61 protein-coding genes and 1 tRNA gene (2 of these 62 running past the window's edge) are annotated in these 54,231 nt (G+C 64.5%); 24 read left to right on the forward strand and 38 right to left on the reverse strand.

All coding sequences use genetic code 11. The features are described 5' to 3' along the window. Positions 1-1,802: the 5' portion of an ATP-dependent DNA helicase gene (locus DWB23_RS16585; RefSeq protein ID WP_121744310.1), read on the reverse strand. It extends 349 nt beyond the left edge of the window; only the first 1,802 of its 2,151 coding nucleotides appear in the window; the start codon lies at positions 1,800-1,802; the stop codon falls past the left edge of the window. A gap of 330 nt (positions 1,803-2,132) precedes the next feature. On the opposite strand from DWB23_RS16585, the gene DWB23_RS16590 reads away from it, so the two are divergent. Then, on the forward strand, positions 2,133-2,549 hold the full coding sequence (locus DWB23_RS16590; protein ID WP_121743900.1) for a hypothetical protein: 417 nt from the start codon (positions 2,133-2,135) through the stop codon (positions 2,547-2,549). Positions 2,550-2,574: 25 nt separating this feature from the next. On the opposite strand, the gene DWB23_RS16595 is transcribed toward DWB23_RS16590, so the two are convergent. Beyond that, positions 2,575-3,519: a cation diffusion facilitator family transporter gene (locus DWB23_RS16595; RefSeq protein ID WP_121743901.1), complete on the reverse strand. Its 945-nt coding sequence runs from the start codon at positions 3,517-3,519 to the stop codon at positions 2,575-2,577. 150 nt (positions 3,520-3,669) lie between these two features. Here DWB23_RS16595 and DWB23_RS16600 point away from each other — a divergent pair, with 150 nt between their 5' ends. The 3 genes from DWB23_RS16600 (at position 3,670) to DWB23_RS23785 (ending at position 4,761) form a co-directional block, all read left to right on the forward strand. Beyond that, the gene (locus DWB23_RS16600) at positions 3,670-4,206 is read left to right on the forward strand and encodes a metallophosphoesterase (protein WP_121743902.1); all 537 of its coding nucleotides are present in this window, start codon (positions 3,670-3,672) and stop codon (positions 4,204-4,206) included. Then, positions 4,203-4,328 (forward strand): hypothetical protein, encoded by a 126-nt coding sequence (locus tag DWB23_RS23780; protein WP_275086320.1) that lies wholly within the window; start codon positions 4,203-4,205, stop codon positions 4,326-4,328. Before DWB23_RS16600 ends, DWB23_RS23780 begins: the two co-directional genes overlap by 4 nt. A 307-nt stretch (positions 4,329-4,635) precedes the next feature. Further along, a complete protein-coding gene (locus DWB23_RS23785) occupies positions 4,636-4,761 on the forward strand; it encodes a DUF7859 family protein (RefSeq protein ID WP_275086321.1) in 126 nt (41 codons plus the stop codon). Positions 4,762-4,821: 60 nt separating this feature from the next. Here DWB23_RS23785 and DWB23_RS16605 read toward each other — a convergent pair whose 3' ends face one another. Then, the gene (locus tag DWB23_RS16605; RefSeq protein WP_121743903.1) at positions 4,822-5,856 is read right to left on the reverse strand and encodes a threonine aldolase family protein; all 1,035 of its coding nucleotides are present in this window, start codon (positions 5,854-5,856) and stop codon (positions 4,822-4,824) included. 116 nt (positions 5,857-5,972) lie between these two features. Here DWB23_RS16605 and DWB23_RS16610 point away from each other — a divergent pair, with 116 nt between their 5' ends. The 4 genes from DWB23_RS16610 (at position 5,973) to DWB23_RS16625 (ending at position 9,166) form a co-directional block, all read left to right on the forward strand. Continuing rightward, a complete protein-coding gene (locus DWB23_RS16610) occupies positions 5,973-7,010 on the forward strand; it encodes a hypothetical protein (protein WP_121743904.1) in 1,038 nt (345 codons plus the stop codon). A gap of 1 nt (position 7,011) precedes the next feature. Continuing rightward, positions 7,012-7,215 (forward strand): hypothetical protein, encoded by a 204-nt coding sequence (locus DWB23_RS16615; RefSeq protein ID WP_121743905.1) that lies wholly within the window; start codon positions 7,012-7,014, stop codon positions 7,213-7,215. A 73-nt stretch (positions 7,216-7,288) separates the two neighbouring features. Beyond that, on the forward strand, positions 7,289-8,380 hold the full coding sequence (locus DWB23_RS16620; protein WP_121743906.1) for an aminopeptidase: 1,092 nt from the start codon (positions 7,289-7,291) through the stop codon (positions 8,378-8,380). Positions 8,381-8,749: 369 nt separating this feature from the next. After that, positions 8,750-9,166, forward strand: a complete 417-nt coding sequence (locus DWB23_RS16625; RefSeq protein ID WP_121743907.1) for a universal stress protein — start codon at positions 8,750-8,752, stop codon at positions 9,164-9,166. A gap of 5 nt (positions 9,167-9,171) precedes the next feature. Here DWB23_RS16625 and DWB23_RS23110 read toward each other — a convergent pair whose 3' ends face one another. The 5 genes from DWB23_RS23110 to DWB23_RS16645 form a co-directional block, all read right to left on the reverse strand. After that, a complete protein-coding gene (locus DWB23_RS23110; RefSeq protein ID WP_162989853.1) occupies positions 9,172-9,309 on the reverse strand; it encodes a hypothetical protein in 138 nt (45 codons plus the stop codon). Between the two features lie 13 nt (positions 9,310-9,322). Beyond that, positions 9,323-9,823, reverse strand: a complete 501-nt coding sequence (locus tag DWB23_RS16630) for a hypothetical protein (RefSeq protein WP_121743908.1) — start codon at positions 9,821-9,823, stop codon at positions 9,323-9,325. 209 nt (positions 9,824-10,032) lie between these two features. Further along, a complete protein-coding gene (locus DWB23_RS16635) occupies positions 10,033-10,686 on the reverse strand; it encodes an alpha/beta hydrolase (protein ID WP_121743909.1) in 654 nt (217 codons plus the stop codon). 22 nt (positions 10,687-10,708) lie between these two features. Beyond that, positions 10,709-11,332, reverse strand: a complete 624-nt coding sequence (locus DWB23_RS16640) for a VOC family protein (protein WP_121743910.1) — start codon at positions 11,330-11,332, stop codon at positions 10,709-10,711. Positions 11,333-11,340: 8 nt separating this feature from the next. Continuing rightward, entirely contained in the window at positions 11,341-11,961 is a 621-nt protein-coding gene (locus tag DWB23_RS16645; RefSeq protein ID WP_121743911.1) for an NAD(P)/FAD-dependent oxidoreductase, read from the reverse strand. Positions 11,962-12,335: 374 nt separating this feature from the next. On the opposite strand from DWB23_RS16645, the gene DWB23_RS16650 reads away from it, so the two are divergent. Beyond that, a complete protein-coding gene (locus DWB23_RS16650; protein ID WP_121743912.1) occupies positions 12,336-13,424 on the forward strand; it encodes a glutamate-cysteine ligase family protein in 1,089 nt (362 codons plus the stop codon). A gap of 211 nt (positions 13,425-13,635) precedes the next feature. Here the strand turns inward: DWB23_RS16650 and DWB23_RS16655 are convergent, their stop codons facing one another. The 4 genes from DWB23_RS16655 to DWB23_RS16675 form a co-directional block, all read right to left on the reverse strand. Beyond that, positions 13,636-14,865 carry a C45 family autoproteolytic acyltransferase/hydolase gene (locus tag DWB23_RS16655; RefSeq protein WP_121743913.1) on the reverse strand — a complete coding sequence of 410 codons (1,230 nt, stop codon included), beginning with the start codon at positions 14,863-14,865 and terminating at the stop codon, positions 13,636-13,638. A 728-nt stretch (positions 14,866-15,593) separates the two neighbouring features. Beyond that, positions 15,594-15,668 (reverse strand) — tRNA-Arg (locus DWB23_RS16665). A gap of 54 nt (positions 15,669-15,722) precedes the next feature. Further along, positions 15,723-16,100, reverse strand: a complete 378-nt coding sequence (locus DWB23_RS16670; RefSeq protein ID WP_121743915.1) for a YccF domain-containing protein — start codon at positions 16,098-16,100, stop codon at positions 15,723-15,725. A 155-nt stretch (positions 16,101-16,255) separates the two neighbouring features. Beyond that, positions 16,256-16,666 carry a hypothetical protein gene (locus DWB23_RS16675; protein ID WP_121743916.1) on the reverse strand — a complete coding sequence of 137 codons (411 nt, stop codon included), beginning with the start codon at positions 16,664-16,666 and terminating at the stop codon, positions 16,256-16,258. Between the two features lie 363 nt (positions 16,667-17,029). Here DWB23_RS16675 and DWB23_RS16680 point away from each other — a divergent pair, with 363 nt between their 5' ends. The 3 genes from DWB23_RS16680 (at position 17,030) to DWB23_RS16690 (ending at position 19,136) form a co-directional block, all read left to right on the forward strand. Further along, positions 17,030-17,635, forward strand: coding sequence for an AAA family ATPase (locus DWB23_RS16680; protein WP_121743917.1), 606 nt, complete (start codon positions 17,030-17,032; stop codon positions 17,633-17,635). Next, positions 17,632-18,045, forward strand: a complete 414-nt coding sequence (locus tag DWB23_RS16685) for an RNA-binding domain-containing protein (protein WP_121743918.1) — start codon at positions 17,632-17,634, stop codon at positions 18,043-18,045. Before DWB23_RS16680 ends, DWB23_RS16685 begins: the two co-directional genes overlap by 4 nt. A gap of 143 nt (positions 18,046-18,188) precedes the next feature. After that, on the forward strand, positions 18,189-19,136 hold the full coding sequence (locus tag DWB23_RS16690; RefSeq protein WP_121743919.1) for a CBS domain-containing protein: 948 nt from the start codon (positions 18,189-18,191) through the stop codon (positions 19,134-19,136). 43 nt (positions 19,137-19,179) lie between these two features. Here DWB23_RS16690 and DWB23_RS16695 read toward each other — a convergent pair whose 3' ends face one another. Together DWB23_RS16695 and DWB23_RS16700 are read right to left on the reverse strand one after the other, a co-directional pair. Continuing rightward, a complete protein-coding gene (locus DWB23_RS16695; RefSeq protein WP_121743920.1) occupies positions 19,180-20,142 on the reverse strand; it encodes a hypothetical protein in 963 nt (320 codons plus the stop codon). Between the two features lie 102 nt (positions 20,143-20,244). Beyond that, the gene (locus DWB23_RS16700) at positions 20,245-21,639 is read right to left on the reverse strand and encodes a signal recognition particle protein Srp54 (protein ID WP_121743921.1); all 1,395 of its coding nucleotides are present in this window, start codon (positions 21,637-21,639) and stop codon (positions 20,245-20,247) included. A gap of 368 nt (positions 21,640-22,007) precedes the next feature. Here DWB23_RS16700 and DWB23_RS16705 point away from each other — a divergent pair, with 368 nt between their 5' ends. Then, positions 22,008-22,229 carry a type II toxin-antitoxin system HicB family antitoxin gene (locus DWB23_RS16705; RefSeq protein ID WP_121743922.1) on the forward strand — a complete coding sequence of 74 codons (222 nt, stop codon included), beginning with the start codon at positions 22,008-22,010 and terminating at the stop codon, positions 22,227-22,229. Between the two features lie 36 nt (positions 22,230-22,265). Here the strand turns inward: DWB23_RS16705 and DWB23_RS16710 are convergent, their stop codons facing one another. Then, positions 22,266-23,585: a 4Fe-4S binding protein gene (locus DWB23_RS16710; RefSeq protein ID WP_121743923.1), complete on the reverse strand. Its 1,320-nt coding sequence runs from the start codon at positions 23,583-23,585 to the stop codon at positions 22,266-22,268. A gap of 203 nt (positions 23,586-23,788) precedes the next feature. Here DWB23_RS16710 and DWB23_RS16715 point away from each other — a divergent pair, with 203 nt between their 5' ends. Continuing rightward, on the forward strand, positions 23,789-25,228 hold the full coding sequence (locus DWB23_RS16715; RefSeq protein WP_121743924.1) for a dihydrolipoyl dehydrogenase: 1,440 nt from the start codon (positions 23,789-23,791) through the stop codon (positions 25,226-25,228). Positions 25,229-25,300: 72 nt separating this feature from the next. On the opposite strand, the gene asnB is transcribed toward DWB23_RS16715, so the two are convergent. Continuing rightward, positions 25,301-27,169 carry an asparagine synthase (glutamine-hydrolyzing) gene (gene asnB / locus DWB23_RS16720; RefSeq protein WP_121743925.1) on the reverse strand — a complete coding sequence of 623 codons (1,869 nt, stop codon included), beginning with the start codon at positions 27,167-27,169 and terminating at the stop codon, positions 25,301-25,303. 358 nt (positions 27,170-27,527) lie between these two features. On the opposite strand from asnB, the gene DWB23_RS16725 reads away from it, so the two are divergent. Together DWB23_RS16725 and DWB23_RS16730 are read left to right on the forward strand one after the other, a co-directional pair. Next, complete coding sequence (locus DWB23_RS16725) at positions 27,528-28,340, forward strand: helix-turn-helix transcriptional regulator (protein ID WP_121743926.1); 813 nt, start codon at positions 27,528-27,530, stop codon at positions 28,338-28,340. A 157-nt stretch (positions 28,341-28,497) separates the two neighbouring features. After that, entirely contained in the window at positions 28,498-29,742 is a 1,245-nt protein-coding gene (locus tag DWB23_RS16730; RefSeq protein ID WP_121743927.1) for a flavin-containing monooxygenase, read from the forward strand. A gap of 547 nt (positions 29,743-30,289) precedes the next feature. Here DWB23_RS16730 and DWB23_RS16740 read toward each other — a convergent pair. Further along, positions 30,290-31,087 (reverse strand): sulfurtransferase, encoded by a 798-nt coding sequence (locus DWB23_RS16740; protein ID WP_121743929.1) that lies wholly within the window; start codon positions 31,085-31,087, stop codon positions 30,290-30,292. A 282-nt stretch (positions 31,088-31,369) separates the two neighbouring features. On the opposite strand from DWB23_RS16740, the gene DWB23_RS16745 reads away from it, so the two are divergent. After that, positions 31,370-32,236, forward strand: a complete 867-nt coding sequence (locus DWB23_RS16745) for a sulfurtransferase (RefSeq protein WP_121744311.1) — start codon at positions 31,370-31,372, stop codon at positions 32,234-32,236. Positions 32,237-32,623: 387 nt separating this feature from the next. Here the strand turns inward: DWB23_RS16745 and DWB23_RS16750 are convergent, their stop codons facing one another. Then, complete coding sequence (locus DWB23_RS16750) at positions 32,624-33,028, reverse strand: carboxymuconolactone decarboxylase family protein (protein WP_121743930.1); 405 nt, start codon at positions 33,026-33,028, stop codon at positions 32,624-32,626. A 253-nt stretch (positions 33,029-33,281) separates the two neighbouring features. Then, positions 33,282-34,472: a polysaccharide deacetylase family protein gene (locus tag DWB23_RS16755; protein WP_121744312.1), complete on the reverse strand. Its 1,191-nt coding sequence runs from the start codon at positions 34,470-34,472 to the stop codon at positions 33,282-33,284. Positions 34,473-34,647: 175 nt separating this feature from the next. On the opposite strand from DWB23_RS16755, the gene DWB23_RS16760 reads away from it, so the two are divergent. After that, complete coding sequence (locus DWB23_RS16760) at positions 34,648-35,283, forward strand: rubrerythrin family protein (RefSeq protein WP_121743931.1); 636 nt, start codon at positions 34,648-34,650, stop codon at positions 35,281-35,283. Between the two features lie 49 nt (positions 35,284-35,332). Here the strand turns inward: DWB23_RS16760 and DWB23_RS16765 are convergent, their stop codons facing one another. The 3 genes from DWB23_RS16765 to thiE all read right to left on the reverse strand — a co-directional run bounded on the left by DWB23_RS16765 (position 35,333) and on the right by thiE (position 37,224). Beyond that, complete coding sequence (locus tag DWB23_RS16765; protein WP_121744313.1) at positions 35,333-35,605, reverse strand: DUF7553 family protein; 273 nt, start codon at positions 35,603-35,605, stop codon at positions 35,333-35,335. Positions 35,606-35,723: 118 nt separating this feature from the next. Further along, positions 35,724-36,563: a hydroxyethylthiazole kinase gene (gene thiM / locus DWB23_RS16770; protein ID WP_121743932.1), complete on the reverse strand. Its 840-nt coding sequence runs from the start codon at positions 36,561-36,563 to the stop codon at positions 35,724-35,726. Positions 36,564-36,567: 4 nt separating this feature from the next. Then, positions 36,568-37,224: a thiamine phosphate synthase gene (gene thiE / locus DWB23_RS16775; RefSeq protein ID WP_121743933.1), complete on the reverse strand. Its 657-nt coding sequence runs from the start codon at positions 37,222-37,224 to the stop codon at positions 36,568-36,570. Between the two features lie 96 nt (positions 37,225-37,320). Here thiE and DWB23_RS16780 point away from each other — a divergent pair, with 96 nt between their 5' ends. After that, positions 37,321-38,010, forward strand: a complete 690-nt coding sequence (locus tag DWB23_RS16780; protein WP_121743934.1) for a haloacid dehalogenase type II — start codon at positions 37,321-37,323, stop codon at positions 38,008-38,010. 9 nt (positions 38,011-38,019) lie between these two features. On the opposite strand, the gene DWB23_RS16785 is transcribed toward DWB23_RS16780, so the two are convergent. Further along, a complete protein-coding gene (locus DWB23_RS16785; RefSeq protein WP_121743935.1) occupies positions 38,020-38,619 on the reverse strand; it encodes a GNAT family N-acetyltransferase in 600 nt (199 codons plus the stop codon). Positions 38,620-38,680: 61 nt separating this feature from the next. Next, positions 38,681-39,733, reverse strand: a complete 1,053-nt coding sequence (locus DWB23_RS16790) for a phosphatase PAP2 family protein (RefSeq protein WP_121743936.1) — start codon at positions 39,731-39,733, stop codon at positions 38,681-38,683. A gap of 171 nt (positions 39,734-39,904) precedes the next feature. Between DWB23_RS16790 and DWB23_RS16795 the strand changes: the two genes are divergently transcribed. Both DWB23_RS16795 and DWB23_RS24055 read left to right on the forward strand, forming a co-directional pair. After that, positions 39,905-40,342, forward strand: a complete 438-nt coding sequence (locus DWB23_RS16795) for a hypothetical protein (RefSeq protein WP_121744314.1) — start codon at positions 39,905-39,907, stop codon at positions 40,340-40,342. Positions 40,343-40,561: 219 nt separating this feature from the next. Next, positions 40,562-40,927 carry a PGF-CTERM sorting domain-containing protein gene (locus tag DWB23_RS24055; protein WP_394341759.1) on the forward strand — a complete coding sequence of 122 codons (366 nt, stop codon included), beginning with the start codon at positions 40,562-40,564 and terminating at the stop codon, positions 40,925-40,927. 72 nt (positions 40,928-40,999) lie between these two features. On the opposite strand, the gene DWB23_RS16805 is transcribed toward DWB23_RS24055, so the two are convergent. From DWB23_RS16805 to rpl18a, 6 genes are all read right to left on the reverse strand, one after another. Further along, positions 41,000-42,691, reverse strand: coding sequence for a Coenzyme F420 hydrogenase/dehydrogenase, beta subunit C-terminal domain (locus DWB23_RS16805; protein WP_121743937.1), 1,692 nt, complete (start codon positions 42,689-42,691; stop codon positions 41,000-41,002). After that, the gene (locus DWB23_RS16810) at positions 42,681-44,366 is read right to left on the reverse strand and encodes a nitrite/sulfite reductase (RefSeq protein WP_121743938.1); all 1,686 of its coding nucleotides are present in this window, start codon (positions 44,364-44,366) and stop codon (positions 42,681-42,683) included. The genes DWB23_RS16805 and DWB23_RS16810 overlap by 11 nt, the downstream gene beginning before the upstream one ends. Positions 44,367-44,739: 373 nt before the next feature. Next, complete coding sequence (locus DWB23_RS16815; RefSeq protein ID WP_121743939.1) at positions 44,740-45,348, reverse strand: hypothetical protein; 609 nt, start codon at positions 45,346-45,348, stop codon at positions 44,740-44,742. Between the two features lie 96 nt (positions 45,349-45,444). Next, positions 45,445-46,881 (reverse strand): signal recognition particle-docking protein FtsY, encoded by a 1,437-nt coding sequence (gene ftsY, locus DWB23_RS16820; RefSeq protein ID WP_121743940.1) that lies wholly within the window; start codon positions 46,879-46,881, stop codon positions 45,445-45,447. A 21-nt stretch (positions 46,882-46,902) separates the two neighbouring features. Further along, the gene (pfdA, locus tag DWB23_RS16825) at positions 46,903-47,355 is read right to left on the reverse strand and encodes a prefoldin subunit alpha (RefSeq protein WP_121743941.1); all 453 of its coding nucleotides are present in this window, start codon (positions 47,353-47,355) and stop codon (positions 46,903-46,905) included. Beyond that, on the reverse strand, positions 47,352-47,528 hold the full coding sequence (gene rpl18a, locus DWB23_RS16830; protein ID WP_121743942.1) for a 50S ribosomal protein L18Ae: 177 nt from the start codon (positions 47,526-47,528) through the stop codon (positions 47,352-47,354). Before rpl18a ends, pfdA begins: the two co-directional genes overlap by 4 nt. Positions 47,529-47,741: 213 nt before the next feature. Here rpl18a and DWB23_RS16835 point away from each other — a divergent pair, with 213 nt between their 5' ends. Next, the gene (locus DWB23_RS16835; protein ID WP_121743943.1) at positions 47,742-48,053 is read left to right on the forward strand and encodes an ASCH domain-containing protein; all 312 of its coding nucleotides are present in this window, start codon (positions 47,742-47,744) and stop codon (positions 48,051-48,053) included. Between the two features lie 90 nt (positions 48,054-48,143). Here DWB23_RS16835 and DWB23_RS23115 read toward each other — a convergent pair whose 3' ends face one another. The 7 genes from DWB23_RS23115 to DWB23_RS16865 form a co-directional block, all read right to left on the reverse strand. Beyond that, complete coding sequence (locus DWB23_RS23115) at positions 48,144-48,284, reverse strand: hypothetical protein (protein ID WP_162989854.1); 141 nt, start codon at positions 48,282-48,284, stop codon at positions 48,144-48,146. 102 nt (positions 48,285-48,386) lie between these two features. Then, positions 48,387-49,052, reverse strand: coding sequence for a translation initiation factor IF-6 (locus tag DWB23_RS16840; protein WP_121743944.1), 666 nt, complete (start codon positions 49,050-49,052; stop codon positions 48,387-48,389). A 2-nt stretch (positions 49,053-49,054) separates the two neighbouring features. Beyond that, positions 49,055-49,333: a 50S ribosomal protein L31e gene (locus DWB23_RS16845; protein WP_121743945.1), complete on the reverse strand. Its 279-nt coding sequence runs from the start codon at positions 49,331-49,333 to the stop codon at positions 49,055-49,057. A gap of 2 nt (positions 49,334-49,335) precedes the next feature. Next, on the reverse strand, positions 49,336-49,488 hold the full coding sequence (locus DWB23_RS16850) for a 50S ribosomal protein L39e (RefSeq protein ID WP_006092547.1): 153 nt from the start codon (positions 49,486-49,488) through the stop codon (positions 49,336-49,338). 77 nt (positions 49,489-49,565) lie between these two features. Next, positions 49,566-50,531: a hypothetical protein gene (locus tag DWB23_RS16855; protein WP_238717491.1), complete on the reverse strand. Its 966-nt coding sequence runs from the start codon at positions 50,529-50,531 to the stop codon at positions 49,566-49,568. Between the two features lie 120 nt (positions 50,532-50,651). Continuing rightward, positions 50,652-51,251, reverse strand: a complete 600-nt coding sequence (gene thpR / locus DWB23_RS16860; RefSeq protein WP_121743946.1) for an RNA 2',3'-cyclic phosphodiesterase — start codon at positions 51,249-51,251, stop codon at positions 50,652-50,654. 130 nt (positions 51,252-51,381) lie between these two features. Then, positions 51,382-52,116 carry a twin-arginine translocation signal domain-containing protein gene (locus DWB23_RS16865; protein ID WP_121743947.1) on the reverse strand — a complete coding sequence of 245 codons (735 nt, stop codon included), beginning with the start codon at positions 52,114-52,116 and terminating at the stop codon, positions 51,382-51,384. A gap of 236 nt (positions 52,117-52,352) precedes the next feature. Here DWB23_RS16865 and DWB23_RS16870 point away from each other — a divergent pair, with 236 nt between their 5' ends. Together DWB23_RS16870 and DWB23_RS16875 are read left to right on the forward strand one after the other, a co-directional pair. Then, positions 52,353-53,222, forward strand: a complete 870-nt coding sequence (locus DWB23_RS16870) for a tetratricopeptide repeat protein (RefSeq protein WP_121743948.1) — start codon at positions 52,353-52,355, stop codon at positions 53,220-53,222. A gap of 6 nt (positions 53,223-53,228) precedes the next feature. Further along, entirely contained in the window at positions 53,229-53,522 is a 294-nt protein-coding gene (locus DWB23_RS16875; protein WP_121743949.1) for a DUF424 domain-containing protein, read from the forward strand. Positions 53,523-53,563: 41 nt separating this feature from the next. On the opposite strand, the gene DWB23_RS16880 is transcribed toward DWB23_RS16875, so the two are convergent. Continuing rightward, on the reverse strand, positions 53,564-54,231 hold the 3' portion of the coding sequence (locus DWB23_RS16880) for an ABC transporter permease (protein ID WP_121743950.1). It continues 208 nt past the right edge of the window; only the last 668 of its 876 coding nucleotides appear in the window; its start codon lies off the right edge, out of view; it ends in the stop codon at positions 53,564-53,566.

Genomic DNA, 54,231 nt, shown 5'->3' on the forward strand with positions numbered 1-54,231 from the left:
TAGGGAACGCCGACCACGAGCACGGTGTGTGCGTCGTCGCCGTCGAAACTCACGCCCTCCGCGAGGGTGCCCCACAGCGACGTACACAACACCGCGCCGTCGTCCGCGACGAATCGCTGGCGCAACTTCTCGACTGATTCGCCCGGTTCGTCCCGATACACGGTCTTCTCCGAGCGCGTCTCGAGTCGCTCGGCGTACCGTCCCGCCTCGTTGTAGTTGGGGAAAAAGGCGAGCGTGTTGCCGGGCGTCATCCGAACGGCGTCGTGGATCGTCTCCGTCACCTGCTCCTGAACCGCGGGATCGTCCCGGTCCGACGAGAACAGCGGCGGCGTCTCGACGGCGTACGTTCGCCGCCTGTCCTCGGGGAACTGCAGCCCGTAGGCCATCGTCACCGGCTCCTCGAGGCCCAACACGGCCTCGGTGACGTCGAACGGCTGGAGGGTCGCGCTCATCAAGACGGTCGCGTAGACCTCCTCGAACAGTCGGCCGGTCACCTGCCGCGGGAGACAGCTGTAGAGTTCCGCGCGACCGTAGACCTCGTCGGTGCCGGCGTCGCGAGTCACGGAAACGACCGGATACAACCCTTCCGTCGTCCCCTCGTTCATCCACGCGCTGACGAAGGCTGCGGCCTGAAGCGTCTGGCACTCCGTTCGCGTCGCCGTCTCGCCCTCGCGGTAGGCTTCCTCGTACTCCTCGTCGAGTCGCTGTCCCAACTCCATCGCGGCCTCGAGGTCGGCGTCGATCCCCTGCCCGGAGTACTGCTGGAGGAACGCGAGCGTGAGGTCGTCGCGCCGGTCATCATTGGCGATGGAGACGTCCTCCCAGTTCTCGCCGATCTGACCGCGCTGGCCGAAGCCGAAAGAGTCCTCGTAGGTCTCGACGAGCGCGCGGTGAAACGCCGAGAGCGCGTTGGCGGCGTCCGTCGAGCGCGGATCGTCGGTGTCGGCGAGTTCGTCGAGCGCGGAGTCGAAGGTCCGTTCGGAGCAGGTCCGCGTCGCGTGCTCGCGGGCGGCGTCCTCGACGTTGTGCGCCTCGTCGAAGACGGCGATAACGTCCTCCGGATCGCGGCCCAGCCACCGGAAGAACTGCTCTCGAATGGTCGAATCGAGCAGGTGGTGGTAGTTGCAGACGACCAGATCGACGCCCTCGATCCCCTCTTTGAGGAGCTCGTAGCCGCAAAACTGCTGGTTCTCGGCGTGTTCGTAAATCTCATCCGGCGTCCGCACGTCCTCGAAGAGCCAGCCGAAGAAGTCGTCCGTGTCCTCGGTCAGATTGTTCCGGTAGTACTCGCAGACGTTCTGGTCCTCGAGGTCCTCGAGTCGTTCCTCGAGGTTCTCGAGTTCGTCCATGACGGAGCTTCGGGCGTCGGCCGCGCCGCCGTCGCCCTCCTGGCTCTCCGCGAGGAGTTCGCGCTGGCGGCGCTCGAGTTGGTCGCGGTCGCGCTCGGTGTCGACGACGGCCCGGGTGTTGTCGCGCAGGGCCTGACACTCCTCGTAGCCGACGTCGATGTGACACATCGAAGATTTTCCCTTGAAGACGACCGCCCGGATATCCTCCTCGCGCGTGATCGCGCGGGCTTCGGCGATGAACTGGCGCATCTGCTGGTGGACGTTGGTCATGATGACGACCGTCTTGTCCCGCTCGCGGGCGACCTCGAGGGCCGGGACGAGCGACGAGAGCGTCTTCCCGGTTCCGCAGGCTCCCTCGAAGAGGACGTTCTGGCCCCGCAACAGCGAGTTGTGGATGCGATCCATCGCCTCGCGCTGGTTCTCGTACGGCTGCTCGTACGGGAAAAAGCGCATGTACCCGGCAGTCTCGGACACGGTCGTGAGTAGGTTCCCGCTTCGATAAAAGCGTTCGTCTCGATTCGTCGTCCGGTCGCGGGTGTCGACTCCCGACAATTGTCACCGAAACGACCATATCGGTTCCGCCGTGAACGGTTCGAACGCGAACTTATGGAACGTCTCCCGCACGCTCGAGGAGTACGGGACTCGCGAGGATCGATCCGGTCGGTTCAGGCCCATCGAGGACCGATTCGGGACGATAGTCCACCGATCCGACGGACCGTCGACCATCACCGGCCGGCTATCGCGCGGTACAGCGACAAACGTTTCGCGTCCCTCGCATCCGATATGGCCATCCCCGGGTACGATTCGAGCAACGTCGCGGAGTTCACACTCGAGCAGGCCGGTGCTCGCGTCGCCGTCGTCGCGGGCGTCGTCCCCGACGAGTTCGGACTCGAGAAGAGCGGGCGGGAGCCGCCCGTAGACGCCCTCTCGGATCCGGTCGATCTCGTGTCCTTCGACGGGCTGAAGGCGGTCGAAGCCGTCAAGATCTCGCTCGTCTACGACCCCTCCCAGCTCCCGCCGGGTGCGAGTCCGACCGACGTCGCGGTCGCCGTCGACGACGACGGCTGGGAGCCCCTCGAGTCGACCGTCGATCTGGAGGAGACGACGGTGACGAGCATCCTGAACGACCGGCCGCCGGGGTCGACGGTCGTCGCGGGGTACGACGATCGAGACGATGAGGGCGAACGAGCTGCGGAGTAACGCGACTGGAAACGGCAGCGGACGGTCAGGTTTCGGGTTCGATGTAGATTTTCTGGATCTGATCGTCGTGATCCATCAGGGCGAGTTCGAGTTCGGTGATGCGTTCGTTGATCGTCTCGGCGTCGAGACCGGGTTCGAACGCGACGTCGGCGGTGACGAGCAGTTCTTCGGCACCGAAGAAGACGGTTCGGAGGTCGACGAGTTCGGTGACGCCCTCCCAGTCGGCGACGATCCGGCGAAGTTCGTCCTCGTCGGATTTCGGGAGGCTCTCGCCGAGGATGAGCCGCTTGTTCTCCACGGCGAGTGCGACGGCGAAGCCCATGAGCATGATACCGATGAGGAGGGCGGCACCGGCGTCGTAGATCGGGTTTTCGGTGACTCGAGTGAGGTAGATCCCGAAGAGGGCGATCCCCGCGCCGGCGAGCGCGATGGAGTCTTCGGTGAGCGCGGTCAGGGTCGTCACGTCGCTCGTCTTGCTGAATGCCTCGCGGAGGCTCGTCCAACCGTACTCGTCCATCTGACGGCTGATTCCCTGGTAGGCTTTCCACAACGCGTAGGATTCGAACGCGATCGCGCCGAGCAACACGGCGTAGTTGACGTAGACCGGATCGAACGGCGTACCGAGCAGCGTGACGTCCTCGCTGGCGCGATGGACGCCACCCTCTTGCAGCGCGCTGTAGCCGTGGCTGGCGCTCTCCCAGCCGGCGATGCCGAAGAGCATGATGCTCACGAGCAGGCTGTAGAAGAACTGCGCCTTTCCGTGGCCGAAGGGGTGGCTCCGATTCGCCTCCTGCGCGCCGTATTTGATCCCGACCAGCAGGAAGATCTGGTTACCCGTATCCGAGATCGAGTGGTACGTCTCCGACAGCATCGCGGGGCTCCCGGTGAGCAGAAACCCGCCGAACTTCAGGATCGCGATCGCGCCGTTCGCGAACAGTGCAGCGAGGACGACGGAGGTACTACTGGCCATCGGCGGAGACTACGAAGGGGTATCCCAAAAGTGTAAGGCGGTCTAGAGCCGCCGATTCGGTACGGAGTCGACCGCATCTCCGGGCCACGGTGGTGCGGGGACGCCAGCCGCATCCGAAAAGAACCTCAGAGTGACCGCCGAAGGACGACTATGATCGCGATATTCTCGGATACGCACAGCGCGAGCGGACACGAACTCGAGGGGGAGGCCCTGGCCGCGGCCCGCGAAGCCGACATCGTGATTCACGCGGGCGATTTCAACACCGCGGCCGCGCTCGAGGCCTTCCAAGACGAGTGCGAAGTGCTCGTCGGCGTCCGCGGGAATACGGACAGCGCAGCCGTGCGCGACCGACTGCCGACGGTTCGCGTGGTCGAGGAAGGCGGCGTCCGTTTCGCGGTAACTCACCGCCGGGACGGCGGCGAGACGGGGCTGGCGATGTTCGGCCGCTCGCGAGACGCCGACGTCGTCATCTCGGGGCACAGCCACCGACCGACGGTGGTCGAAACCGAGGACGTCCTGCTGTTGAACCCGGGCAGTCACGCCCAGCCGCGCGGAAATCGGCCGGGGTTCGCCGTCCTCGAGCGGCCGGCCGGTGCCGAAGCGGGTACAGACGACGGCCGACTCGAGGGAGCGATTCGCGAGCCGGACGGAACGCTCGTGAAGTCGTTCGAACTCTCGAGAAGGTGACAAACGGCGTCGGAACGATCATCGAGGGACGTGTCAGCGGGGAACGGAGCGTCAGCGGGGACACGGGTCGTACCGGCCGGTTCGAAAACGAACTCGGAGACGCGACCGAAACGGAGCCGTAACGGGGACGGAGCGCACCGACCCCGTCGGCCGCCGCGCGGAGTTGAACTGGCGATCGGAACTCGTGAGGATCCGTATTCGGGAGAGCCAACGGGCGACTCGTCTCGATCACGACGGGTGGAGGGACGCCGGTCGAGACGCATTGCAAGCTACGGTATCTATGCCAATATAGTCAGCGTAAGGTGAAAATACGGTTTTAGTTACCGTCGAGTGGACGCTCGTCGGTTTCTCGGAGCCACGCAGTGCCGAACGCGCGATAGTTGAACGAGGGCGAAACGGTTTTGCTCGCTGACACGGTATCGCCACCGTATGCTCGAGTTCATCCCTGACGATCCCGTCATCATCGCGGTCGTGTTGATCCTCCTCTCACTGGTCTTCTTCTCGTACCTGCTCATCCGTCGGACGATCCTCGAGTTCCGCGACGGGATGCGGTAGCCAGTCGGATTCGACGGACACCCGATCGAACGGCCGTCGAGCGATCGGTGGGTGAACGTATCACCGGCTACGGGCGGCGGCACCGAACGCCGCATCCGCGGCCTCGAGCGCACCGTCGATGTCCTCCCGCGAGACGTCTCGGTGAGTGCAGAACCGAATTGTCGTCGGACCGAAGGGCGATGCTGCGACCCCTCGCTCGCGAAGCCGTTCGATAACGGACTCTGTCTCGAGGCCGGTTCCCGAGACCTCGACCAGCACGATGTTCGTCTCCGGTTCCTGTACGTCGAAGCCCTCGATATCGGCCAGCCCGTCGGCCAGCAGCCGCGCGCGTTCGTGGTCCGTTTCGAGGTCGGCGACGTTCTCGAGCGCCTGTAATCCGGGTGCGGCGATGATCCCGGCCTGTCGCATCCCGCCGCCGAACAGTTTGCGGGTGCGACGGGCCTCCTCGACGAACGCTTCGCTCCCCGCGAGCATCGAGCCGATCGGCGCGCCGAGGCCCTTCGAGAGGCAGAACATGACCGAGTCGACGGGATCGGTGAGTTCGGACGCGGCGACCTCGAGCGCCGTCGCGGCGTTGAACAGCCGCGCGCCGTCGAGATGCACCGGAACGTCGTGCTCGTGGGCGGCCTCGGCCGCAGCGGCGATGCTCTCGGGCGCGATCGCGAGTCCGCCGCGAGTGTTGTGCGTGTTCTCGAGGCACAGGAGTCCGGTTCCGGCGCGGTGGAGATCCGTTGGGGCGTACTCGCTCGTGATTTGCTCCGGCGTCGGAACCCCGCGGTCCGTCTCGAGCGCGCGGACCTGTAGAGCCGCGTGCTGGGCGAGGCCGCCGAGTTCGTACTTCACGACGTGGCTCTCGCGGTCCGCGAGGACGTCCTGCCCTCGCTCGGTGTGGACGCGCGCCGCGATCTGATTCCCCATCGTCCCCGAGGGCACGTACAGGGCGGCCTCCTTGCCGACCGCCTCGGCCGCTCTCGCCTCGAGTTCGTTCACCGTCGGATCCTCTCCGTAGACGTCGTCGCCCACGTCGGCCGTTCGCGCGGCCTCGCGCATCGTTTCGTCGGGTTTCGTTACGGTGTCCGAGCGCAGATCGATCATGACGGGAGATCGTCGGGAATCGCCCTAATGGTGTCGTTACGGGATCGACGACTCGTGAACCGAAACGCGACCGATCCACCGAAGCATTCAATCCATACCGGATTACTTACTGACGCATGGTTCCCGATAATTTTGGCCCCGACGATGGGACGCCACCGCCCGGTACGCCAACCGGCGGGCCAACGGACGGCGACGATTCGAACGACCCGCGGCCGCGTTCGTTCTGGTGGCACGTCTCGCGCGTCGTCGATCGATTTCCCGGGTTACTGCCGTTCGCACTGGTGCCGCTGCTGACTTCGCTGTCGCAGGTCGAGAACGTCCGTCGGGCGCTCGATCCCGCCGCCGGCGTCTCGATCAACTTCGAGTTCGCCCTCCCGACGCCGTTTCTCGATCTGTGGACGTTCGCCAATCCGCCCGATCCGCCCGTTCGAATCGATCGCCGTGCTGTCGGCGGCGGATCCTCGCCGGGCGGCGATCCGTTCGCCGACCCGACGCACCCGACCGGACCGGCGGGCACGACCGGCTCCGGCGACACCGAACTGACCGTCGAGACGCCGCTGCAGGGGGTCGGAATCGCGATCGAGAGCGGCGCCGCCGGCGTCTGGATCGCGATCGCGCTGTTCGCGTACGCCGCGATCGCGGCGATTATCGTGGCCGTTTACGTGGGCGGCCTCGACAGTCGACTGCGGGGCGAACGGGTTGCCCTCCTCGCGTGCGTCCGCGAGTACGCCCCGCGGCTCTTCCTGTACACGCTCCTCCTCGTCGGCGCCGTCCTACTGCTCGTGCCGTTCGCGCTGCTCACGCCTGCGGTGCTCCTCGTCGCGATCCCCGCGGCGGTGGTGCTCGGCTACCTCTTTTACGCCGCGCCGTTCCTGTTCGTCGTCGCGGACGCGTCCGTCGTCGAGGCGTTCCGCCGATCGTACGGGTTCGCGATCGACGGCGGACCCTACCTCAGCTTCGCGCTCCGGCACGTCACCGTCGCGGTCATCGGGTCCCTCGTCCTCTCGCTGTTCGTCAGCGCCGGCCCCGTCGGCTTCCTATTCGCACTGATCCTCGCGGCCCCGCTGTCGCTCGTGCTGACCGCCGCGTCGGTGTCGTTCGTTCGCGATCTGGTCGAGACGAAGACGGAAGGCTGTCGGCGACCTACGAAGTAGCGTGTCGAGTTCATCCCTCCGGCCGGTCCTTACCGGCCTCCGCCTCGGCGCGATCGTGCTCGTCGTGAGCGGGTTCGTCGGGTGGGTGGCCGGCGACGCGGTCCCCTTCTCGCTCGAGTCGCCGTTCACGATCGCGTTCCTCGCGGGCGTCGGCTGCGCGTTCGCGTCGATCTACCTCGGGGTTTTTCTGGCGAACAGGGAGTGAACCGGCGACGGGACCGACGCGACCGGATTTCGATTCGAAAACGGTATGCCGGCGCTCGAGAGACGTGTGTCACATGGACCCGCGCATCCGCGAACACGCCGAGATCATCGCGAATCACTCGGTCGATCTGCAGGAAGGGGATAACGTCGTCGTCGACGCGCACCCGGTCGCCGAGGATCTGGTCGTCGCACTCCACGAAGTGATCGGCGATCACGGCGCGAACCCGATAGCGGTCAGCCAGCGCACGGGCGAGCGCCAGCGGCGCGCCTACCTCCGCGCTTCGGACGACGACTTCGACACGCCCGAACACGAACTCGCGCTCATCCGGAACACCGACGTCTACATCGCCATCCGAGCGACGGACAACGTCACCCAGACCAGCGACGTCGATCCCGAAATCAGCGCGGCCTATCAGCAGGCCCACCGGCCGATTCTCGAGGAACGCCTCTCCAAACGCTGGTGTCTCACGCAGTACCCCGCGCCGGCGAACGCCCAACTCGCCGAGATGAGCACCGAGGGCTACGAGCGGTTCGTCTGGGATGCCGTCAACAAGGACTGGGACGAGCAGCGAAAACTCCAGGCGAACATGGTCGAGATCATGGACCCCGCCGAGGAGATCCGGATCGTGAGCGGCGAGACGACCGACGTGACGATGTCGATCGGCGGCAACCCGACGATCAACGACCACGGCGAGCACAACCTCCCCGGCGGCGAGGTCTTTACCGCCCCCCAACCCGACAGCGTCGAGGGCGAGGTGCTGTTCGACATGCCGCTGTACCACCAGGGCCGGGAGATCACCGACGTCTACCTCGAGTTCGAGGGCGGCGACGTCGTCTCCCACTCGGCGGCGAAAAACGAGGAGGTGCTGACGGAAGTCCTCAACACGGACGAGGGCGCGCGTCGACTCGGCGAACTCGGGATCGGGATGAACCGCGACATCGATCGCTTCACCTACAACATGCTGTTCGACGAGAAGATGGGCGATACGGTCCACATGGCCGTCGGACGAGCCTACGACGACACCGTCGGCGAGGGCAACGAGGCGAACGACTCCGCCGTGCACGTCGATATGATCGTCGACATGAGCGAGGACTCGTTCATCGAAGTGGACGGCGAGGTCGTACAGCGAGACGGCACCTTCCGGTTCGAGGAGAGCGAGAGCTGAGCGTCGCGAAGATCTCGGATCGAAACGGCGAGCGACGCGAGCCGTAGAGAGCGTTTCGAGGGGAAAGACGCGACGAACGGAGTGAGTCGTGTTTTTTCATCGAAGTTTTTGCGCGAGGGTTGCCTGTGGCAATCCGAGCGGAAAAAGTTCGGACTGGCACCTTCCGGTTCGAGGAGAGCGAGAGCTGAGCGTCGCGAAGCTCTCGGATCGAAATGGCGAGCGACGCGAGCCGTAGAGACGGTTTCGAGGCGGAAGTAGAGACGATTTTGAGGCGGAAGGGACGAGGGCGCTCGAGTCCCGGTCAGAGCGATGTTGCCTCCTCGTCGTAATATCGGCTGTGTTTATGGCCCTCCGATAGCTACTGGACGTATGGCTGTACTCGTCGCGTACGACGGCTCCGCGCCCGCACGGAAGGCAGCGAAACACGCGTTCGCTTCCCATTCCGACGAGGAAATCGTCCTGCTTCGCGTCGTCGAACTGGCCGATAGCTTCACCGAAGCGGGGATCAATATGCTCCAGGATACGATAAGGGACCGCGAGGAATCGGCCTCTCGGAAGCTACGCGAGGACGTGACGGATCTCGACGGGACCGACGACGTCGACTTTCGGACGGAAACTGCTATCGGAGACCCCGCTCGAGCGGTCGTCGAGTACGCGGAAGACCACGACATCGACCACATTATCGTCGGCAGTCACGGTCGGGCGGGCGTCTCCCGCATCCTGCTCGGGAGCGTCGCCGAGCAGATCGTCCGCCGCGCCCCCGTCTCGGTCACCGTCGTCAGATAATCCGATCACGGCGCGTCCTCTTCGGAGTAGCGTAACTCGACGCCGTCGTCCGCGAGGACGACCCAAAACACCCACCAGAACAGGAGATACAACAGCGAGGCGACCGCCGCGAACAACACCATCGGTTCGAACGGCGGCGTCATCGCTCCAGCCCGATCAGTTGTCCGTGACGATTTTGACGTCGCCTTTCTGTCGTTCTTGCTGGTACTCACACCGATACGTCTCCATCTCGGCCGTCGCCGTGAACGCGAGCGTTTCGAGTTCACCGAGCGTCTCGTTACCGTCGGTCGAGTAGTCCTCGACGACCTCCTCGTTCTCGTCCCAGAACGCGAAGTTGTGATGGACGCCGTCCTGATTCTCCCAGGTGATCCGGTACTCCCGTCCCTCGAAGAGCACGAGCGTCGGATTCTCGACGCGATCGATGGCAGCCGGTTCAGCGCCGACCCAACCGCCGACCCAGCCGTCGAACCGAATTTCCTGTACGTCCGCCCACGCGTCGGGATCGGTGTCGCCCTCGAGCGACTCGGCTTCGTCCACGACGGGTTCGGGCTCGGGGTCCTCGTCTTCGCTACCCAGACAGCCGGCGATGGACGCGGCCACAACCGTTCCGGCGATCCCCGACAGGAACGTCCGCCTGTCCGTGCTGTTTGGAGTCATTACTGGCCGTAAGTGGGTGAGCGGCATAAATAACAGTATATCAGAAGCGTGACCTCCGTTCGGGATGACTGTCCGGGAAACGGATACTTCGTCGGATGGTGTACGGTCGAGTCCGAGATCACGCTCGGAAACGTCACTCGGGGATATCACCCGGTAGCCGCAAATAATCGGCCGAGGCGGTTCACGCTGCGCCGTTCGCCGTCGCCGGGTTACTCGACGAGATCAGCGACCATCCCCGAGACGAACTCGAGTTCGTCCTCGTTGACGCCGTGGCCCATCCCTTCGTAGAGTCGTTCGGTGACGTCGGCGTTCATGGACTCGAGCACGTCGGCGGTGTCGTGGACCCGCTCCTGGGGAATGTGCGGATCGACGTCGCTGCAGCCGAGGAACACCGGCGTTCCCTCGAGATCGCCGGGATACTCCGCGTCGAGTTCCTCGCCGATGAGTCCGCCGCTCAGGACTGCGAGCCCGCCGTAGCGTCGCGGGTTGCGGGCGAGGAACTCGCTGGCGAGACAGGCACCCTGCGAGAAACCGACCAGCATGACGCGCTCGGTCGGAATACCGGCCTCGTCGGCCTCCTCGATCGCATCGCTGATGGCCCGGATCCCGGAGGTTCGGCCGGGCTCGTTTCGCTCGACGGGGGCGAGAAACGAGTTCGGGTACCAGGTGTTTCGCGCCGCCTGTGGCGCTAACAGGGCGACGCCGTCCCGATGGACTTCGGTACCCAGTTGCACGATACTCCGCGCGGTCGCGCCGCGCCCGTGGACGAGTACGAGCGCGGCGGACGCGTCCTCGAGGTCCGTTCCACCGGTGACGAGCGGTTGGCCCTGATGTGGGCCGTCCGCATCCGCGCTCGCGGTCATCCCTCACCACCGATGGTCGCGCTCATTCGACACCACCGACGCCCGTGCTCGCGTCCGGCAGGTCGTTTTCGACGACCTCGAGGCCGACCGCCTCGATCGCGCCGCGGAGGTGTTCGTCCTTGGCGTACTCGGCGCCGTCTTCCTCGCGAAGCGCCTGGGCTTTCGCCAGGACCTCGCCGCGGCGGTCGTTCGGAACCTCGTACTTGTCCGTCGAGAGTTCGATGACGAGGCCGTTGTTGTCCGTGGTGTAGATCGAGTGGAAGATGCCGCGGTCGAAGACGTTGTACTGGTGACCCGCAGCCTCGAGGGCGTCCATCGTGTCCTCGTACTCATCGGGAGCGACGCTGAAACAGAGGTGGTGGACGGCACCGACGCCGCCGCGCTGTCCCCGGCGGTTCGAGGGACGGTCGTCGCTCACGAAGAACGTGAGGATGCGCCCGTCGCCCGTATCGAAAAACAGGTGCGTCTGGGACGGATCGTCGAGGTTCGGCTGCCGCAAGACGAGGGGCATGCCGAGGAGGTCGCGATAGAACGCGATCGTGTCCGCCTCGTTGCTCCCCCAGATGGTGATGTGGTCGGTCCCCGTCGTGTGGACGGGGCTGTCGGGCGGTTCGGGCGTGACCGGGTTCCGGGATTCGTTGGACATGATGGAGTTTACTCCGCGACGAGTTCGCCGAAGACGCGCTCGGCGTCCGCGGGAACGTCGAAGTCGTGGAAGTGCTCTCCCTTTACGTTCGAGAGGATGTTGAGCGCCGCGGCGGCACCGTCGCCGACGGAGATAGCCGCCTGCCACTCCTCCGGACGAACCATCGCGCCCGTCGCGTAGACGTTCTCGACGCTCGTTTCCATGTCGACGCCGACGTCGACGACGTCCGAATCGGTGAACTCGCAGCCGAGTTCGTCGGCGAGGTCGCGGTTCGCACCCGTCGCGAGGACGACGTAGTCCGCGTCGTACGTTCCGTCCTCGCTCTCGACGGCGAACCCGTCTCCGGTCTCGCTTACGGCGGTCACCGGTTCGTCCTGGTGTCGATCGGTACCGAAGTCGTCGACCTGCTGGCGCGCCGTCGCCAGGAATTCGCTGCCGCCGACCGAACCGATGCCGAGGTAGTTGAACAGGTGGGCCTTGTGCATCCACGTCGCGTCGGCGTCGAACACCGTCGTCTCGAGGCCGTTTTTCGCCGTAAACAGCGCCGCGCTCAGTCCGGCGGGGCCGCCGCCGACGACGATTACCGATGCGTCAGTTCCGTTGTCGTCCGCAGTCGTCTCGTTGCTCACGTGTAGTTACACAGTGTTACTGCAGCAGTATGAACCTAGCACCGACCCACGAACAACCACGTAACACTCGGGTTAGTGGGACGGGACGAGGAGATCACCCCCTCGCGATCGCGGTTGAACGAACTGGGGATATCGCCGAATTCGGCGCCATTAGGGCGCTAAAACCCTGTTTACGAGAGTGTTGCCCTGCGTACGCAGGCTCAATGGATTCACGTAGTTGCTTCCTACCCTCAGATCCACACCACACGACCGGGCGACGGTATCGGCTTTGTCGACGGCGTGCGAGATTGGACGTGGCGTCTGCCCGGCACACTGGCCCGTGACGGCGTTCTCGAAAGCCATCGCAACAACCGCGTTCCAACGGAGACATCCATATGAAAACCAGCCTCGAGGTGGAGTACTGGGTCGTCGACGACGACGGCGACCTGGTTCCACCCGAAACACTGCTCGATCTCTCGGCACAGATCGATCCCGAGTTCGTTGAGCCGATGCTCGAGATCAAGACAACCCCGTGTACGTCGATGGTCGAACTCCGCGAGGAGTTCGTCAGCCGCGTCGGACACGTGGTAGACGCAGCACGCGAGCAGAACAAGCGACTCGTCCCGCTGGCGACGCCGTTACATGCCTCGCCGGCGGAGATCCCCTACCGTGAGAAAGCGGGAACGAACCTCCAGCGCCGGACCGTCGGCCGGTCGTTCGACGACGCCCGCGTCTGTGCCGGCACGCACATTCACTTCGAGCAGTCGAACGTCGTCGATCAGCTGAACGCGTTAACGGCGCTCGATCCGGCGTTTTCCCTCGTCAACAGTTCGTCGTACTACCGCGGCGAACGCATTCTCGAGTGCGCACGTCCCTTCCTCTACCGGCGCTCCTGTTACGAGGACTGCCCCGAACAGGGCCAGCTCTGGCCCTACGTCGATAGCGTCGCCGAGTGGGAGGACCGCCTCGAGACCGCCTACGACGGCTTTCGAGAGCGTGCACTCGAGCGCGGCGTCGACCCGGACGCGTTCGACGAGGAGTTCGATCCCTACGACGCGGTCTGGAACCCGGTGCGACTGCGGGAAGCGATGCCGACGGTCGAGTGGCGCTCGCCCGACACCGCCCTGCCGAGTCAGATACTCCAACTCGCCGAGGAGGTCCGGTCGATCGTCACGTACGCCGACGCCCGCGGCACCGCCGTCGGTGAGACCGGCGCGGCAGCCGGCAGCGCTGATGACGGCAGCGTCGTGTTACCCGCGTTCGAAACCGTCGAGGAGATCACCGACGCCGCGATCCACAACGGGCTTGAGGACTCGTCCGTCCGACGCTACCTTCGAGAACTCGGACTCGTGCCATCGGCATACGAGCCGCTCGCAGATCGACTGCCCGACTCGCGGATCACGAAGCGACGCGCGAAGAAACTTCGACTCGAGGCGGCACGGCAACTTGAGGCGGACCTCGATCGCCACCGCGTTCGTGCCTGATTCCGACGGTATCTGATTCCGACGATATTCCCGTTGGCAGGGGTGTCGCGATCACCACAGCGTAACAGGAGGCTAGAGCAGTCCAGTCACACGGCTCCACACTTCGACTCGATTTTCCGCCGCTATACTTCGGCCGATCACCCTGCTTCGCACGTCAACCCGCTCGAACCGCATGCGTGGCACGCTATCGATCCGGCCGAGCGACCGAAACTCAGTGGAGTCGATCGAGCCACCGCTTTCCGGTCCGGAGATCGGTCGGAATCTCGTCGCCGAACGCACACCGCGTGCGCTCGCTCTCGCAGGGGTTTCCCATCGCGACTTCGACAACCGGCGAGCCACCCTCGAAAACGGCTGCACTCGCGGTCGTCAACTGACCGAAGGCGTGCGGTTCGTCCGTCTCGGGTTCCGGATGGCGACAGATCGAATCGTCCCCCGGACCGTTCGCGTGATCCCGCGCGAACGTCCACAGGTCGTCCCGACCGAGTTGCTCGTTGCCGTCGAATAGCTCGAGCGTCCGCTTTCGCCGCTTCATCGAACTCTCGGTTTCGGTCGACCGCGAGTTCACGAAGTGGTTCGTTCTGGTCACGACGGGGTCATCGTCAACGGCGATCCGTTCGGCCACCGGATCGATCTCGAGCAAGGCGGTACCGTCCGCATCGGCCAGAAACAGCGTCTGACCGCACAGGTGACGCGTCGGGTGGGACTCGAGCGCCGCCCGCGCCTCCTCGACGGTCGCACATTCCTCGAGTAGCGTCCGGATGACGGTCCCGTTTCGCAACTGGTCTTCCGGATCGACATCGTCTCGCTTGCGGTCGATGTAGGTGTTCGCCGCGACCAGTCCCCGATCGTTGACGCCCTTGAAGATCGAAATCGTCCCGCAGGTGTCGACCGTCAGGAAGCCGTACAGATCGTCGATCGGCGGCTGCTCGACGATCGACTTCGGCCGCGCTCCGCGGCCCGCGATATCTCGATTCTTGAGGACGAGCGGACCGGACGCGTCGGCCTCAGTGTCGGCGGCCGTCTCGGCGCTGCCGGTGTCGATCCCGCCGTCCGACTCGACCTTCGGCGGAGCGATGAGCGCGTTCGTACACCCCTTCGGATTCTTCTCGGATCTGCCCGTTCCGTCGGCCAGTTCCTCACACAGATCCGAGTACGCGAAAACGTACACCTCGTAGACCGCCGGATCGACGTCGAACACCTCGGCCATCGCTTCGTACGCCCGTCGATGACGGTCGGGCAGGCTCTCTTTGCTCCGACGGGCGTACTCGAGCATCGGCTCGAGGTCGACCCCGCGGTCGGCGATCAGCGACTTGAGTTCGCCGACCGCCCACTCGACGACCTCGTGTTCGGTTTCGGCACGTCGGCGCGCCTGTTCGGTGATGCTATCGACACGAGCAACGGTCCCAGTGTGTGCGGTCCTTTCGACGCCCGTATCGTTCATATCGGGCAGACGGACTCCGCGTGGTTGTATCGCCGGCCTGAATTATCTGCGGTGACCCGGAACCGGTCGTGCGAATCGCCGACGGGTACGAAAGGGTGTACGCGTGTCGGCAGCGGGGATGGTGATCGTCGCAGTGCGATGATCGGTTTTCCCCCTATCCCCATGTGATGCCGTCGACCGGCGCTGCCGACGGCTTCAAATGAGGGTGTCAGCAAGCATCAGTGTATCGGCGACGGACTGGTCGGGAAACCGGTGGCTCGAGCGACGTTGATCGACCGCGGTTGATCCCTCTCCTCGAGATCGCGATCGTCGCCGGCGCTCATCGCGACTCACCCACGGTCACCGTACGTAACGAGCAGGCGAGCGACCAGCTGTGGAGTTCGACGCCATACTTAACCCCTCCACGGTCTTTCTTTATAGAGATGACAGATGGAGAAGGGAGCAACCGAATGATGGCAGTCTGTGCTAGTTGTGGTTCGGCGTACGCAGCACGTGAGCAGTCAGAGGGGGAGTTCGTTCCAATCGGTAATCGAAATGGGTGCGAGTGCGGGGGAACGGAATTTACGAAAGTGGAGACAGAAACCGACTTGGAATTTGACGAAGACGAGTGAGCGGTACCGCTGGGGGCGATGCCGCCGTCGGTTCGAGGAGACGCGATGGGGTTTGAACCACGCCGTCGGCTCGTTCAAATCCCCGATGCCGTTACTGCTCACGTTGTTCGCAGATAACGGGCACGATGGGATTTGAACCCACGACCGTCGGATTAGAAGTCCGACGCTCTTTCCGGACTGAGCTACGTGCCCTCGAGTACGAATCGATGACGGATTGGCATAAGCAGTGTGGATTTCCGCGCCTGCTCAGCCGTGGAATCGGTACAGCGACGTCACGAACGGCAGTCGGTTGACCATCCAGATGGCCACCGGTAATCCGACGATCGTCACCGCTAACAGGGCTGCGAGATTGGCCCAGAGAAAGCTCAGCCACCAGCCGATACCCACGAAGTACAGCGCGCGGACCGCCAGCGAGTGCTGTCCACGAGCCGCCGCCGGAGCGGTGAACGAGCGCGGTTCCTGAAGCGTGAGCACCGTCGGAACGAGATTGATCAGTTTGATTCCGATCGGGGCGAGGATGACGGTCACGTTCAGCGCCCACGCGATGTTGACCACGATCGGCGTTGCCCACCAGCCGATGGCGAGAAACCAGATCGCACGCACGAGCAGAGATCGCTGATTCATACCACCGATCGGCCGAGCGGAGACATAATATCAGCGATCGGCTCTCTCGAGGCGGCGATCGCCATCGGGCGAATCGACTACGCGGGTTTCCAACCGACGATATCGGTCCAAAAAAGGCGCGGAGCCAACGCGAAAGTCAGCTGGTGTGAGGGTGCCTAAAGACCGCTCTCGCTGTCATCTGTTCCGTTCTCATCGTTTCCGAGGCCGGTTTCATCGTCCTCGTTTTCGTCGCCCATTCCGCCTTCGTCGTCGCTCTCGTTGTCGCCGCCCATTCCGCCTTCGTCATCGCTCTCGTTGTCGCCGCCAAGTCCGCCCTCGTCATCGCTCTCGTTGTCGCCGCCAAGTCCGCTCTCGTTGTCGCTCTCGTTGTCGCCGCCAAGTCCGCCCTCGTCGCCGTTCTCGTCGTCGCCGCCTACGCCGCCATCGCTGTTTTCATCCCCTCCGACACCCTCGTCGCCGTCTTCGGGCTCTTGCGATTCCTCGTCCGAACAGCCAGCGATTGCCGCAACCATGCCGACGCCAGCGAGCTTCGTGAATCGACGCCTGTTGAGAGTTGATGCTTTCATAGCGTGCACCCGAGGCGATCAGCGAGTGATAAATAATGGGGAGAGTCCGTTTTGATCGATAGTCGCTAATTCAAGTGAATTATCGATTGTTAATACGAGGAGGGAAATCGTTTCGAATGCGGTCGTTGTTTCGATTGATACAATCGGACAGTGCGTGAAACGTACGGGTACGGGATCAAAACCGCGACCATGAAATACGACGATCACACCTCACAGGGACTCTGCAGGCATCTTTCGGCGGGAAAATAGTAATTAACGGAGTTTCGTCGGGCGCAACTTCCGGTATCCTCATAAGAGGGTGCGTTGACTCGCCGCGACCGACGAACACAGCCCTTATGCGAGCCTCGCCTGTATCTCCGCTCGATGCACGTCATCGGAACGGTGGGCCTCCCGGGCAGCGGGAAGGGCGAGGCCGCAACCGTCGCACGCGAGAACGGAATCCCTGTGGTGACGATGGGTGACGTCGTCCGCCAGGAGACGGCCGACCGCGGGCTCGACCCGACGAAAGACCACGGGAAAGTCGCCCAGGCGTTGCGCGACGAAAACGGGCCGGCGGCGATCGCCGAGCGCTCGCTGCCGATGATCGAAGACCGCCTCGAGGACCACGAGACGGTGCTGGTCGACGGCATCCGATCGGGGACCGAGGTCGACGCCTTCGAAACCCGGTTCGGCGAGGCGTTCACGCTCGTTAGTATCGAGGCCCCCTTCGAAACCCGGGCGGAGCGAGTCGACGCCCGCGGCCGAGACGTAAGCGAAGACGACGGTGGCGAAGGACTCGCCGCCCGCGACGAACGCGAGCGCGGCTTCGGGATGGATGACGCGATGGAGCGAGCCGACGTGGTTATCGAGAACACCGACTCCCTCGAGGCGTTTCACGAGCGGATCCGAACGATCGTCCGGGACGGATCCGAGACGGAATCGGAATCGACACCCGGATCCGAATCGAACACGGAGGTCCACCAATCATGACCGAGATCTACCGCGTCGACGTCGAGATCACGGCGCCGGTCTACGACACGGAAGTCACCAGCCGCGTCGCCGACGCCGTGGCGAACATCTTCCCCAACGCCGACCTCGAGGAGGAATTCGGCGAGATCAGGGCGGAAGCGCACGCGCTGGAACACTTCTCCGAACTGCTCCACCGCCAGGAAATCCTCGACACCGCCCGCGGCGAGTTCTTTTCGAACCGCGACGGTGACACCTTCTCGTTCGCACTCAAGAAACAGGCCGCGTTCGAGGATCGCGTGAACTTCTCGGTCGGCGAACCGGACGAACTCGGCGAGATCAGCGTCCGCGTCCGCGTCGAGGAACCGACGCTCGAGGAGTACGTCGATCACATCGCGCCGCCGACGGAAGACGGCCGACCGATCGAGGGCTGAGCGCGTCGTCGGCCGCCAGTTCGCCTGTCGTCTCGAGTTCGCACACGTTTCGCATGGACTGTCCGACCGTACCGAGAGGTGATTTGCAATCCCTGAAGGGGTAGGGCGGGGAGTGAAAGGGTACCGATACGTACGGTGACGGGATGCACGATTCGATCAGCGTCTCCGAGATCATGGTTACCGACGTCGTCACCGCCTCGCCCGACGCAACCGCGACGGAGGCTGCAACCCTGATGCGCGATGAACACGTCAGTTCGGTCCTCGTCGTTCGCGATGGCGCGCCCGTCGGAATCGTCACCGAAGGCGATTTCGTCACGCACCTCTGTGAGCGCACCGACCTCGGTAGCGTCGAACTGGCCGACGTGATGTCGTCCCCGCTCGAGACGATCACTCCCGAAACGTCCATCGTCGACGCCGTGGCCGTGCTGCGGGAGACGACACTCGAACATCTTCCAGTCGTCGAACGCGATGGGAGTAGTAGCGACGAATCCGAGACGGTCATCGGGATCCTCACGACGACGGAGCTCTCCTACTACGTTCCGCACCTGGCCCACCGAACGAACGGGTTCGAGAGCCACCCGCCGCGACGACGGATCCGGACCGACACCCAGTACGAACGCGACGACTGGGAGTTCGAGTACCGCGGCGAGGACGAGATGACCGTCTCCGTCGGCGACGTTGCCCGGTTCTCGAAGAAGATTTCCGACGACGACGTCGAGCGGTTCGCCGAGATCACCGGCGACACGAATCGCTTACACCTCGACGAGGACTACGCCGCCGAGACTCGATTCGGCGAGCGAATCGTCCACGGCGTCCTCGCCAACGGACTGATCAGCGCCGCACTCGCCCGACTTCCCGGATTGACCATCTATCTCTCACAGGAGAGCAGCTTTTTAGCGCCCCTCTCGATCGGCGAGCAGGTGACGGCCACCTGTGAAATCGTCGCCGATCTCGGCGGCGCGAAGTACCGGATCGAGACGGCCGTCACCGACGGCGACGGGACGACGGTGCTCGAGGGCGACGCGGTCGTCCTCATCGACGATCTGCCGCCGGAAGCGGCGCTCGAGGGCGACACGGCAACTGCCGACTGAGAGAACGCGACGCTCCGGTGGCAGCTGTGGGCATCTCGACCGACTACTGTCCACACTCGGTGGCGTTCTCGAGTTCCCGCTCGCCCTCGGCCCGTTTTCGGTTTGCGACGAGCGGATCGCCGTCGGCACCAGCCGCCGCCGAATCCGCAAAGGCCGCCGCTGCATCGGTCAGGTGGCCGCCCTGGCAGCGTGCCGTCTCGAAGTAGTCGGTCAGGCCGTCAGGCGTCGTCTCGTCTTCCTCGAGCGTCGTCGCCGCCTCGAAGGCCGATTCGGCGTCGGTAAACGTCCCCTCGGCCTGGTCGTACGCCCCGTTATCGACGTGCGTGTGCCCTCGTTCGAGGCATCCGTAGCCGTCGAGGATCGACTCGAAACCGCCCGCGAGCGTGTCGAACGAGCCCAACACGTCGCCGAGCGTCGAGATACCGCCCTCGAGATCCGCACGTTCGATCCGGGCGAGTTCCTCGAACCGGTCGTCGAGCGACCGAAACTCGCTGACCGCGTCGTCGTAGTGGATCTTCGCCTCGTCGATCTCCGCCCGTCGGTCGTCCATGGTCGCGGACGCGTCCTCGAGATCACTGTCGCCGCCGGTCGCGGCGGAGACGCTGTCGAAGTCGTCGCTCAGCGTGTCGTCGGTGACCGTGTCGGCCACCACGACCAGCGCCTCGAGAACGTCGGCGTACGTTCGAAGCGTTTCGATATCGTGCTCGCGGTCCGCTCCCAGTTCGGTCGCTGCCGTCTCGAGGTGGTCTCGTGCGGTCGCGATCGAATCGGCGGGTTCCGCGGGGTCGAATTCGATGCGTTCGGGATCCTCGATGGTGTCGGCCTCGACGTTCAGCGCGAGGGCGGCGTCGTTTAGATTCCCGGCCGCGCGGTCGAGTTCGCGTTCGCCGGTTCGATCGATCCCCTCACCGCTCGAGTCACCGCCGGGAAGATCGTCCAGACACCCGGCGAACGCGGCCAGTGGCACACCGGTGCCAGCGCGGGCGAGGTACTGCCGACGATTCATTGATACTCGAGAATACGCGGGGAGGCCTATGAACGTAGTGGCAGTCGAACCCGTCTCGATCCACTTCGGAAACCAATCGCGAGGAGAGCGTCGTCAGGCGCGTTATCCGAACGGCCCCATCCCGCCCATGCCGCCGCCACCGCCACCGCCGCCCTGTTGCATCTGTTGCATCATCCGCTGCATCTCCTGTTCGGAGCCCATGCCCTGGAACTGCTTGATCGTCTTCTCCATCATCTTGTACTGCTGGAGCAGTTCCCGAACGTTGTCCTCGTCGGTGCCCGACCCGCGTGCGATGCGTTCGATCTGGTTGGCGCCGATCGCTTTGGGATACTCCTTCTCGGCGTCGGTCATCGAGTCCATGATGACGCTGAACGTGTGCATCCGCTCCTGGGTGACGTCCATCGCGTCGTCGGGGAGTTGATCCTTGATCCCGCCGCCGAAGCCGGGGATCATGTCCATCACCTGATCGAGCGGCCCCATGTTGTTCATCGCCTCCATCTGCTTTTGCATGTCGTTCAGGGTGAACTGACCCTGCAGCATGTCCTCGGGGTCCCAGTCGTCCTCTTCGATATCGGTCTGCTCCATCGCGCGCTCGACGCGCTCGGCGAGCTGACCGAGGTCGCCCATACCGAGCAGCCGGGAGATGAAGCCGTCGGGTTCGAAGCGCTCGATGTCCTGGACCTCCTCGCCGGTCCCGAGGAAGGCGATCGAGGAGTCGGTCTGGTCGACGGCCGTCAGCGCGCCGCCACCCTTCGCCGTCCCGTCGAGTTTCGTGATGACGACGCCGTCGATGCCGATCGACTCGTCGAACTGGTGGGCCTGGTCCTTCGCACCCTGACCGATCGCGGCGTCCAGGACGAGCAGGGAGGTGTCGGGGTCGGCGACGCCCTCGATCTGCTCGATCTCGTCGATCAGGTCGTCCTCGAGCGCGTGGCGACCCGCAGTGTCCACGATGTGGACGTCGGCCTCGCTCGTCTCCTCGAGGCCCTTCCGGGCGATTTCGACGGGGTCGTCGTTGTCCGGGTTCCCGTAGAAGTCGACCTCGGCCCGCGCGGACATCTCCTTCGCCTGGTCGTAGGCACCGGGCCGGAAGGTGTCGGTCTGGATGATCGCCGGTCGCAGCCCCTTCGTCGAGAACCACCAGGCCATCTTCGCGGCGGAGGTCGTCTTCCCGGATCCCTGCAGCCCCGCGAGGAGGATCGTCTGCTCCTCGAGCGGCAGTTCGGTCGAGTCGCCGATGAGGTCGACCAGTTCCTCGTAGACGATTCGGAGGACGAAGTCCCGCGCCGGCGTGCCGGCCGGCGGCTCTTCCTCGAGCGCGCGCCCTTTGATGTTGTCCGACAGCTCCATCACGAGCGAGACGTCGACGTCGGCGGAGAGCAAGGAGCGCTGGATCTCCTTGACGATCTCCTCGATGTCCTCCTCGCTGAGCCGTGACTTCCCGCGGAGTTTATCCAGGGTTCCCCGCAGAGAACTGCCGAGATCGTCGAGTACCATTTGCCCTGACTACGGGGCGACGGTGTTAAAGGCTTTTTCTACAGTTCACCAGCGTCCGCGGAGCGTAATGGGCGGATTATGCGTTCGTCTCTGCGGCTGCGTGTCGGTAATTCTGTACACTGGCGCGCTCAGTCGTGGTGAGTACAAACGAACCGCGACTCGAAACCGTGAGGGATGAACGAGCGAGCGCAGTGAGCGAGTGAATCGGCTGGGGAGGGCGTGGAGATCCTCGTTGCCAGCGTAGCAGGATGCTTCCTGTTTCCGTCGCTGGGTTGTCGATACGCCTTCCCAATACTCATCCACCGTTCGACAACTGAAAGTCGAGCAGCGTCGATGCGTATTTCAGCCGACCCGAACAACGAACGCGTATGAGTTCGGATGCAGACGTAGACCCCACCGACTACGAGGCCCTCGAGGATGCGGACGTAGTCATGCGCCAGAACGACCACGGCCTCCACATCGCCGACGACGAGGTGACCGGGGTTTCGAGTCAGGGACAGACGCCCGAAGAAGCGCTCGAGAACCTCGCGGCAGCTGTCGAGTCGTACGCAGAAGCGACCGACGACGATCCGGGCGACGACTGGCTCTGACCCGCCGCCGGACGTATCGGGACCACGACGAGGGAATCAGTGGGCGAGAACGACGAGGAAGGTACAGGCCGACATGAAGGCGACGTGCGGGACGAACGCGCGCAGCGCCCGTCGTTTCGAGTCGGTCATGGTCGTGGCGACCTGCCAGGCGATCGAGCCGCTCCAGGCGACGGCGAGCCACAGCCAACCGGTGGCGAAAAACACTTCCCAGGACGAGACGATCGCGGGTGAGACGCCTGCGGGGAGCGCCAACGCGATACCGAGTCCGTTCGCGAACACGTTCAGGCTCTCGCCGCCGCTCTCCAACAGCCCGCCGATGACGTGTGCGCCGAGCGAGTACATGATGCCGAGCGGAGCGTAGGCGAGGCCGAACTTCGTGAACGATTCCGTCCACTCGAGGCCGCTCCAGTCGCTGGCGAGTCGGTGGACGGCGGTAAAGCCGATGATCGTCGCGGCGATGCTGACGAGATACGCCGTCGTCGGCGTCAGCAGTCCCGGGAGCCCCTGAACGAGTGCGGTGGACGCGACGGCGTCGCCGAGGACGTGATCGATCGGGAAGATGGCCCAGATAACGAGCGCGACGATCGCCTCGTCGACCAGCGGGATGCGCTCGGTGACGATCTTCGAGCCCGGCCAGCGAAACCGCAGTTCGACGTCCTCGTCCGGTCGCTCGGTCGTACACTTCATGCACGCGGTACACCGACGGTCGGTGCTCAGATACTCGCTTTCGTACTCGAGGGTCGCACACTGGACGCCGGTTTCGGACGTCTGGGCGACCTCGAGGGGCGACAGCTTCGCGGTGACGCTCATCACGCCGGTCGCCGGACAGACGTACCGGCAAAACGCCTGGCGCTGGTAGACGAGGCTGACCCCGACGGCGACGCCGAGAATCGGGAGCCAGTAGTAAGGAATGAGCGACGGCGTGTAGGCGACGCCGACCTTGTACATCGGCCACCGTGCCAGCGCGAACGTCACCGCGGTCAGCGAGAGGATCGAAATCGGGAGCCCGTATACGAACCACTTGGTGTGCGTGTACATCGGGAAGTGTCGCCGGAGTCCGAACCGCTGCGTGAACCTGACGATCGCGCCCAGGGGGCAGAAGAAACACCAGATTCGACCGAGAAAGAGGAGGCTTATGATCATCACCGGCGACCACCAGAGATCGAAGAAGGCGACGGCCCCGAAGTTCGTACTCGAGTCCGCCGGTCCGACCGCGGCCCGGTAGATCGCATAGAAGAAGATCCCGACGGTAAGGAGGTTGACCGTCGGCTGGACGTACTTGTTCGTGAACAGAAACCGGACGAACCGGTTTCGCGTGATCGTGATACTGCCGTTCGAGTCGGTCTCCGTCGACATCACTGGATTGTTCCGTCGAGTAAATATCACCGATCTGGTTTAGTTAACGAAAACGGAGTCCGTTCGGGACGGTAGTGTCGTCGGAGCTACGAGAGCAGAACTGTCACGGTTACGGCTACCGCTACCACGTTCGCGTACGACCGACGACGGCGTTCGAATAGCAGGGTCTGGTTTTACGCGTTCGTTCGTGATCGGATCCACGCATGGACGAGTACGATATCGTCGTGGTCGGCGGCGGATCGGGCAGCCAGGTCGCGACTGCGGCCGCCGAACGGGACCTCGAGGCGGCCGTCGTCGAACGCGGCCCGCTCGGCGGGGCCTGTATCACGCGCGGCTGTATCCCCTCCAAGGCGCTGATCCACCGAGCCGATATCGTCGACGAGGTGCGACGCACCGACGAGTTCGGTATCGCGGCCGAGTTGGGTGAGATCGACTACGGCGAAATCACGTCGTCGATCCACGACACGGTTTACGAGAAGGCTGAGCGACAGGAAACGAGCCTCCGAGACGACGAGAACGTCACGCTCTACCGCGGCGAGGCCCGGTTCGTAGACGAGCGCACGCTCGAGATCGATCGAACCGCCGATGACGCCGGCAGCGAACGGATTCGAGGCGACAGCGTCGTTCTCGCGGTCGGCAGTCGACCCGTGATCCCGCCGATCGACGGCCTCGAGGACGTCGAGTTTCTCACGAGCGACGATTCGCTCTTCCTCGAGGAGCGACCCGACGATCTCGTGGTCATCGGCGGCGGCTACATCGGGACCGAGCTCGGCTACTTCTTCGGTGCGATCGGAGCCGACGTTTCGCTCGTCGGTCGCAGCGACCGATTGGTGCCGGAAGAAGACGACGCCGTCAGCGACGTCGTAACCGACTCCCTCGCGAACTACTGCGAACTGTACACCGGCTACGAGGCCGCCGAAGTCGATCGGAACGGCGAGCGGATCACCGTTACGGCGGAACCGAGTGACGATGGCGACGGCGACGCGGTCTCCCTCGAGGCCGACGAACTGCTGGTCGCGACCGGGCGACAGCCGAACACGGACACGCTCGATCTCGACGCCGCGGGTCTTGAGACCGACGAGAAGGGGTACCTCGAGACCGACGACCGCCTCGCGACCGCCGTCGACGGGATCTGGGCGCTCGGCGACATCGTCGGCGAGCAGCCGTTCAAGCACGCGGCCGACTACGAGGCTCGTCTCGTCACGGCGAACGTCCTCGATGACGCGCGGCGGGAAGTCGATTACGAGGCCATGCCGCACGCGATCTTCACCGCACCGCAAGTCGCCAGCGTGGGACAGACGGAAGCCGAACTCGAGGCGGCCGGCCGAGCGTACGAGACCGCGACGGTCCCCTTCGACGCCGCGCCGCTGGGGATGATTCTCGAGGCCGACAACGGGCTGGTGAAGGTGCTCGCGACGCCGGACGGCGAGATCCTGGGCTGTCACATCGCCGGTCCGCAGGCGTCGGCGCTGATTCAGGAGGTCGTCGTCGCGATGGACAGCGGATCGGGGACCGTCGACGACGTCGCTGATCCGGTGCACGTCCACCCGGCGCTCTCGGAAGCGGTCTACGCAGCCTTCGACAGGCTGTCGTCGCAGGCGTACTCGACGGCTCCGGACTGGACGGACGTAAGCGGTGCGTAGTGGGGTCAGCTACGGACGCCGTCCCGCTCGGAGCGTGCGCGCGGATGGGGTCAGAAGGGCAGCGAACCGCGATTAGACGATCGCGTTCTGTTCGTCGATGAAAGTGTGGTGCCACGCGACGTACGTGAGAATCATCCAGAGCGTCCGCCCGACGGATTGCTCGCCGCGGCGGTGGGCCTCTCGCAACGCCATGGCTCTGTTCGCGTCGACGTACGGCGTTTGTCGGAGCTTCTCCCGCGTGAACCAGGTTTCGATGGCGTTGTGGTCACCCATAAACCAGTCTTCGACCGGCGGTCGCATCCCCATCTTCTTCCGGTCGATGATCTCGTCCGGCAACAGGTCGCTGACGGCCCGTTTGAGCACCCGCTTGACGTCTTCGTCCGTCACTTTGTGCCGGACCGGCAGCGAGTGGGCGAACTCCACTAGCTCGGTCGACAGGAACGGAACGCGGAGCTCCAGCGACTGGGCCATGCTCATGTGGTCGGCCTTGAAGAGGTGGTAGTCCGGGAGCGTGTAGCTCGTTTCGTAGGCCGACATGTGCTGCTCGAGCGCCGGCGTGCCGACGGCCTCCGTTACGTCGCCGACGTTCGTCCGCAATCCCGACGTCGCTGCGGTTTCCCCCGTTCGGAGGAACTCGTCGGGTTCGGGTCGGAAGGTCGTAAAGCCACAGACGTGATTCAACAGCATCTCCTCGTTGTTCTTCAGCCCCGAGTAGTAGCGGAGGTGTTTGTTCCCGACGGGCGACACCTGGGCGACGGCGCCGGCGACGTCGTGCGTGAACTCCGGCATGAAGTCGACCTTTCGCTTGTGCTGGGGGACGTGTTGATACCACGGATAGCCCGCAAACAGTTCGTCGGAACCCTCGCCCGCCAGCGCGACCTTGACGTCCTGACTCGCCCGTTCGGAGAGGGCGTACATCGGGAGCATCTGAAGGTGCCCGGTCGGCTCGCCGAGATAGCGGATCATCTCGCCGAACAGGTCCATAGACGAGAGGTCGATGTTGACCTCGTGATGGTCGGTGCCGAAGTGATCCGCGACAAGGCGCGCCTCCTCGCTCTCGTCGAGCATGTCGTCGTTGAACGAGACGGAGTAAGTCTTGAGCGGGTCGTCTTTCAGCTCCGACGCGATCCCGACGACGGCCGAGGAGTCGAGTCCGCCCGAGAGAAAGGCACCGACGGGGACGTCCGCCATGAGGCGTTTCTCGACCGATCGGTCGAGCAGGGTGCGGAGTCGGTCCGCGGCATCCGCGAACCCCCCCGTCGCGCTCCCGGTCTCGATGTCGCGGAGGGACCAGTAGGTTCGTTTTTGGCACCCGTCAGAGTCGATTCGAACCGTCTGGCCCGGCTCCACCTTCTGGACGTCTTCCAACAGGGTCTGCGGCGCCGGCGTGTACTCGAGCGAGAAGTGATTGTAGACGGCCGACGGATCGATCGTTCGGTCGACGCCGCCGATCAGTAGTGCGGGCAGTTCGCTACCCCAGACGAAGCCGCGGTCCGTCTCCCCGTAGTAGAGCGGTTTGATGCCGAACCGATCGCGAGCGAGGAAGACGCTGTCCGCGTCGCGATCCCAGATCGAAAACGCGAACATCCCCTCGAGGTGAGAGACCATCTCCTCGCCGTACTCCTCCCAGAGGTGGACGAGCACTTCGGTATCGCACTCGCTTTCGAACCGGTGGCCCGCCCGAGACAGCGACTCGCGCAACTCGGTGTGGTTGTAGATTTCTCCGTTGAAGACGACGCCTACCGACTCGTCTTCGTTCCACTTCGGCTGCGAACCCCCCTCGAGATCGACGATCGAGAGCCGTCGCGCACCCATCATCAGCCCCGCGTCGCGGTCGAGATACGAGCCCTCCTCGTCCGGGCCGCGGTGCTCGATCCACTCGAGCATCGCGGAGAGCGTTTCGTCATTAGTCCAGCCATATGCACCGACGATACCACACATGCGTTATCGACCGGCGGACACCCCCCTTGTAATGACTGTCGTACTGATTGGTAATCGAAACATGTTGTAAGCTGGTTGATGTGTTCGGTGTCATCGATCGGCGCGTTCCAAACTCCGCGGCTCTGTTGAAACCCTTGATCGGAAATATATTTCGGGAGTCGTGCCGAATACAAAGCGCGATTGCAGCAAGTGGTGACTGCCACGTCAGCACCACGACTGAGGTACGTCGCCACTATCGAGGTAGGCTGAGAAGCAGGCGGTGGACACGCACGTGATCCGCCCGAGACCCTCGAGCGTAGGGTCGCCTGCCCCTCTCCACGGTAGAAACGCTAAGTCCCTCGCACCCCTTACTCCTCGTATGGCTACGGGAATCGATAACATCCAGCTCCTGGCCACGTCAGCCCACCGCGTTGGTGTCCTCGAGACGCTGGGGGACGGACCGACAGACCGTCGAGAGCTGTGCGAGGTCACCGGCGCCTCCTCGCCCACCGTCGGACGGGTGCTCGCCGACTTCGAAGAGCGCAGGTGGGTCGTCAGAGACGGCCCCGCGTACGGGTTGACCCCCCTCGGCGAGTACGTCGCCGACCGGTTCTTGGCACTCCGGGACGCGATGGAGATCGAGGAGAAGCTTCGCGACGTTTGGCAGTGGTTGCCGGTAGAGATGCCGGGGTTTTCCGTCGACCTCTTTGCCGACGCGGTGGTCTCCTACCCTGGGCCAGGTTACCCCTACGAGCCCGTCGAGCGTCTCGGTCAGCTCATCGCATCGACCTCGTCGATGCGCGGATTCGACAACATCGTCTACAAGTCGAGCAACCTCGAGACAGCCTGCGGTGCAGTCCTCGGAGGAATGGCGTTCGAGTACGTGTTTACGCCTGAGGCCCTGAAGGGAATGTTCGCCTGGAACCCGGACCGGATCACGGAGGTCGCCGCCTGCGAGAACGCGACCGTCCTCGTCCACGATCACCTTCCCGACGGCGACCGCTGCGGCCTCGGCATCGTGGACGACCGGGCCGGCATCTGTTGCCACGACGCCGAAACCGGGGCACTCGTGGCGGTCATCGATACGGACGCCCAGGAGGCCCGCGACTGGGCCATCTCGGTCTTCGAGCAGGTTCGAGCGGAGGCGACCCCGGTAGACCTCACCACCTTCGAGTCCCGTGCGCCATCGTAACGCCAATAGCGACGACCGCCGCCATCGGATGGCAAACCGGTCAGCCGAGAGCAGCTGACGGAGCAGGCACCAGCCTATCCGAGATTTCAGGGCGTGAAATCCTGCACGCGGCATCATCACTTCCCCCCGGCGCGTACGCTTACCGAGGAACGAAAACATGATCGAACGACACGACACCGTCATTGTCGGCGGCGGCCAGGCCGGACTGGCGACCGGGTACTACCTGCAGCGCCACGACCAGGACTTCGTCATCCTCGACGCGAGCGACCGCGTCGGCGACGCGTGGCGGGCCCGCTGGGACTCCCTCCGGGTGTTCACGCCCGCCCGTTACTCGAGCCTGCCGGGAATGGACGTTCCGGGCTCACCGCACGCCTTCCCAACGAAGGACGAGGTGGCCGATTACCTGGAGGCCTACGCTCGTCGATTCGACCTGCCCGTCGAACTCGGCGTCCGCGTGGACGGGCTGGAACGGAGCGGCGATGGCTTCCTCGTCACCGCGGGCGACCGACGGATCGAGGCGGACAACATCGTGGTGGCGATGGCGAGCTACCAGGTCCCGACGGTCCCGGATTTCGCGGCGGAGCTCTCCGACGACGTCGTCCAGTTGCATACGAGCGACTACCGCAACCCCGATCAGCTCCAAGATGGGGACGTGCTCGTCGTCGGGGCAGGCAACTCCGGTGCCGAGATTGCCCTCGACGTCGCCGGCGCTTCGCGCCGGCTGCAGGCGGGACGTGGAGCGTCTCGCCCTGTTCACGGCGCCGAAGGCGCCGTGAGCCAGAGGTCCCGGAGAGATCTCGCTGTCGCCGACGAGCACGAAACGTGGCTGTCGGGCCGGGACGTCGGCCACGTGCCGTTTCACATCGACTCGTGGATCGGCCGTCACCTTGGGGTCCCATTCGTGATGCGCGTGCTCTTCCACCGGATCTTCACAACGGGGACGCCGATCGGGCGCCGTATCCGCCCGAAGGTACTCTCACGGGGCGGCCCGCTGGTACGCACGAAGCCGAGTGACCTGGCCGCGGCCGGCGTCGAGCGGGTGCCTCGCATGACCGGCGTCCGCGACGGTCGCCCCGTCGTCGAGGGCGACGACGTTCTCGACGCCGAGAACGTCATCTGGTGCACTGGCTTCCGTCCTGACTTTTCGTGGATAGACCTCCCAATCTTCGACGGGGAGGAACAGCCCAAGGAACCCATCCACGTGCGCGGCGTCGTCCCGGACGAGCCGGGACTATACTTCGTCGGCCTATTCTTCCTGTACGCGATGACATCGGGGCTGTTCACCGGCGTCGGCAGGGATGCAGAGTACGTCGTCGACCACCTAACGTCGACAGCGCGGCAGCAGCAGCCTCGTTCAAGCCATACAGGATCGTGGATGGATTCCTCCAGCAGTCGTAGGTGAGTTCGGTGTCGGCCCCGAGTCTGAGAACGGCCAGTCTCGCGAACGCCGCCATCTCACACGATCTAACTTATCCTAACTTGGAGTTAGATCACCGGCGGAGACCGATACAGCCTCTGTATTCAGCAGCATCTACTAAAGATTTAACAGGGTCAACTCCGCGTAGACGGTATAAAAGGCATATTTCGGAGAGTAACGAGGTGTGAGAACGACGACGCTCGTCCGGATCTGCGATGGCGGCCACCGAAAGTCACTGCACGCTCGGTCGCACGACAGCCGTGCGATCGGTGGGTGAATCGTTTCAGCTGTTACGAGAGGCTACTGGCGAAACGTCCGGAAGAGTCCGTCTGGATCCGGCTCCGGCGAGTCGCCGGGCGGCAGGAACGCGACGCCGATCCGACCACGAGACGTATCCGGACCGGCCCGCGAGGCGGCCGCCTCTCGGTCGTCGCCTCGCCTCGAGGTTTCGATCGCGGTTCGATGGGAGTAACGGCGACGTTCGTCACCGGGCGGAGCGAGGCGAAGCGGGAGTTTTGCCCCGCGGCGTCGCTCACTCGGCCTCGCCGCTCTCGACCTCCCCGTCGTTTGCGAGCCACTCCGTGAGGCTCCCCTCGTAGAACGCGACGTCCTCGTAGCCGAGCGCCCGGAGAACGACGTACGTGTGGCTGATCCGTCTGGCGGTATTGCAGTAGAGCACGATCTCGCGGTCCGGCGTGATGCCGTACGACTCGAGCAGGGCCTCGAGTTCATCCTTGGGCTTTAGCCGCCGGGTTTCGTCGTCGACGACCTCGCGCCAGTCGAACCGAACTGCACCGGGAATCCGGGCCTCCTCGAATTCGTCTTCCTCGCGCGTGTCGACGAGGACGGCGTCGCGCTCCAGGGCCGCCTCGACGGCCTCGAAACCGACCAGCGGGCTCGCCTCGTGAGAGAGGGGGTTCGCCTCGTACGTCGTCGCCTCGATTTCCGTGGTCTCGCTCGTCGTCTCGTAGTCCCGGTTCCAGGCGCTGAAGTCGCCGTCGAGCAGGCGAACGTCGTCGTGGCCGTACTCGAGGGCGGTCAACACGAACCGAGCGGCGAAGACGCCGTGGGTGTCGTCGTAGGCGACGATGGTATCCTCGGGGGCGATGCCGGCTTCCGAGAGTAGTTCCGCGAACGCGTCAGGGCCGGGGAGGGTCCCGCGGTCGACGTCGGTTTCGTCGCGATAGCTGTCGAAGGGGATGCTTACGGCACCGGGAACGTGTCCGATACCGTCGTACTCCCAGGCGTCTCGGACGTCGACGATGCGTACCTGCGGGTCCTCGAGATGCGCGGCGAGCCAGTCGGGGGCGACGACGACGGATTCGTCCATTGACTGCATGTTTCTCGGAAGCCTCGAGAACACACTGGTCCCGGCACCACTCCCCTCGGTACCGAGATTGGAGCAATTGTTACCGTCTTTGTCCGAGTTGTCGGCTCGTTGAGAACCGTCATACGTCGGCGACGAGGTAATTTCGCGAGCAGTGGACCGGTACGCTGGATCGCCTCGGTTTCGGTCGTTCGTAATAGCGGCAACACTGTCCGACACAATCGATCCTCGTCCGAATTGTCCGGTTTGGGTGCCACTATGACCCTGGAACTCGTCGGATCCCGTATGGCAAACGACTACGCCAACGACGTACTTGTGACGGCTGATTGGGTCGAGGAGCGTCTCGACGAGTTCCAGAACGACGACTCCGACCTTCGACTGGTCGAAGTCGACGTCGATACGGAAGCGTACGAGGACGCCCACGCACCCGGTGCAATCGGGTTCAACTGGGAAACCCAACTGCAGGACCAGACCACTCGAGACGTCCTCACCAAGGACGACTTCGAGGACCTGCTCGGTAGCCACGGCATCAGCGAGGACGACACGGTCGTCCTCTACGGCGACAACTCCAACTGGTTCGCCGCCTACACCTATTGGCAGTTCAAGTACTACGGCCACGACGAGGCCTACCTGCTCGACGGCGGCCGCGAGTACTGGCTCGAGAACGACTACCCGACGACCGACGAAGAGCCCGACTTTTCCGCCGTCGAGTACGACGCCGCCGGTCCGCGCGAGAGCATCCGCGCCTACCGCGAGGACGTCGAGAACGCGATCGAGCGCGGCGTTCCGCTCGTCGACGTTCGCTCCCCTGAGGAGTTCAGCGGCGAGATTCTCGCTCCGCCCGGCCTCCAGGAGACCGCCCAGCGCGGTGGTCACATCCCCGGCGCGAAGAACATCTCGTGGGCCGCCGTGACCAACGACGACGGCACCTTCAAGACTCGCGACGAACTCGAGGACCTCTACGCCGACGAGGACATCGACGGCGGCGAGACGACCGTCGCCTACTGCCGCATCGGCGAGCGCTCGTCGGTCGCCTGGTTCGCGCTCCACGAACTGCTCGGCTACGAGGACACCGTCAACTACGACGGGTCCTGGACCGAGTGGGGGAACCTGGTCAACGCGCCGATCGAGAAGGGCGAAGCGGACGACTGAACGAAGTGAAGGAGTCCGCTTCGGGATAGCGAGCGGGGAACGAAGTGACCCGCGAGCAGGGCGAGGGCGACTGAGCAACGCGAAGGAGACCTCGTAGCGAAACGGCGAGGCGAAGCCGACCCGTGGAGCAGGGCAACTGAGCGACGCGAAAGCGGTCTCGAGATCAGAAGCGGTGGTCGCGGCGAGCGACGAACCGCGAACGGGGCGAGGCCGACGACTACCCGAAATACCATTATCGAGCGAGCGAACGATTACTCGCGAACGAGGTCCCGTCGAGTGAGCCGTCGGCTTCGTCAACTGCGTTATCGTGACGGGCCGGCGAAAAATCGGTGCGGGTTTTCGACCGAACGGTGGTCGGAAACCCGCGAATCGTGACGACGACCCGCCTCAGTCGTCGCTCGGTGCGGCCGCCTGTTGTTCTTTGACGTGAGTGACGATATCGTCCGTCTCGGACACGAACTCATCGTGATCGATTTCCGCGCCGTGGAGAACCGACGAGAAGTACCGAATGTTGCCCGCCACCGCGACCGCTTCGTCCAGTTCTTCGTCGGTCACCTCCTCGAGTTTCGCTTCCTCCGTGTGGAAGTGGATGCAGTACGGACACTGAACGGCTGCTGCCGCGCCGAGGGCGATCAGCGCCTTTTCCCGCTGTGAAAGCATGGTCTCTCCGAGTTGAAGGTCGCGAACGACGCCCCAACTGTGATCGACGGCCGGCTCTGGAAGCGCCGAGATCCAGCTCGGAACTCGTCCCAGATGCTCCTCTATCTCCTGTTGTGTTTCAGTGGATACCATTGGTCTCTCCCGGAACTCTCGTATCGATACCATCCAACAACGGTGCTGGATCGGATGGCGATTCGAGACCCACTTCTATTACACCACACTATCGTATGAAACTAACACACAAGAGTCTGATACCACGGGTCAAAGAATTACCACTAGTCGTGATAATGACAGGACCGGTACTGACCGGGATCAGTTGTCGGCAGGATATCGTCGGGGAAGTACTCGCGAAAAAACCGACGAGAACGACACTCAACAGCGTCGTTCAGTGCAGGTAATCCGACATAATATCGTCGGGCGTCACGACGTCGATTTCGCCGGCCGACTCGAGGTCTGCGAGCGTGGAAAGCATCGCCTCGAACGAGACTCCCTCGAGACTGCGGTAGGACAGCGTCGTGATCATCCGGTACTCGGCGGCCCACTCGAGGAGTTGCGTTGCCTCGTCGGCGTCCGGGGTGGCGGCGCGGGGGGCGAGGTACGGATTGGTGACGTTCCCGTGGCCCGCATAGCCGCCGACGAACGCGAGGTCGTGATACTCCTCGACGAGTTCGAGGGCCGACTCGTCGTACCGGTTGAGCCCGTACGAGAAGTAGGCGTCGTCGAACCCGTGGTCGCCGAGCCAGGCCGCAGCGTCGCTGATTTCGGCTTCCTGCCGATCCGCATCATGTTGGGTGATGTCGGTTCCAGTTGCACCGCCGCTGGCGACGGTCCAGCCGTCGCTCTGGAGGGACTCGAGGTCAGTGCTCGAGAGGTAGCCGGAACTGCCGACGTAGTCGGTGTTGACGAACACCGTCGCGGGGATGTCGTGCTCGGCGAGTAGCGGCGCGGCCTCGGATCCGACTTCGGTAGTGTTTTCGGGGAACTGCAACAGGACCTTCCCGGTGTCGGGTCGCTCGACGAAGTGGTAGTCGTCACACCACAGTGACAGCTCGCGGTCGCCGGCCCAGACGGAGATCTTGGTGTGATTGATCGAACTCAGGTCGGGGGTGCCGGCGGTGTCGACGATCCCCAGATCGTGGCGAGTGAAGGGGTCGTCCGCGTTGACCGCACACTGGAGCAGGAGTCGGTTGCCGTCGGTGTCCGCGAGCTGGACGACCGGGTTGACGTCGTGATCGCTCGTAAAGGCCAGCGCCGGGAACTCGTCCGAAAGGTCTCGCGGGGAGTCGAACTCCCGTTTGATCATGATTCGGTCCTCGGATCCGTCCGACTCCATGCGAGCGGACTGTGAGCCGGCGTACGTGCGTTCTTCGTCGGCGGTAAGCGATCCTTCCATCACCGTCCACTTCGACAGATCCTCGAACTCGTCGAACGAGCCGGGATCCTCGTTGACCGGGTCCGACGGTTCGTTATCGTCCTTGTCGTTGTCGTCTTTGTCTGCGTCGTCCGAACTACTCAGAGCGGAACAGCCAGCAACCGTCACCGCAGCAGCCGTCGCGAGGTATGCTCGTCGTTTCATTACGATCGATGAAAGTCGAGATCGGTTGATTGTTATGACCGCGCTACTCTCTCGTTTCCGAGAGTAACCGGTTCCTTCGGAACCGTAGGGACCGGTTACGACGCCGATATCGGCGAACCCGACCGCAGAAAGTCGTCGCGACAGACCTAACTCGAACCCGGTCGAACGGTTCGGTATGACCGATTCCGAGACGTTCGTCGAGGCCGTCCGTGACGACAACCAGACCGCGCTCTCACGACTCGGCTCCTCGAAGTCGTTGTACGCCGACACCGGCGGCGATATCGACACCGAACCCGTGCTCGAGGCGACTGCCGACGCCGAACACGCGGCCTGGCAGACATTCCTCGAGTGGGCCGACACCGAAGCCGACGACGAGGCCCGCGACGCCTTCGAAGCGATCGCCGCGGACGAGCAGCGCCACTACGAAACCGTCGTTGACCACCTCGATACGGACGCGTACGAACCGGACGAGATCCCGGCCCTCCACGAGTACCTGCGCGGACTCGAGTCGACCGTCGAACGCGTCGGTGCGCTCGTCGGTCGGATCCTCGCGAGCAAGCGCTCGAAAGAACAGGTCGTCGGCTACTTCGTCGGCGACGCCGATCCCCAGACCGCCGGCGTCTTCCGGGAGTTCGGCGGCGATCTGGACGAGCAACTCGAGCGCGCAACGGACCTCCTCGAGGACGTCTGCGAAAGCGACGACGACCTCGAGCGCGCCCGGGAGGCCGCAACCGGCGCGATAGAGGCCGCCTACGGCGAGTACGTCGAAAACCTCGAGTCGATGGGCGCGAACCCGAAGCCGGTCTGTTGAGGAGTGGGCGTTCGAACCGGCGTCGCGATACGTCTTCGGTCGATTCCGGTTATACGCCCTCGAGCGTCGATCGGTACGCTTTGATCGACTCGAGCGCTTCTGCGACGAGGTTGGCGACAGCGCCGCCTTCCTCGTCGGCGATTTCGGAGAGAATGTGTTCGTGGCGCGCGAGTTTGCCGTGGTCCGGGCCACGGTCGGCCTCGGCCAGCGTTTCGAACTGCCGGGACTGGGTTTCGAGGCGCTCTCGCGTCTCGTCGTCCGATGCGGTCTCGGCGGCGTCTTGAAGCGTTGCAGCGGCGTTCTCGAGTTCGGGTTGGGTCACACGGTCTCGTTCACAGTCGATCGACAAAACAGTTTCACTCCTGTCGAATTCATCCTGAACTGGCGAACGGAGACTTGTCGTGAGCGCCGTGGAAACGCAGCGACCGCGCTCCGAGACGTCAGGAGGCGCGTTCGATCCTGTCCTCGAGATCGAGTTCGCTCGCTTCGTCCGCCGTGAGTCCGGCGACCGCGTCGTGGAAGTTCGTCCGGTAGCTCGCCGGGCCGTTGTGGGCCATCTCGGCCGCACGTTCGCCGGCGATTCCGAAGGCCAGCGTCCCGTGAAGGGCGGCCGTCGTCGCGTCCTCGAGCGCCCCGTGGAACGCCGCGACGGTCGCGCCGAGCATACAGCCGGTGCCGACGACCTCGCCGAGCATCTCGTGGCCGACCGAGAGCCGAACCGCGCCGTCGGCGGTCGCGACGACGTCCTCGACGCCGCTCGCGACGACCGTCGCCCCGGTCGACTCGGCGAGTGACCGAGCTGTCGCCTCGATTGCCTCGTACTCGCCGACCGATTCGACGCCTTTCACTTCGGCTTCGACGCCCGCGAGCGCGCTGATCTCGCCGTAGTTGCCCTTGATGACCGAGAAGTCGACCGCCTCGAGGAGGTCTTCGGCGACGGCCTCTCGAGTCGGCGTCGCGCCAACGCCGACGGGGTCGAGGACGACGGGGATGTCCCGTTCGGCCGCGGTACGGGCGGCCTCGTGCATGGCCGTGACTTTCCCGTCCGGGACCTGTCCGGTGTTGAAGAGGATCGCGGACGCGCCGGCGGCCATCTCGCCGGCGTCGCCCGGCGAATCGGCCATCACCGGAAGCGCGTCCCAGTGGAGAGTGAGGTTGGCCACGTCGTTCATCGTCACTTCGTTGGTCAAGTGCTGGACGAGCGGCGACCGCTCGCCGATCGCGCCGACGGAGTCGGCGAGGTCGGTACCGGTGACGTCGGTGGGTAAGGGGTCGGTCATCGAATTACCGTGCGTCCGCCACCTCCTTCGCAGTTTCGACCGTCGTCGCGAGCGATTCGGTGGCGGCTTTCGGATCCGCGGCCGCGGCGATCTCGGAGATCACGGCCACGCCGGCCGCGCCGGCCTCGACGACCGGGGCTGCATTTTCGGCCGTAATGCCGCCGATGCCGACCACCGGGATCGAGACCGCCTCGGCGATTTCGCCGATCCGTTCGGGACCGATACCGTCCTTGGACGCGTCGACGTCCTTGGACGTCGTCCCGTAGATCGATCCGACGCCGAGGTAGTCCGCGCCGTCGGCCGCCCCTCGAGCGGCCTCCTCGACCGTCGACGCCGAACAGCCGACGATCGCCTCGGGACCGAGCAGGTCGCGCGCGACGGCAACCGGGAGATCCGACTGCCCGAGGTGGACGCCGTCGGCGTCGATCGCAAGCGCGAGATCCACGCGATCGTTAACGATCAGGTCCACGTCGGCCGCCAGCGTCAGTTCGCGGAGTTCGAGGCCGAGTTCGTACCGCGATCGCGCGTCGGTCCCTTTCTCGCGAAGTTGGACGACGTCGACGCCGCCGTCGATCGCTGCGCGGACGATCTCCGGGGTCGAACGCCCCGCCGAGATCGACGCCTGCGTGACCAGATAGGTTCCGTAGTTCGAGGGGTCCATGGCCGAAGTGGCGGCGCTCGAACACTAAACGCTTCGATCGCGTGATTCGTCCCCGTCGAAGCCGAGGTTCTTGCGCTTCGATACCGTAGCACGAGTATGTCGTTCGATCCCGACCGCGTGACGACCGTGACGTTCGACTCGTACAGTACCCTCGTCGACGTCGACGCAGTCGAAGCCGCACTCGCGGCCCACCCCGGCGTCGACGCGCCCGAACCGATCTCGAGAACGTGGCGCGAACGGTCGATGCAGTACACCCTCGTCGGAAATCACACGGGAACCTACGAGCCGTTCTACGAGGTCAATCGGGACGCCCTCGAGTACGCACTCGAGGCCCACGGCGTCGAGGCGACCGAAAACGAACGCGAGGAGATCCTCTCGGCCTACCACGAACTCGACGTCTTCGACGACGTCCGAGGGAGTATCGAACGCCTCCGACGGGGCGGGTACGACTGTTACGTGCTGTCGAACGGGAACCCCGAAATGCTCGCGTCGATGGTCGAACACGCCGAAATCGACGACCTCCTCGCCGACACGATCAGCGCGGACGAACTCGAGACGTTCAAACCTGATCCCGATCTGTATCGCCACGCCGCGGGTCGGACGGGCACGCCCATCGAGGAGGTCGCCCACGTCTCCGCGCTCTGGTTCGACGTTCAGGGGGCGAGCCACGCCGGAATGCAAGGCGTGTGGCTCGACCGAAACGGAACTCCCTGGGAGCCCTTCGGCGACGAGCCGGAGCTCGTCTGTGCGGGACTCGAGGAGGTTGCGGATCGACTCGGCTGTTGAGACGGGAACTCAGTCGAGACGGTCCGCGCCCGTTTGCACCAGCGAGTCCCAATCGGGATCGTCCAGCACGTCGGGCAGCGGTGCGATCGGGTCGGGGGCGGTCGGTTTCTCGGCGAGCGAGCGACGCCACCAGGCGACGTCGTGCCACTCCGTTTCCGTGTACCCCATCGCCGGAAAGTCGACGAGACGCTCGAATCCGAGTCGGTCGTGGAACCGTTCCGTCTCGGGGTTCGGCACCGTCGTGACGGCGTAGGCGTCGCAGACGCCCTGGCGCTCGAGGATCGCGAAGAGCGACTCGTACAGCCCGCGGCCGATTCCGGACTGCCGGGCGTCAGCGGCGACGTAGACCGAGAGTTCGACCGTCCACTGATACGCTCGGCGCTTTCGAAGTTTGGTCGCGTAGGCGTAGCCGACGACTTCGCCGTCGACCTCACAGACCAGCCACGGATACGTCTCGAGGGTCGACTCGATGCGGTCGACCATCTCAGCTTCGGCAGGCGCGTCCTCCTCGAAGGTGACGGCCGACGATTCACAGAAGGGCGCGTAAATGTCGCGGACGGCGGCCGCATCCGCCGGTTGTGCGATTCGGATCCGAGAATCGGACTCCATGCGTGAGGGTTCCGGTGATCGGTGATAAAGACGCGGAACTCGAGGTCGCGTCCGGGACGAGTCAGCCGGATTGCTGCGTTCGAAGCCACCGGCGGACTCGGCCGACGCACCGGCGACCGCCGACGTAGCCGCGCCGCCAAGTCGACGGTCGGAGCAGGTAGCGAAGCCCGACGGCGGCCATCGTGAGCCAGAAGACCAGCGCCGTCCAGACCTTGCTGGCGCGTTCGGAGTGATTCAACACGGGGACCGTGATGAACGCGCCGAGTGCGAGTCCGACCGCGCCGCCGGCGACGGGCGGCGAGAGGAGCCGGAAGTACTCGAAGGTAGCGAACAGCGGGGCGAACGCGGCGGTCGCGAGGCCACCCCGAAACAGGAGCGGACGGACCGCGCTCGAGGGGCGATCGACCGCGAACACGTCCCCGCCGAGTCGGACGAGTTGCCAGCCGCCGAACGCGCCGAGTGAGGCACCGAGCAACGTCACGGTGTCCGGTTCCACGCGACTCACGCCGAGTGCGCTCGCGCTGCAGACGATCGCAAGCGAGAGCGCGATGGTACCGTGCTCGTCCGGGTAGCGAGCGAGCAGTCGGTCCACGACGAACAGGAACGCGAGCCCGACGGCAACACCGGCGACGACGTCAACGAGGTAGTGGAGGCCGAGTGCGACCCGCGAGAAACAGACGACCGCGACGATGGTTGCCGCGGCGAGCGTCCGTCGACGGAACGTGCCGATCGAGAGCCGCCTGGCGAGGGTGACGTAGACGATCGTGGTCATCAGCGCGTGGCCGCTCGGAAAGCCGTAGCCGCTGGCCATCGCCGTGGCTTCGTACAGCGACTGGAGCAAACCGGGCAGCGTCTCGAGCGCGACGAGCGGTTGGCCGGGTCGCGGCAGCGCGAAGACGTGTTTCAACACGGTGATCAGGGAGAGGCCGGCCAGCGTCAGCCCCATGACGACGGTCGCATCCTCGCGTTTGCTCGCGGAAAACCAGTAAACGCAGCCGACGAGAAGGGCGAGAAACCAGACGTCGCCGAGCTGCGTCACGAGGGCGACGAGGAGGGCCGCCCACTCGGGAACGAGTTCCTGAATTGGTTCGAACTCACCGATCCCTCTGGACATACGGTCCGTACGGTGACGGGTTACTAATTGATACCGGCTCGCCACGGCGTCGAACGAACGGAACGCGAGACGACGGCCGAAACCCGATTCGAAGCCGGCGACGGGAGATACACACCCGTTACGCGCGAGAACGGCGCACATTCTTTTCCCGCCGATCGGTGTTTGACCGGCGTGGACGATCGATCACGACACCTGACCGAACTGGACGGCGACGAGGCCGACGCGCTCGCGGAAACTGCACTCGAGACCGAGTACGTCGCCCGACTCAAGACGTATCTCGCCGACGAGTACGGCACGGACCTGCCGACCGAAAACAGCCGCGCGTTCGAGCGCGGTGACGGCATTCGGGCCGTCTCCGTTTCGGATAGTCCGGACGCCGAAACCTGGCCTGACGTCGCGATTACGGTCCACTTCGACGACGGCGATGTCGTGCAGGCGACCGCCGAACGCCACGACACCGCCGACGGAACGGTGGACCTCATCTTCCCGGCCGAGAGTGCACCCAGACCGGAAGCGGCGGTGAACGACATCATCGAGTCCGAGGGGCAGACGGTCACGGTCACCGTCGACGAGTCGGAGGATATCACGGTGTACTCGATCGAGTTGTGAGCGGAACGCCGCGAACCGGCGACCGTACTCGAGCCGGTGACGGCCGAACTATCCCGCGTCCGAGCGCACGGTCGAACAGTGGACGATTCGCGTGACCTCGAGTGACTATTATGAGTCGCAGAACAGTTCCACCGGTGAGTAGCGTCGACGGACGGCTGTCTCGGAAACCGCTACAAGCCGAGCTCGCCGATCGTCACGACGGGTGACGACCGCGAACTCATCGCCCTCCGTTCGACGAGCACTGACGAACCGGACGGCAGTGATAGTGACGACGAGAACGGTGATCGCAGCGAAGACGACGCCGGCGAAGGCGACGACTCGGAGGGCGGTGACGGAGCCGGGAGCGAGGACGGATCTGACGATACCGAACCGGACCAGGAGGACGAGACCGACGAGAACGAATCCGGCGGCGAGGACAGTTCCGGCAGTTCCGACAGTACCGAAACGGACGGCGAGAACGCGTCTGCGAACACCGAATCCGAGAGCGACGACGGCGCGCCCGGATTCGGGATTGGCGCGGGGGTCGCCGGCGTGGTCGGCGGCGCAGCCGTCGCCTCCCGACGACTGCGAACGCGCGACGAGTGAAACGCGCTGAAACGGGTTCGATTCCCGACGAAAAAGAGAAAGACGACGATACCGTCGGACCGCAGGATTCGTCTAGTGACCCTGGTCGTGGGGATTCAGCGCCGTGCCGTAGTTCTCGGCGTGATCTTTGTAGTCGATGAACCGGGGTGCGTCGGGGTCGAACGGGCGCTCGAGGCTCTCGAAGGCTTTCTTCTTGTCCCAACCCTGGAGCTTTCCGACCGCCGACTTGTCCTCCAGATCGTGGTAGTCCAGATCGGGTTCGGTGAGCTCCCAGGCCTTCATCCCCTGCTCGGTTCGGATGATGACGCTCGAGTACTCGTCGGAGCTTCCGACGGAGCCGACGGTGATGTCCGAACAGAAGCCGGTGAAGTCGGCGCACTCGTCGCAGCCTTTGAGCGCGGCGTCGTGGAAGTTCCCGATGTCCTCCTCGACGATCATCTCGCCGTCGTGGTCGTAGACCATCATCTTGCCGTTGAGGACGTCCATCTTCCCGATCTCGTCGGGCGAGATGCCCCGCTGTTCCTCCAACTGCTCGCCCATGAGGCTGTGGTAGTTGAAATTCTTCGTACACATCAACGCGATCGTGTAGTCGACCGCGCGGATGCCCTCGTTCTGCTGCTGGTAGTCCCAGTCGAAGTCCTGCAGGGCGCGGATGCCCTCGATCTCACACGGCGTGCCCACGATCGCGAGACTCAGTTCGTCGAACGGCTTGTCCGGGAGTTTGTGCTCCCATCGCTCGAGGTCGAGATTACCCAACGCGAGCGTCTGGTTGTAGATCGTCCCGGCGTTCTCGATCAGGTCCTCGTGGCTGGTCGCGAGGTAGCTCTCGGCCTTCCAGGCCTCCTCGTCGCTCTCGGTCGCGACGAGCGCGCCGTCGATCTCGCCTTCCTCCAGGAGGTGTGAGAGGACGGTCGTGACGACGCCGCCGTCCTGGGCGTTCTCGGTCCAGTCCTCGTCGACGCGGGCGGAGAACTCCGTAATCGGATCGCCGGCACCCTTGACGTTGTCGTCGCCGCCGGTGATCTTCCACTGGCGCTCGTATCGGAGGCCGCCGCGGGGACAGAAGTCCCAACAGAGCGAACAGCCGGTACACATCTTGACGAGTTCCGGCAGGTCGTCGTCGCCGACGCCGATCGAGTCGGACGGGCAGGCGGCGACGCAGGTTCCACACTGGATACACCGGCCCTCGTCGATGACGGCCTCGTCCAGTTCCATGAACCAGGTCTTCTCGTCCGGCGTCTCGATGTCGTTCATCCGGCTGCGGATCGAGTACTCCGGCGTGTCCAGATCGACGCCGTCCGGAATCCCGACGCGGACGTCCGGCGCGCCGTTGTCGACGTCCTGGCTGACGTTCTCGGCGGGTTCGGTGAACTCGAGGTCGCCGAGTTCGCCCATCTCGTCGACGTTCGCCACACCCGCACCGTCGGTCGCGACTCGCGGCGTCTCCGATGCAGCGTCGGAAGCCGTCTTCTCGCCGCAGGTGCAGGTGTTCGGCGAGCAACTCTCGCCGCTGGCGTCGTCGCCGCCGTCAGTCGTGATGGCACCCTCTCGAGCGTGATCCGTTCCCGCTCGAGACCGCGGCGCAGCGCCGCCGGTCTCGGGGAAGATCACGGTCTCATCGTCGTCGGTACTGGATTCGGGAACGCTCGGGAGCGTGCGCTCGTCGTCACCCGAGACCTCACTTCGTTCGGTCTCGCGGTTCGCGGCTTCGCCGCTCACTCGACCCGAGGCCTCCCGTCGGTCGGCCTCGCCGTCAATCCCCATGGGCAACACCTCCGGCGACCGGGGCATCGGCACCTTGCATGATCGTCCGGAGTCGGCCGTTGTCGACACCGCGACACCACTCGTAGAACTTCTCACCCTCCTCGCGATCCTCGGCGTAGGCCTCGAACAGTTGCTCGAGCGCCGGAATCACGGAGTCGGCAGGCACGGCGTTCTCGACCCAGTCGAGGAACTCGTTGTCCGCGCCGAGCGAACCGCCGAGACCGAAGTCCATGCCCTCGACGATATCGGACTCGCCGTCCTCGTCGAGTTTGACGGTCTCGCCGCGGAAGCCGATATCCGCGATCTGTGGCTGGGCACACGACGCGGAACAGCCGGACATGTGCATCCGGATGGCCTCGATATCGTCTGGAACGTCGATGCGCTCGTCGAGTTCGCGCGCCCAGCGCTTGGTGCGCTTTTTCGTCTCGATGATGGCGTAGTTACAGAACTCGGTGCCCGTACAGCCGACGGCACCGCGGGAGAACGCGCCGGGATCCGGCTGGTAGTCCGCAGCGAACGGCTCCGCGAGGAGGTCGTCGACGTTCTCCTCGGGAATGTGCGTGATGAGGAAGTTCTGGTCGGTCGCGAGGCGAACGGAGGCGTCCTCGGTGCCGTACTTCTCGGCGGCGCGGGCGGCCTCGGCGAACTCGTCGCCGCCCATGCGGCCGGCGATGACGTTGAAGCCGACGTACTGCAGCCCCTCCTGTTTCTGGTCGTGGACCCCGACGTGGTCGCCCTGGTAGCCGACCGTCAGGTTCTCGCCGCCGGTCGGCAGGTCGACCGTACAGCGGTCGCGGACCGCTTCCTCGAACTTCTCGGGACCCATCTGCTCGACGAGGTAGCGCATGCGGCAGACGCCGCGGTTGTTGCGGTCGCCGAGTTCCTTGAACGTCTGGGCGACGGCGCGGCAGAACTCGACGGCGTCCTCCGGCGGGATGAAGACGTCGAGTTCCGACCCCATTCGCGGACCGTCGGAGAGACCGCCGCCGACGCGGGCGTGGAAACCGTAGTAGTGCTCCCCCTCGAGTTCCTTCTTGGCCGGAACGAGCCCGATGTCGTTGATCTGGGACTGGGCGCAGTCGTGTGCACAGCCCGTGATCGTCATCTTGAACTTCCGTGGGAGGTTGGCGTACTCGCGGTTCTCGGTGAAGAAGTCCGAGACGGCGTCGATGACCGGCTGTGCGTTGAAGCACTCGTGGTCGTCGAGTCCCGCAGCGGGGCAGCCGAGGACGTTCCGGGCGGAGTCGCCGCAACCCTGCACCGTCGTCAGGCCGACCTCGTCGTAGCGCTCCCACATCTCGGGAACGTCCTCGACGCGGATCCAGTGTTTCTGGATGTCCTGTCGGGTCGTGATATCGAGGTAGGCGTCGCCCCAGAGTTCGTTCTGTTCTTCGCCGCCGTACTCCTCGGGCGCGACGGCGAGGTCGTCCGTAACCTCGCCGATGACCTCGGCCTGCTCGGGCGTGAGTTTCCCGCCCGGCACCTTCGTCCGGATCATGAAGTAGCCCTCCTGCTTCTGGGCGTACATGCCGGCCCACTTCAGGCGCTCCCACTCCCCGCCGCCCGCGCGCTCTTCGATCTCCTCGAAGGAGAGTTCGTCGGCGGCGTAGTCGTAGACGTCATCGAGTACGTCGAGCGGGTGTTTGTTCTGTTTGTACTGTTCGGTTGTATTCATGCAAACCGCCTCGTGATTTGCCCAGCAGGCAGCAGACCGGTCATTATATCTTGATGGACCATTGTTTGACGGGTAATACAACCCCATCGGTATACCTCTCCGTAAATAGGCGAACCCTGACGGGGCTAGCACAATCCGGCAACCGTTGCCACTACCGAACGAACCGCTCCGGTGGAACGCCGCCATATCGAAGGGAAACGTCTCCCCTCGAGACGCACTCGACTCGCTCCCGGCCGAGTAGCGGTAATTGTTTCCGCCACAGCATACGCGGCGGTCGGGAGACCGGAGGCGCTCGAGGGGGAGTAGCCCGGAAAACGAGCGGCAGACCGACCGCGCGTTGTGGCGGGCTCCGGGCACGCACGACGATCACGGGCTACGAGGACGGATCGTTCCTCTGCGTTCGTCGCTCGAAGCAAGCAACCGGCTCGCCCGCAGTTCGCGGATCGGGCTCGAACGACGGTCCGTCCGCAATCCCGTTGTACCGCGCCCGAAGCACGATGTTTTCATCGAGATAATAGGTGACGCGAGTGTCCCACTCCTCCGACGTCGCCCCCTGTTGCGTCGACGCGGACATGTTGTATACGATCGAGACCAACGCGCCGTTCCGATCATCCGCTGACTCGAGTTCGGTCATCTGGCGGGTCTGAAACTGAAAGTCGAACGCTTGCGTCTCCGAGCCGTACTCCTCGAGAAATGCGTTTTGCCGATACGCCTCTTCGAACGTGATGGCGTACTGACCGGCCCCGGCGGGCAACGAGTCCGGCGGTGACGGATACGCTGCCGGCTCGAGCGCGTCGTCGACCGACGGCGGGTCCGGATCGGGGCGTTCGACATCGGTGCAGTCGTATGCGTCTGCGGACAGGATCTCCGGTTCGGACGGCTCATCGTCGCTCGTTTGCTGGCTCTCGGAACAACCCGTAAGAGCCACAGCAAACGGAATCGCCGAGATGAGGAGACCGCGTCGGGAATGGAGGGCTCGCATGTATGAATGTCAAGTTTTGAATTATAAATGAGTTACGTATCTTTCATCAATCATCGCAGTCGGCGGGGCTCTGAACGAACGACTCGAGAGGAGCACTCAGTCCTCGTCGGCGAGCAGTCTGTCGACCATCTCGTCCGGGTCGAACCGCTCGATATCGTCGTACCCCTGACCGACGCCGAGAAAGAGGATCGGCCGCCCGGTGACGTGGGCGACCGAGATCGCCGCGCCGCCGTTCGAGTCAGCGTCGGCTTTGGTCAAGATCGCGCCGTCGACCGCGGCGGCCTCGTTGAACTCGCGGGCTCGATTGACCGCGTCCTGACCCGCCACCGCCTCGTCGACGAACAGCGTCATGTCAGGGTCGACGACTCGATCGATCTTCTCGAGTTGATCCATCAGCCCCTCGTTCGTGTGGAGACGCCCTGCAGTGTCGCCGAGGATGACGTCGATGTCGTTGGCTTCGGCGTACTCGACGGCGTCGTACAACACCGCGGCGGGGTCGCCGCCCTGCTGGTGGCTGATGAGCTTCGTATCCAGCGCGTTCGCGTGCTCCTGGATCTGCTCGTTGGCTCCGGCACGGTAGGTGTCGCCGTTGGCCATCACCGTCGAGTAGCCCCGTTCCTCGAAGTAGCGACTCAGCTTGGCGATCGAGGTCGTCTTTCCGACGCCGTTGACGCCGGTGAAGACGATCGTCACCGGCTTGTCCTCGACGGCGATGCGCTCGTCGAAATCGAACTGTCCGACGCTGATCACGTCGTAGATCGCATCGCGCAGCGCCTCTTCGACGACCGCCCCCGTCGAGGTGGTAAACGTCCGCGTCTCCCCGACCAGTTGGTCGCGGATGTTGTCGCGGATCTCCTCGGCGACGCCCATCTCCACGTCGCTCGAGAGCAACGCCATCTCGAGTTCGTGCAGCGGTCCCTCGAGGTCTTCTTCCTCGATGACGAACTTCCCTTTGACGAGGGATCTCGCCTTGGCACCGAAGCCGGTGGCGGCGTCGTCTTCCTGCGTTTCGGTCGACGACTCGTCGCCCTCGGCGTCTTCGTCGTCGGCACCGTCAGCGTCGGTGGCCGACTCGTCGGTCTCGGGTGCCGGTTCGTCGGTCTCGGGTGCCGGTTCGTCGGTCTCGGGTGCCGGTTCGTCGGTCTCGGGTGCCGGTTCGTCGGTCTCGGGTGCCGGTTCGTCGGTCTCGAGACCGCGTCCTGTTTCGTCCGCCTCTGCAGCGAGAGCAGCGTCGGATTCGGCCTCCGGTTCGGCCGCCGGCGTCGGCTCGGCCGTCGCTGACGGTTCGGACCCCGGCTCGAGCGTCTCGTCCTCGTCGGCCGTTTCGCGGGTGGTATCTGGGGCTTCCGATACGGGGGACGCATCTTCGTCGGCTTCGCTACCGGCGGTGTCGACTTCGGCTTCGGCTGCGTCAGCCTCGGCGGGGTCGGCCGCCTCGAGTTCGTCGTCGTCGAGTTCCTCGACGTTCTCTTCGGCGGCCTCTTCGGCGTCTTTGCGGAAGCTCCCGAGTTTCTCCTTCAGGTTGTCGAACATGGTAACGATGGCGACCCGACGTTATTGGCCGGGGCCCTGGCCCTCGCCGCCCATCTGTTGCATCTGCTGTTGCATCGCCTGCTGTTGCATCTGCTGGGCCTGCTGTTCGAGTTCGGCGCTCTCGGCCTCGAGTTCGGCGATCTCGCTGTTGACCTCGTCGATACGATCGTCGAGGTTCGCTTTCTTGCTCTCGAGTGCGTCGACGGCGCCGTCCTGTTCGAACTCCGCGGCGTAGTCGGCACCGAGCTCGACGATCACTTCGTCGATATCCTGTACGTTCGCGCGGAGGTACGCGCCGCCGCCGATTGGGACCTGCACGGTCGAGTCGGTCTCGAGGGTCTCGAGGGCCTCGATCGCCTCGTCGGTTTCGGTCTTCTGTTGCTGGATGGCCTCGACGTTCTCCTCGAGGGCACCGATCTGCTCGTCGATCTCCTGTAGTTCCTGAGACAGCTGCTGGAGTTGCTGTTGACTCATTGTGCAACGACCTCCTCGAGGTCGATCTGGGTTCGTTTGAGTCCGTGTTGGCTCCCGAGTTGTGAGAAGGCGTGTTCGCGGGCGACGTCCTCGTTTTCGGCGTCGATCGTCGTTTCGAACTCCGCGTGACCGTCGCGGCTCTCGAACTGACCAGTGACCGTAAATTGACTCATGGTTCCCACTCCGGCGGGCAGTCGGAAGAATCTTCCCTTCCATCGGAGCCAGCGATACGCGTCAGCGAAACGCAAATCCACCCGGGCCGTTGACTGGACGGACCGCCCGACGGCGATTTCGAATCGCGTTTCTGCTGTGCAATCGTGTGTACGATGAGATACGTGGACTCGCCGGTGCCAACCCATTTTGCCGGGGATCACGTGGATACGGCTATGAGCGAACTCGACCCTGACGAGTTGCTGCCCAGCGACCGCATGCAGACCCAGGCGCTCGAGGGCGACGTCACGCAGATCCATCGCGGCCACCGGTACGCCGAGGAAGGCGATACGTTCACCATCGAGGAGACGACGTTCGAGGTAACCGACGTCACCGACCGAACGCTCGGCGACCTGACCGACGAGGACGCGCGGGCCGAAGGAGTGGACGACCTCGAGGGGTATCGACGACTGCTCGAGCGCGCACACGACAACTTCGAGTGGGACGACGACAGCGAGATCGTTCGCCACCGGTTCGAACGGCAGTAGCCGCTACGCGACGCGTTCCCGGGCGAGGATCCCTTTCAGTACGGCAGTCGTGGCGACGAACGCTGTCGCGAACACGACGCCCCGACGGAGTCACTCACCGATCGGTTCCGCACCGAGGGCGGCATAGCAGACGCGAGCGACGACCGGAGCGAGGAACAGCAATCCGTAGGACAGGAGTCGATGCCGTTCCAGATACGCCTCGAACCGCCGGTACCGATTCCAGACCGTCATTCTGTGCTCGAGACGACGACCGCGCGCAGCAAAAGCATTTCTTCGCCAACATATCCGAACGGGAACGAACAGTAGTCCCGAGAACCGTCAGCCGACAGCTGATCAGTCCAGATAGCCGAGCGCGTCCTCGATCCGGCCCAGTTCCGGTCCGGTCGTGTCCTGACCGATGACGTAGCCCGTCTCGTTCGCGATCAGCCCGGAGCCGACCAGCGGCGCGCCGTAGTTGACGGTGCCGACGTCGGCTCGGACGTCGAGTACGTCCTCGAGGCGGTCCAGTTCGTCGTCGGTCGCTTTCGGATGACAGAGCACCCCTGAGTTCGTCGCGACCGCGGCCGTGCCGACGGTTCGAACGTCGGCGAGATCACCGCGCTCGACGGGTACATCGAGCGTGTCTTTGACGATCCGAATCGCGTTTCGCGGGAGGTCGGGATGGGCGTACGCGCCGTAATCGTTGGCGAGCACGACGTTTCCCGCGGCGTTGATGTTCCCCGGGAGTTCCGCGACGGGTACGTCGACCGCGTCCTCGAGTCGCTCGCGTTCGTACTCGAGGGCGCGAGAGCTGACGAGCAGGCCGTTCTCGTTACCCATCGCTAACGCACCGACCGTCGAGGAACCGCCGACGGTCGTCCGGATTGCGGGCACCTCGAGTTCGTCGGTCAGGTCAGCGACGACGTCGTCGTCGACGTCCGGGCGAACGAGAACGCACGAGTCGGTCGCACGGGCGAAGACGCCGACGTAGGCCGACCCGGCGAAGGCGAGACGTTGCAAATTTACTCGGCGACCTCGGCTTCGACGACGGCTTCACCCTCTTCGTCGAAGCGAGCTGCACGGACGCGGAGCTTCCGTGGCGGGTTGGCCCGGCCCTGCGACCAGATCGTCTCGTTGATCGAGGGGTCCAGTCGGATGGCGTCCTCGTCGACCGCAAAGTGTTTCGCGAGGTGTTCACGGATGAGTCGCATCGCGTAGTCGGCGGCCTCGTGGTTGGGTCCCTTCTTGACGTCGCGCAGTGGAACGGTTACGACGCGTTCCTCGAAATCACTTGCACTCATTGTTACTCGTCAGTGTCGTTACGGCGCCAGTTGCGTCGCTTCGGGTTCCGCTGGACTTCCATGTCAGTCTTCATCATGACCCAGGCCGGAACGCGGCTGTTCTGGTTCTCGAGTTTGGCAAGCCGCTTCTTCTTGCCCTTCGTTTTCTTACCCATAGTAGCCCCACGTAACCCATGCTGGCTTAAAATCTTGTCCATCTTGGAGACGGCGTAGATCTCGGCCGGAATCGGGTCTACCGACCGATACGCCACTCGAGCGTGCGCGTCACGGCCTCGAGCGTCGCCTCGCTGAGTTCGGTCGTGTACGCCCAGCGATCGACGTCCTCGTAGCCGTCGTGGCGGTGGAACCGGTCGTGATCGTAGCAGCCTCTGCCGTGAAACCGGGTGCCGCCGCCGACCCCGTCCGGCCCGGCGTAAGCGGTCGCCATCGGCGAGACCTCGAGCGTCGCGTCGTCGATTTGCACCGCGGTGCCGAGGTCGTGATCGCAGCGAGAACCACCGACTTCCGCGACGACATCGCTATCGAGGAGCGTGTGTACTGTCTCGTGGATCGCCATGTTTCGCGTCACCGCCCGCGAGTCCCAGAACTCGGTCGCGCCGAGGTTCGCGACGGTCCCCGCGTCGCCGGCGCTATCCTCGGCCTCGTCGCCGACAACCGCGTTCGGCGAAAGCGTTCCACCGTAGCCGACGCGGTAGTTGAACGGAGCCCAGCAAAACAGCAGATGGCAGGCCGATCCGGTAAGCACGTTCCGATCCCGGAGCCGGTCGCGAAAGACCGAAAGGACCGTCTCGAGTTCCGGAACGACCGCCTCGGACGACGGCGGCGCTGCCGAGAGCGGAAACCGGACCGGGTCGCCGCGCTCGACGCGCGCGTCGACCCCCTCGAGTCGCGAGCGCTCGTGGGCGTACGCGAGAATCCGGATTAGCGCATCCTCGACAGCGGCCAGCGCGTCCCGAAACGGGGGCGGCCAGTCCCGGCGCATACCGTCGAACCCGTACCGAATCCAGGCTCCCAACGGGACCGGGCCGGGGTAGACGCGAACGTGGAGCGATTCGTCGCCGACGGCCCGCTCGTCGGCGCTGAGACGCGTCCTCGAGACGGCGGCCGCGCCGCCGAACGACGCTAACAGCTCTCGCCGGGAGACGGAGGAATCGCTCGGAGTCGCGGACGAGAGCCGGGTGGGGAGCGATAAGACCACGAGTTATCGACGGCGTTCGCCGCCGTCATTCCTCCGGCTACACCGAACTCCGCCATCCGTCCTGCCCCTGCATGCTCCGCCCGATTCGCGTCGAACGGTCGTCCGACTCGAGGGCGGCGGCTACGCGAGCGAGAACGATTCGACCGTCGAGTACGTCGGTCCCTCGTCGGTGAGCGTGCTCTCGGTCAGTCTGATCTCCTCGACGTCCATCTCGCCGACTTCCGGTTCGCTCCCGCGGCTCCGCCGCTCGTCGTCCGCAGACGACGCCCTCGACTCCCGAACGAGTTGCTGAACGAGGTCCTTCCCGCCCGCGTGTTCCATCCGCGCGAGCGTCACGTGCGGCGTGAAGTCGTGCGATTCCGCTTCGAACCCCATACCGGTCGTCCGCTTCTCGATCGCCTCGTGAAGCCGTGTGAGTTCCTCGCCGCCCTCGACGACGCCGAGCCAGACGACTCGGATGTAATCGAGACTCGGAAAGACGCCCAATCCGCCGAACCGCGCGGTGAAAGGGTCGACGTCGGCGTCGTCGACGGCGGCCTCGAGTTCGCGCTCGAGTTCCGGAAGCCCATCCACGTCGACGTCGCCGAGAAATTTCAGCGTGACGTGGACCTGCTCGGGGTCGGTGAAGGTGAGCCCGCTGGCGTCCGCGAACTCGTCTTGCAACTCGGCAACCGGTTGCGCGAGCTCGTCGGACAGGTCGACGCTGACGAACGATCGCATAGTGGGCGTTCAACGGGAACCCCCTTGAATCGTGGTGGCTGGACGCTACTGCGCCGTCAAATCGATGGTCGGTCGCGCCACTCATTCGAAAATCGTGGCCGTCGAGACGGGTATCGCGGTCCGGCTGTGATCACTCGAACTCGTCCTCGAGGTCGCTGAAGTTCTCGATAACGTGAAAACTGATCAGCTCTGCCGACCCCTCCCGGGCGAGTCCGACCGCGAGGTGCTCTTCCTCGGGGTCGTCGACCGTCACGATTTCTGTGTCGAATATCGTCACCGTTCCGGTGTCGCTCGAACCGTTCACGGATTCCGTCTCGATTCCCGTTCCGGCGTCGTTCGAGTCGTTCTCGGACGTCCGGTTGGTTTCTGCTCCGGTGTCAGTCGAATCGTTCTCAGACGTCCGGTTGGTTTCCGTTCCGGTATCGTTCGAGTCGTTCTGGAACGTCTCCCCGACGTCCAGTTCGGTATCGAACGCATCACCCTCGAGTTCGATACTGACCTCGTAGTCGCCGGCGTCCGTCCAGATGTCCTCGTAGAGCGCGATCGAATCGGCGTCCTGGTTTTCCTCGTCCTCGTCGGCCGCTTTCTCGAGGTCGAACGTCTCCTCGAGGACGACGTCGCCGTTCGGGTCGACGATATCGATCGCGCCGTTGACCGGCGTATCAGCGCCGTTGAAGACGTTCACGTCCTGAAGCGCGAGATCGCCGAAATAATCCATGACTGCGGTACAGCCGCCCATCGAGACCAGCGCCGCGGTTCCACCGGCGGCGATGAACGTGCGCCGGGAGAGGTTGTGACCGGGTCGGGACCGGTGGGTCGGTGGGGAGGGCGTTACCGTCGAATCGGTGCGTCGTGGCGGGGACATGCCAACTGCGACTATTCAGCCACTCAACAAAAGTTTTTCTTCTGACACGTATCCGGAGCATCAGTGACAGTCACCGCCGATCGTCCTCGAGAATCGAGCGACGCGGTGGCGATCGAATCGGGAGCGCGACATCGACGGTTCCGGAACGGATCGCGCTCGAGTCGAGGTTCCTCGACCCGCGAACGGCGACTCGCAAGGTCGCAGCCCTTAACAGTCGTCGCCGCCACATTCCAGTAATGACTGATCGAGAGGGCGATAGCGACCACCCCTTCTCCGAAGGCGAGGGCTTCGGTGACGCCTACGACGAGTTCGATCTTGATCCGCCGGAACTGGGCGTCGACCCGTCGAAGGTCGATCCCGTCGACTCCCGCGTCGTCACCGACACGCTCGACAAACACAACATCGGCAGCGACGACGTCGATGCGAGCGAGTTGCTCGACGTCGGGCTGAACTACATGCAGATCAACCGCTACGAGCAGGCCACCGAGGCCTTCGACCGGGCCGCCCAGTTCGCCGAAGACGACCGCCTCGAGCAGGAGGCGTGGGTGAACAAGGGCGTCGCCCACGCCGAACTCGAGGAGTGGGACGCGGCGATCGGAGCCCACCGCGAGGCCCTGCGGATCGACGATTCGAGCGAGCACGCGGCGACAGCCGAGACGAACCTCGCCTACGCGCTCTGGGAGTTCGGCGAGACGTCCGAAGCCTTAGAGCACGCCGAACGCGCCGTCGAGATCGACGAGCGCTTCGCCGAGGGCTGGTTCAACCGCGCCTTCTTCCTCTCGGAGCGCGGGCTGTCCGAGGAAGCGCTGCACTGTATCGACAACGCGATTCGGCTGGGACTGCGCAACGCCAAGGTGCTCGAGGAAAAGGCCGAGATCCTCGAGGAACTCGGCGAGTACGACGAGGCCGAGGAGATCGCCGAGGAAGCAAACGAGATGCTCGAGCGGGCCGAACAGCGTCTCGTGGAGGAACGAACGGAGATGCAGGGACACGCGGACGGTCCGGACGGACAGGCACAGCACCACGACCAGAGTCGACAGGGGAACACCGACATCACGGATCCCGGCCGCGCGTCCGACCGCGACGGCGAGTGGGAGCTCGAGTAACGACGAATGATCGTCAACGAACGGCGGACGCCGGAAGGGTTGCTAGTCGCCGTCTGCGACGAGGAGGTTCTCGGCGAGACCTTCGAGAGCGACGACCTCTCGCTGACCGTCACCGAGGAGTTCTACGGCGGCGACGAGGCGGACGAGAGCGCCGTCATCGACAGCCTCGCGCGGGCGACCGTCGCCAATATCGTCGGCACGCGCGCCGTCGAACTCGCCATCGAGGAGGGGGTTATCGACGAGGCGAACGTTCTCGAGGTCGGGTCGACGCTGCACGCGCAGTTGCTGCGGATGTCGTAGGACGAATCGCGTACGGGTGACCCGTCGACGGCGAAGGCCGACTACAGGTCCGTTCTACTGAACCGATAGTAGCCGATCGCGACGGGAACGACGAGCCAGAACAGCAAGACGACGACGCCGAACCAGTCCTCGAGGTAGAACGGCGCGTCACCCGCGTACCGCTCGGCCGGGCTCAGCTGGGCCGCTTCGAAATCCTCGAGTCCGTACTGGAACGTGAAGGGATAGACCGTCCCCTCGATGGTATTGCTCGCCAGCGTCGTGTAGGCGGACATCGGGTTGAACTGCTGGAGCACGAGGTACCACGTTTCGGCCTCGATGGGCGGCCCCTCGTCGTAGAGGAGGTAGTACGGGCCGGCCGTGACAAGCTCCCACAGGGCGACGAAGATCATGTAGATGCCGACGACAAGCGCCATCGACTTGCCTCGCGTGGAAGTGCCGGCGGAGACGCCGACCGCGAGGCCGGCGAAGGCGGTGCCGAACAACAGCGTGATCGCGGCGAACCCGAGCCAGTCGACGAGCGGTACCGAGCCGAAAAACACGGCCCCCAGCACGAGCGAAACGACGAAGGCGAGGCCGACGGCCGTTCCGACGACGGCCATCCGTCCGAACAGTTTTCCGAAGACCACATCGGTCCGGTTCGGCGGCAGGCCGAGCAGGAGTTTGATGCTGCCCGAGCGGCGCTCTCCGACGACGGCCATGTAGCCCGCGA

The organism is Natronorubrum halophilum, from assembly GCF_003670115.1.
Classification (GTDB): Archaea; Halobacteriota; Halobacteria; order Halobacteriales; family Natrialbaceae; genus Natronorubrum; species Natronorubrum halophilum.

Excerpts from the sequence above, each read along its gene's own strand:
- DWB23_RS16790 (WP_121743936.1), bottom strand. The coding sequence starts at position 39,733 with ATGTCCAGAGGGATCGGTGAGTTCGAACCAATTCAGGAACTCGTTCCC.
- DWB23_RS16690 (WP_121743919.1), top strand. The coding sequence starts at position 18,189 with ATGCACGATTCGATCAGCGTCTCCGAGATCATGGTTACCGACGTCGTC.
- DWB23_RS16870 (WP_121743948.1), top strand. The coding sequence starts at position 52,353 with ATGACTGATCGAGAGGGCGATAGCGACCACCCCTTCTCCGAAGGCGAG.
- DWB23_RS16620 (WP_121743906.1), top strand. The coding sequence starts at position 7,289 with ATGGACCCGCGCATCCGCGAACACGCCGAGATCATCGCGAATCACTCG.
- DWB23_RS16675 (WP_121743916.1), bottom strand. The coding sequence starts at position 16,666 with ATGAAAGCATCAACTCTCAACAGGCGTCGATTCACGAAGCTCGCTGGC.
- DWB23_RS16650 (WP_121743912.1), top strand. The coding sequence starts at position 12,336 with ATGAAAACCAGCCTCGAGGTGGAGTACTGGGTCGTCGACGACGACGGC.
- DWB23_RS16685 (WP_121743918.1), top strand. The coding sequence starts at position 17,632 with ATGACCGAGATCTACCGCGTCGACGTCGAGATCACGGCGCCGGTCTAC.
- DWB23_RS23785 (WP_275086321.1), top strand. The coding sequence starts at position 4,636 with ATGCTCGAGTTCATCCCTGACGATCCCGTCATCATCGCGGTCGTGTTG.
- asnB (WP_121743925.1), bottom strand. The coding sequence starts at position 27,169 with ATGTGTGGTATCGTCGGTGCATATGGCTGGACTAATGACGAAACGCTC.
- DWB23_RS23115 (WP_162989854.1), bottom strand. The coding sequence starts at position 48,284 with ATGACGGTCTGGAATCGGTACCGGCGGTTCGAGGCGTATCTGGAACGG.
- DWB23_RS16625 (WP_121743907.1), top strand. The coding sequence starts at position 8,750 with ATGGCTGTACTCGTCGCGTACGACGGCTCCGCGCCCGCACGGAAGGCA.
- DWB23_RS16865 (WP_121743947.1), bottom strand. The coding sequence starts at position 52,116 with ATGTCCCCGCCACGACGCACCGATTCGACGGTAACGCCCTCCCCACCG.
- DWB23_RS16715 (WP_121743924.1), top strand. The coding sequence starts at position 23,789 with ATGGACGAGTACGATATCGTCGTGGTCGGCGGCGGATCGGGCAGCCAG.
- DWB23_RS16630 (WP_121743908.1), bottom strand. The coding sequence starts at position 9,823 with ATGACTCCAAACAGCACGGACAGGCGGACGTTCCTGTCGGGGATCGCC.
- DWB23_RS16595 (WP_121743901.1), bottom strand. The coding sequence starts at position 3,519 with ATGGCCAGTAGTACCTCCGTCGTCCTCGCTGCACTGTTCGCGAACGGC.
- thiE (WP_121743933.1), bottom strand. The coding sequence starts at position 37,224 with ATGGACCCCTCGAACTACGGAACCTATCTGGTCACGCAGGCGTCGATC.
- DWB23_RS16835 (WP_121743943.1), top strand. The coding sequence starts at position 47,742 with ATGAGCGAACTCGACCCTGACGAGTTGCTGCCCAGCGACCGCATGCAG.
- DWB23_RS16810 (WP_121743938.1), bottom strand. The coding sequence starts at position 44,366 with ATGAATACAACCGAACAGTACAAACAGAACAAACACCCGCTCGACGTA.
- DWB23_RS16695 (WP_121743920.1), bottom strand. The coding sequence starts at position 20,142 with ATGAATCGTCGGCAGTACCTCGCCCGCGCTGGCACCGGTGTGCCACTG.
- DWB23_RS16730 (WP_121743927.1), top strand. The coding sequence starts at position 28,498 with ATGATCGAACGACACGACACCGTCATTGTCGGCGGCGGCCAGGCCGGA.
- pfdA (WP_121743941.1), bottom strand. The coding sequence starts at position 47,355 with ATGAGTCAACAGCAACTCCAGCAGCTGTCTCAGGAACTACAGGAGATC.
- DWB23_RS16755 (WP_121744312.1), bottom strand. The coding sequence starts at position 34,472 with ATGAAACGACGAGCATACCTCGCGACGGCTGCTGCGGTGACGGTTGCT.
- thiM (WP_121743932.1), bottom strand. The coding sequence starts at position 36,563 with ATGACCGACCCCTTACCCACCGACGTCACCGGTACCGACCTCGCCGAC.
- DWB23_RS16590 (WP_121743900.1), top strand. The coding sequence starts at position 2,133 with ATGGCCATCCCCGGGTACGATTCGAGCAACGTCGCGGAGTTCACACTC.
- DWB23_RS16670 (WP_121743915.1), bottom strand. The coding sequence starts at position 16,100 with ATGAATCAGCGATCTCTGCTCGTGCGTGCGATCTGGTTTCTCGCCATC.
- DWB23_RS16740 (WP_121743929.1), bottom strand. The coding sequence starts at position 31,087 with ATGGACGAATCCGTCGTCGTCGCCCCCGACTGGCTCGCCGCGCATCTC.
- DWB23_RS16785 (WP_121743935.1), bottom strand. The coding sequence starts at position 38,619 with ATGGAGTCCGATTCTCGGATCCGAATCGCACAACCGGCGGATGCGGCC.
- DWB23_RS16610 (WP_121743904.1), top strand. The coding sequence starts at position 5,973 with ATGGTTCCCGATAATTTTGGCCCCGACGATGGGACGCCACCGCCCGGT.
- DWB23_RS16600 (WP_121743902.1), top strand. The coding sequence starts at position 3,670 with ATGATCGCGATATTCTCGGATACGCACAGCGCGAGCGGACACGAACTC.
- DWB23_RS16850 (WP_006092547.1), bottom strand. The coding sequence starts at position 49,488 with ATGGGTAAGAAAACGAAGGGCAAGAAGAAGCGGCTTGCCAAACTCGAG.
- DWB23_RS16780 (WP_121743934.1), top strand. The coding sequence starts at position 37,321 with ATGTCGTTCGATCCCGACCGCGTGACGACCGTGACGTTCGACTCGTAC.
- thpR (WP_121743946.1), bottom strand. The coding sequence starts at position 51,251 with ATGCGATCGTTCGTCAGCGTCGACCTGTCCGACGAGCTCGCGCAACCG.
- DWB23_RS16745 (WP_121744311.1), top strand. The coding sequence starts at position 31,370 with ATGGCAAACGACTACGCCAACGACGTACTTGTGACGGCTGATTGGGTC.
- ftsY (WP_121743940.1), bottom strand. The coding sequence starts at position 46,881 with ATGTTCGACAACCTGAAGGAGAAACTCGGGAGCTTCCGCAAAGACGCC.
- DWB23_RS16760 (WP_121743931.1), top strand. The coding sequence starts at position 34,648 with ATGACCGATTCCGAGACGTTCGTCGAGGCCGTCCGTGACGACAACCAG.
- DWB23_RS23110 (WP_162989853.1), bottom strand. The coding sequence starts at position 9,309 with ATGACGCCGCCGTTCGAACCGATGGTGTTGTTCGCGGCGGTCGCCTCG.
- DWB23_RS16635 (WP_121743909.1), bottom strand. The coding sequence starts at position 10,686 with ATGACCGCGAGCGCGGATGCGGACGGCCCACATCAGGGCCAACCGCTC.
- DWB23_RS16805 (WP_121743937.1), bottom strand. The coding sequence starts at position 42,691 with ATGGGGATTGACGGCGAGGCCGACCGACGGGAGGCCTCGGGTCGAGTG.
- DWB23_RS16815 (WP_121743939.1), bottom strand. The coding sequence starts at position 45,348 with ATGCGAGCCCTCCATTCCCGACGCGGTCTCCTCATCTCGGCGATTCCG.
- DWB23_RS16640 (WP_121743910.1), bottom strand. The coding sequence starts at position 11,332 with ATGTCCAACGAATCCCGGAACCCGGTCACGCCCGAACCGCCCGACAGC.
- DWB23_RS16875 (WP_121743949.1), top strand. The coding sequence starts at position 53,229 with ATGATCGTCAACGAACGGCGGACGCCGGAAGGGTTGCTAGTCGCCGTC.
- DWB23_RS16710 (WP_121743923.1), bottom strand. The coding sequence starts at position 23,585 with ATGTCGACGGAGACCGACTCGAACGGCAGTATCACGATCACGCGAAAC.
- DWB23_RS16605 (WP_121743903.1), bottom strand. The coding sequence starts at position 5,856 with ATGATCGATCTGCGCTCGGACACCGTAACGAAACCCGACGAAACGATG.
- DWB23_RS16700 (WP_121743921.1), bottom strand. The coding sequence starts at position 21,639 with ATGGTACTCGACGATCTCGGCAGTTCTCTGCGGGGAACCCTGGATAAA.
- DWB23_RS16655 (WP_121743913.1), bottom strand. The coding sequence starts at position 14,865 with ATGAACGATACGGGCGTCGAAAGGACCGCACACACTGGGACCGTTGCT.
- DWB23_RS16705 (WP_121743922.1), top strand. The coding sequence starts at position 22,008 with ATGAGTTCGGATGCAGACGTAGACCCCACCGACTACGAGGCCCTCGAG.
- DWB23_RS16725 (WP_121743926.1), top strand. The coding sequence starts at position 27,528 with ATGGCTACGGGAATCGATAACATCCAGCTCCTGGCCACGTCAGCCCAC.
- DWB23_RS16750 (WP_121743930.1), bottom strand. The coding sequence starts at position 33,028 with ATGGTATCCACTGAAACACAACAGGAGATAGAGGAGCATCTGGGACGA.
- rpl18a (WP_121743942.1), bottom strand. The coding sequence starts at position 47,528 with ATGAGTCAATTTACGGTCACTGGTCAGTTCGAGAGCCGCGACGGTCAC.
- DWB23_RS16845 (WP_121743945.1), bottom strand. The coding sequence starts at position 49,333 with ATGAGTGCAAGTGATTTCGAGGAACGCGTCGTAACCGTTCCACTGCGC.
- DWB23_RS16680 (WP_121743917.1), top strand. The coding sequence starts at position 17,030 with ATGCACGTCATCGGAACGGTGGGCCTCCCGGGCAGCGGGAAGGGCGAG.